Origin of the sequence: Variovorax rhizosphaerae (assembly GCF_037889975.1) — a bacterium.
Taxonomy (GTDB): domain Bacteria; phylum Pseudomonadota; class Gammaproteobacteria; order Burkholderiales; family Burkholderiaceae_C; genus Variovorax; species Variovorax rhizosphaerae.
This window is the reverse complement of the sequence record NZ_JBBKZT010000002.1, coordinates 339,913-396,463: the sequence shown is the minus strand read 5'-3', so window position 1 is coordinate 396,463 and position 56,551 is coordinate 339,913. Positions and strand designations below refer to the sequence as shown.

Genomic DNA, 56,551 nt, shown 5'->3' with positions numbered 1-56,551 from the left:
CCGCTTCCAGCATCGAGACGTCGATGAAGGTGCCGCCCTCGCGCTGCGGATCCGCCAGCGCCGCGGCGATGGCGAACGCAGCGGTGATGCCGCCGATGGTGTCCGCCATCGGATAGCCCACGCGGTACGGCGCGTTCTCCGGTGCGCCCGTGATGCTCATGACGCCCGACATGCCCTGGATGATCTGGTCGTAGGCCGGCAGGTCGCGCAGCGGCCCCTCCTGCCCGAAGCCGGAGATCGCGCAATAGATGAGGTTGGCGTTCTCGTTGAGCAGTTCGTCGTAGCCGAGGCCGAGGCGTTCCATCACGCCGGGTCGGAAGTTCTCGACCAGCACGTCGGCGGTCTGCACCAGCTTGCGAAACACCTCCTTGCCGGTGGGGTGCTTGAAGTCGATGGTGATGGAACGCTTGCCCGGGTTCTGGGCCAGAAAGGAGACGCCCATGTAGCGCTTGTTCAGGTCGGGATCGGCGCCGAGCTGGCGCGCAAGATCGCCGCCGTTGCGCGTCTCGACCTTGATGACGTCGGCGCCCATGTGCGCGAGTTGATGGCAGGCGAAGGGGCCGGCCAGCACATTCGTCAGGTCGAGCACGCGGATATTGCGAAGTGGTTTGGACATGTCTGGCGCCTTCAATCGGCCTTGATGCCGGCCTGCTTGATCACGGCGCTCCAGCGCTGGATCTCGCTGTTGACCAACTGCGTCGCCTGCGCCGGCGTATTGGCCACCACGGTCAGGCCCATCTCCGCGATCTTCTTCTTCGCGTCCGGCTGCGCGAGCGCGGCGCTGAACTCCTTGTTGAGCTTGTCGATGACTGGCTGCGGCGTGCCTGCCGGTGCACCGATGCCGATCCAGTAGTCGATGTCCATCTTGGGGATGCCGGCCTCCTTCGCACTCGGCACATCCGGCAGCATCGCGTTGCGCTCTGCGCCCGTCACCATCAAGGCCTTCAGCTTGCCGCTCTTGATGTGCGGCAATGCGGTCGGCACCGAGGTGATCAGCGCCTGCACCTGGTTGCCCATGAGGTCGGTGAGCACCGCACCCGCGCCCTTGTAGGCGACGTGAACGATGTCGGTGCCCGTCGTGCTCTTGAAGAGTTCGCCGGCCAGGTGGGTGTTGGTGCCGTTGCCGCCCGAGCCGTAGTTGAGCTTGCCGGGTTGTGCCTTGGCCAGCGCGATGAATTCCTGCACGGTCTTCGCGGGCACCGCGGGGTTGACGACCAGCACGTGGGGCACCTTGACCGCCGTGGTGATCTGCGTGAAGGCCTTCTTCGGGTCGAAGGGCAAGGTCGGGATCAGGCCGGCGGCAATCGCGTAGGACAACTCGACCGTCAGCAGCGTGTTGCCGTCGGGCGCGGCGCGCGCCGCGGCGCTCCATCCGACCACGCCACCGCCGCCGGTCTTGTTGTCGACGATGACGGCGGAGCCGATGCCGGGTGCGGCGAACTGGGCGACGACGCGCGTGACCAGGTCGGCGCTGCCACCGGGCGCATACGGGACGACGATGGTGATGGGCTTGTTCTGCGCGAACGCGGAAGTGCCGAGCAGGCAGGCGGCGCCGACCAGGGCCAGCGTTGCGCGGCGAGCTTGAATGAGCTGCATGGTGTCTCCTTCTTGGATCGATGGATGGATGTCAGTCGAGCTTGGCGCCCGATTCGCGGACGGCGGTACCCCAGCGGGTGTGCTCGCTCTTCATGAATGCGCCGAGATCGGAAGCCGAACCGCCTCGGGCCACGCTGCCTTCTTCCTTGAGACGCGCAATGACCTCGGGGCGTGCGAGGGCGGCGTTCATGGCCTTGTTGACCTTGTCGATGGCTTCGGGCGGCGTGCCGGTGGGGGCGACCACGGCCTTCCAGTCCTCGGCCACGAAGCCTGGGTAGCCGGACTCGGCGACCGTCGGCGTATCGGCCAGGACGTCGATGCGCTTGGGTGATGTGACCGCCAGTGCCCGCAGCTTCCCGCCCTTGATCATCGAGATGACGCTGGGTGGTGTCGCAAAGAAGATGTCGGTCTGGCCGCCGAGCAAGTCGGTGATGGCAGGGCCGGCGCCCTTGTACGGCACGTGCATGAGCTTGATGCCAGCGCGCCTGGCAAACATCTCGCCGCCGACGTGACCCACGGTGCCGGTGCCGGCGGATGCCATGGTCAACGGCCTGGCTTGCGCCTGGGCCTTGAGATCCGCCAGGGTCTTGATGGGCGAATCTGCCTTGACCACGAGCACCAGGGGTTGCGACGCGAGCAGCACGACCGGCGCGAAATCCTTAAGCGAATCGAACGGGACTTTCGAGTAGAGCGCCGGGTTGATCGCGAGGTTGGCGGTCTGGCCCGTTCCGAGGGTGTAGCCATCCTTCTTGGCCTTGGCAACGGCATCGAGGCCGATGTTGCCGCCGGCGCCCGGCTTGTTGTCGACGATGAAGGTCCACTTGTCCTTCTGGGTCACTTCGTTCGCCACCACGCGGCTCAGCACATCGGTGCCGCCGGCGGGAGGGAAGGGGACGACCAGCTTGATGGGCTGGGATGGGTAGGCGGGCTGTGCCCAGCCGGCTGCGGCTGAGAGGGTGATGCCGAGGATGGCGACGGTGCGGCAGAGCTTGCGTTGGAATTTCATGGGGTGTCCTGGTGAATCTGAAGGGGGATGAGAGAGGGATCAGCTGAGGCGGTAGATGCGAGTGGCGGTGCCTTCGAAGAGCGCCTGTCGCTCTGCGGCGCTGGCATCCGTCGTCAGGCGCTTGAAAGCGTTCCAGCAGGCGGCATAGCTGTAGGAACCCTTGTCGACGGGGAAATTGCTTTCGAACATGCAGCGGTCTGCGCCGAATGCTTCGATACAGGTTTCGATCCAGGGCCTCCATGTGTCCGCCAGGTGCCGTGAACTCGGCGGCGTCTCGCCCTTCTCGAAGTCGAAGCCGTTGATGCGCATGCCCAGGCCGCCGAGCTTGACGTGCACGTTGGGCAGGCGGGCGATCTCGCGCATGGATGAGGACCAGCGCTCGAACAACTCGGGATGCCGGTCCGCATAGGCGCCGATCCGCACGATGCCGCCGCAGTGATTGACGATCACCGTCGTCTCGGGAAATGCCTTGGCAAGGTCGAGCAGTTCCGGCAGTTGCGGGAAGAACAGCCAAGCGTCGTACGACAGCCCGAGCGGGGCAAGCTGTGCCACGCCCTGGCGGTAGACACGGTCCAGCAGCAAGCCGCGCGGCGCGGCCGTCAGCGGGTTGACCAGGGAAGGGTGAGCGTCCCACGTCGTCAGGTGGCGGACGCCGCGAAACCGGCCCTTTCCGGCATGCAGCTGGGCGTCCAGCACCTCGCGCACCGATGCGCCGAGCCGCAGGTTGGCATAGCCGACGATGCCCTGGGCAACTTGCGGAAGTTCGCTCCCGATGGCATCGGTCGCGGCGACGACGTAGTCGGTCTCACCGACCGGCTTCAGTGCCTCCGGGCCATCGGCGCGATAGCGGGTCAGCGCCTGCATGTAGACCGACGCCCGGACGTTGTGTCCCGAGCACGCATCGGCCATGTAGTCGTCGGCCAGGTAGCTCCATCCCGGGCGGTCGTAGAAGTGGTGGTGGGCGTCGACGATGGGCAGCCCGGGCTCCAGGACTTCTTCCTCGTGGAGCGCGAGCCAGTCGTCCCTGACGGGCAGGTAGTTGCCGGCGTTCATCGCACGACCTTCAGCGCAGCGGTGATCGAGCGAATGCAATACAGGGAAGGGCACTGCTCGCCGGGAAGTCGTGTGCTTGGGTGCATGTGGGTGTCTCCGATTGCCAAGGCATCAACCTTTGCCAAGTTCTATAAGATAGAACAACGATTCGTCAGATAGAACTATAGGAGCGAAAAAGGAATCGGCGCACCGGGTAAACCCGCGCATCGCCCGAGGAGATGGACGAGCCCAACGAACTCGCGACATGCCGTCGCAGCCGTATCCAGCGGCGTCGCCGTTCTCGACAGGGCATTTGCATTGCTTGCGGCGTTCGGCCCACGGCGTGAAGCGATCAACCCGGATCGCGATGACGACTGCCAGAGGGTCAGCTGTGGCAGCATGCGGCTCACGCTTCTTCCTGGAGTTGCCATGAAACGGATTCAGTCAAAGTCCGCACGTGTCGCCTTGCCGGCGGCGGCAACCGGTGCGCTCGCCGTTGGCACGGCCGCGCTGGGCTCCGTCGTGATTGGCGCCGCGGCCCTCGGCGCCTTGGCCGTGGGTGCCTTGGCTATCGGTCGGCTCTCTGTGGGCCGCGCTCGAATCCGGCGGCTGGAGATCGACGAGCTTGTTGTTCGCCGTGTTCGAGTCGTTGAACAGCTGGCGCCGCCTGCAACGTTGAAGCTTGATGGCGTCATCGATGATTCCAAACCTGTTGTCGAGTCCGTGGGCGCACGCGCCGAGAGGTCTGGATAGCCGCAAGGTGGCATGCGTCCAAGAGCCGCCGCTGGCGACGGGCAGCAGACCGTCTGAAAGCTCCACAATTTGTGGCATCGCATTTCGCAGGCGACCGGCGTAGCCTTGCCGAATGCCCAACGCTAACTACCCTGCCCGTGTCGGAGGCTGACCGACTCGCCGACAGCGACACCGGCAATGCCCGGGCCCGCCCGCGGGTGTTCATCTCCTATTCGCGCAAGGACACCCCCTTTGCGCGCGGTCTGTTTGATTCGCTTGGCGAGCAGGGCGTGGACGCGTGGGTGGACTGGGAGGGAATTCCGCCGTCCGCCGAGTGGTGGCGCGAGGTGCAGGCGGCCATCGACGCCGCGGAGGCCTTCGTTTTCGTCATGAGCCCCGACTCGCTTGGCTCTGCCGTCTGCCGCGACGAGGTCGCTCACGCTGTCCAGAACAACAAGCGGTTGATCCCGCTCGTCGCCCGCCAGCCGGACGAGAACGTGTTGGCGGGGATGGCGGGCGACCCGGTCTGGGCCGCCGTTGGCCGCATCAACTGGATCTACTTTCGCGACAGCGATGACGTCGCTGCAGCCCTCGCCAAGCTCGTCGAGGCGATCCGCACCGATCTCGACTGGGTGCGCAGCCACAGTCGCCTGCTGCTACGTGCGATCGAGTGGGACACCGGCAAGCGCGATGCGAGCTTCCTGCTCCAGGACAACGACCTGAACGCCGCGCAGGCATGGCTGGAGAAGGGACCGGAACGCGATCCCAAGCCCACCAGCTTGCAGACCGAGTACATCCTCACCAGCCGGACCACCGAAGTCCAGCGCCGTCGGCGATTGCGCACAGGCATCGGCATCGCCGCACTGCTGATCGTCATCGCGGGTCTGGTCGCCATCTGGCAGACGGCGACCTCCTCGCTTCGTGAGGCCGAGGGCTCGTCGCGGCGCCTGGCCGCGCAGGTGCCGGCCGCATTCGACAACGACGCCTGGGACCTCGGCCTTCTGCTGGGGACGCTGGCCGTGGACACCGGCCCCACGGTCGAGGCGGTGCATGCCCTGTTGGGCGGGCTCGACAGGATGCGCGGCGTGCGTTCGATCCTGCCGGGTCGCTTTGCGGTCGATGGGCCGTTCAGGTTGTCGGCCGACGGCCGCTTGCTGGCCGTCACGGCTTGTGATCCCGCCGACACCGCCGAATGCAGCGGGGTCAGGCTCGCGATCATCGACACGGCGCGATCGGTTGAAATCGCCTCTTACGCCGGCCCACTCGAAGCCATCGATGCGGCCTTTGACGATGCGGGCAAACGCCTGGCGGTTTCAAGCTGCTGCGCCGCTGCCGGCGCTTTCGAACAATCCATCGGCCGGCCGGAAGAGGCGGACCGCGCCGAGGACCATTGGTCGCGCATCCAGGTCCTGGACCTTCCGCCAGCGTCCGTCGGCCTCAACCAGCCGCTCCTCCTGCAGAGAGCGACGCGCCAGATCGATGCGCCAGGGGGCGAGATCAGGGATCTCGCGTTCATCGGCGGCAACCGCCTCGCCGGCCGCAATCGCGCCATCTTGGATTGGCGACTCGAGGACGGCTCCGTCGCGAAGACAGTTGCTCTCCGCGCTGACGCCGTCGATCACCGGTTCTCCAAGGCGTTGGCGGTCAAGATCGGAATATCCGATGGCACCGGTGTGGCAGCGCTGTGGCAACTCACGGACCGCGCCCGCCCGCTCCGGTCGATTCCGTATGGCAACGGCACACTCCAGCAGGTTGCATTCAGTCCTGACGGACGCATGGGGGCGCTCCTGACTTGCGCCATCGGGGCCTCGGGACGCCACTGCGATGGCGAACTGCGCTTGCTCGACCTGGACGCAGGCCGAGTGCGCGGCGCAGTCGTCACCGACACCAAGGTGCTCGATCCCATGCTGTCGGTGGCCTTCACGCAAGACAGCCAATGGCTCGTGACAGGCGGCTGTGCCCAGAACACCGCGACGGAAGCGTGCCTGCACGGTCGGCTTAGCTTCTGGTCACTTCATGAGGAAGACATGGAGGCCACAGTCGCACCGGTGCGCGCCTTTGGAGGCACCGTGGAACGCGTCACGACATCCCGCACCGACCACACGCTCGCCTCGATCAGTTCGCGCGGAAAGGTCACCGTCTGGAACGTGGACAGCGAGACGTTGACGAGCACCAATGCCCTGGCCTCGCCGCTGCAGATACGCCGCACGGCCGTGCCGCATGCGCCGCTGGTCTGCGGCCAGACGGAGTGGACAGATGCCGTCCTGCGCGACGCCGCGGTCGGCCTCAAGCAGCCAGGCGAGTTGTGCCCTGCCATGCAGGGCTTCGCGGGCGGTTGGCCATTGGCATTCGACTGGGACGCCCACGATCGAAGGCTTGCCGTGGGAGGCTGCGTGCGAGCGGACAAGGAGGTGTGCGAGCGCGGCATGGTGCGTGTCTGGGCTGCAAGCGATGGCAAGCTGAAGCAGCAAAGTGAGCACCCGGTCGCGGGGGTCGTGACCGGGATCGCGCTCGGCCGCAGCCAAGCCGCGCAGGACAAGGGTCCCCCCGGCAACATGATGGCGATCGCGCGCTGCAACCGCAACGGGTTCGCTGCGTGCCTGGATGCGGCTGCGGTGGAGATCGTGGACTTGGGCGGATCATCGTCGGTCCGCGAGGTTGCGACGGGACTCAGCCGGGTCACCGCGTTGGCGCTCGATCCGCGCGCGCAGGTTCTTGCCTATGCGACCTGCATCGAGTTCCCCGATGCCGGTCCGCCGACGGATCAATGCGCCGCTGGTGCCACCCGGCTCGTGGCCTTGTCCACCGGCGAGATGCTGGACGGTGAATTGACGGGGCATCGCGGCGCAGTCACCGCGCTGGCGTTCAATCCTGATGCCACGCTGCTGGCGTCGGGCGACATGGAGGGCAACATCGCGTTCTGGGACGTGGCGTCACGCCAGCCGATGGGGCCCCTGGTGCCGACGCACTATGAACCCGTGGAGAGCTTGCGATTTACCTCTGACACCGTTCTCTCGTCGCAGACTGCCAGCGCCGCATTCGAGTGGCGCGCGGCGCCGCAAGCCTGGAAGGAGGCCGCCTGTGGACTCGCCCGGCGCCCATTGACCGACAGTGAACGCCAGCGCTGGGCTGCAGGCAAGGATTCCACCGGTGATCCATGCGCGGAAGCGGCCGGTTCTCGTCGCAGCGGTTGGTCGCGTTGGATGCGCGCGCTGGTGTTGCGCTATGAAGGTCGCGGATAGTGGCGCTATTTCCGGGTACGTGCCTCGCATCTTGACCGAGACCCTGCACAACGTGGCCATCCGATTCGCCCCCGCTGTCGCCCAGACGCCGCTTGGCCCGATCGAGTACGCCGTCGTCGGCGAGGGCATTCCGGTGCTCGTCATCCATGGCAGTCCGGGCGGCGTCGACGCGGCCGAATTGATGGCCCGCTTCCTGCCAAAGGACCAGTTCAAGGTCATCCTGGTCTCACGGCCCGGCTACCTCGGCACCGCGCTGGGCGACCGGCGCACCATCGACCAGCAGGCCGACCTGCTCGCCGCGCTGCTGGACGAACTTGGCATCCCGAGGACCGCGGTCTACACGTGGTCCGGCGGCGGTCCGGCCGGCTACCGGCTGGCCGTCAGGCATCCCGGCAAGGTCATGTCGCTGGTCGCCTTCGCCGCGGTCAGCCAGGCATATCGCGACACGCACCTGACCGGCGTCACCCGGTTGATGTTCACGACATCGGCCGGACGCTGGCTCATGCGGGTGCTCGCGGCACACCAGCCCAAACAGTACATCGCTGGCGCGCTCAGCAGCGAAGGGAACCTGACCAAGGAACAATTGGCACAGCAGGTCGCCGAGGTCTTCGCCGATGACACCAAGCGCCAGTTCGTCCTCGACCTCGGCCCGACCGCCGAGCAGGGCAAGGACCGCCGGGGTGGCTACGACAACGATCTCGAGCAGTTCGGTCGGATCGAGTCACTGGAGCTTGAACGGATCACGGCACCCACGCTGGTCGTCCAGGGCACCGTCGACTCGGACCTTCCGGCCGAGCAGAGCGACTACGCGGCCAAGGCAATCCCGGGCGCCGAATTGCTCAAGCTCGAACAAGGCACCCACCTCGCGCTGTACACGAACATCGACGCCGAGGCGGCCCAGCAACGCGTCATGGCGTTCTTGCGCATGCACGCGTCCTGACCGATCCGCTGTTGGCGCCGTATCGCAACGACCGGACCGCGCGCTGGCGCCGGGCCCTGCCGTGCCTGTGCGCATCCCGATCGAGCGCACGACCGGGGAGGCGCAGGCCGACGATGAGGCAAGATCGCCGCCATGAATCGAAGGGTCAAAAATGTCCGAGATGCGACCGATCGACATGCAAGCGCTGAGGATCTTCCTGGCCACTGCGCGAGACTGCAACATGTCCAAGGCGGCCGAGCGCCTTGGAATCACACAGTCAGCCGTTTCCCAGTCGGTGCGCTTGCTCGAAGACAACTTCGGCACGCCGCTCCTGAATCGCTCGGCCCGGCCATTGACGCTCACGGCGGCCGGTGTTGCGTTGGTCAACCGTGGCGCAACCTTGCTCGACCAGGCCATGAACCTGCGGGGAGCGGTGATCGAAGCCAGCAAAGGGATCAAGCCCAGTCTTCGCGTTGGCCTCGTCGACTCGTTCGCTGCCACCTGTGGGACTCAACTGGTGCAGCAGTTGATTCGCGGGACCGCTCAGCTTTCCGTGCGCTCGGGCCTGACGCCCAACCTGGCAGAAGCGCTCGCCAGACGTGAACTTGACCTCGTGATTTCGACGCGCAGCGTTGACCTCGATGGCATGGCGAATCACCTTCTCTTGTCAGAACGCTTCTTCGTCATTGCGCCCAAGGGATACGGGCCGGCCTGCCGCAGCGTGCCCGACCTCGTCGAACTGGCGAAGCAACTCCCCATCGTTCGATTCAACGTTCAGTCGCACCTTGGCGAGCAGGTCGAGCGTGCGCTCAGACGGGTCGGGATCAACCCGGCCCGCCGCCTGGAGGTTGAGACCGCCGATACGCTGACGGCCATGGTGGCGGGCGGGATCGGTTGGGCCATCACCACCCCTTTGTGTTTTCTGCAGGGGGCTCGCTCAGCGGCAGCAGTGCGTCAGCACTTCGTGCCCGAACTCCATGCCGAACGGAGCATATTTCTCCATGTCCGCCAGGGGGAGTACGGCGAACTGGGTAGAGAAACCTTTGACCTCGCAAGCAGCATCCTGGATGGGCCCATCCGAAAAGAATTGAAGGCCCTCCATCCTTCGCTGCCTGGTTTGATGCAGCTGCACGCGTGGACCGAGTCTGCTGAAAAGGTCTGAGGCAAGCTGCGGCCGCCGCCCTCTCAAGTCGATGTGGCTTTGCCATCTCGACTTGATCTTCCGCGGGGGGGGCGGGCTCGCCCCGGCCCTGGGGGCGCCCCTTCAGAATGCAGGAACAGAGGCTTCTTGAATCGCTGCCAGGGTGTCGTCCTCGGACAGGATCCCGGACGCGTCCAGGATTGCGACGAGCGAGCGCTGCTCGGCCACGGACTGACGAGCAAGTTTGCTCACCTTTGCGTAGCCGAGGCGCGGCACCAAGGCCGTCGCGACCGCCATCGATTCCAGCAAGTGCTTCTCGTTGCGAGCGCGATCCGCAGTGATGCCGGCAACGCATTTCGCGTTGAAGCGCTGGATGCCATGGGTCAGCAAGTGGATGCTGTCGAAGACCCGTGACGCCACCACCGGTTCAAAGTGGTTGATCTCCAGCTCGCCGTACTGGACAGCCTGGGCCACTGCAACGTCGTTGCCGACGATCGCAAAGCTCAGCTGGATCATTGCCATCGGCAAGACCGGATTGACCTTGCCCGGCATGATGGACGAGCCGGCCTGCGCTTCCGGGAGCCGCAGCTCTCCGAGCCCGCCCACGGGCCCGGAAGAAAGCACCGTCAGGTCAGCCGCAACCTTGGCCAGGGCGGTCGCGCAGGTACGCAGTTCCGCCGACACCCTCGAGAAGGTATCCATGTTCTGCATCGCGTCGAACGAGTTGTCCGGGGCCACGTAGTTGGCGCCGGTCAGCTCGGCCAGGTGCGCGTACACCGCCGCCCGGTAGCCTTCGGGCGCGCCGAAGCCTGTGCCGATCGCGGTGCCGCCCAGCGGCAGGGTCAACAGCTTGTCTCGCACGGCCACGAGCTCTTTCTTCAGTCGATGGGTCAGGGCGGCATAGCCCCCGAAAAGGTGGCCCAGTCGCATCGGTTGTGCGTCCTGCAGGCAGGTGCGCCCGAGATGGAGGATGTCGGCGAATTCCTGGGCCTTGCGGTCGAATGTGGCCGCCAACCCGGCCAGGGCGTCGACCAGGGGCGCGAGCATTTCATAGGTCGCGATCTTCTGCGCCGAGGGATACGCATCATTGGTCGACTGCGATCGGTTGACATGGTCGTTGGGATGCACCACGTCGTAGGAACCGGCAGTGCTGCCAAGAATCTCCTGCGCCCGGTTGGCGATCACCTCGTTGAAGTTCATGTTGGTGGAAGTGCCGCCGGAGCCTTCCATCAAGTCGACGATCAGGGAGTCCTTGAACTGTCCGTCGATGAGGTCCCGGCATGCCTGCGCAATGGCGTCGCAGACCTTGGCTTCGATCACACCGCGATCACGGTTCGCAAGCGCCGCGGCCCATTTGACTTGGGCGAAGGCCTTGACGAACTCGGGATAGTGGCCCACGGTTTGGGTCGAGACGGTCAGGTTGTCCAGCCCTCTCACACTGTTCACGCCGTAGAGCTTGTCGCGGGGGATGCTCACCTCGCCAACGTAGTCCTTTTCGGTCCGTGAAGATTCAACGCCAGAAGACTTGTTCATGGCCGCTCCTAGATTTGGTTGCTGATGGGTTGGGTGCGCCGCAAGGCTTCACGGCGCATCGATTCATTGAACCTTGATGCCGCGGTCCTGGACGATCTTTGCGAACTTGTCGCGCTCCTTCTGCATGAAGGTTCCGACCTCGGCAGGCGATTTGGAAGCATCCGCCTCGATCCCGAGGTTGGCCAACTTCTCGCGGACCTCCGGCGAGGAAACCACGTCCCGGAACGCCTTGTTCAGGGTCTCGACCACGTCCTTGGGCGTGCCAGCGGGCGCCTGTATGGCTTCCCACTCCACCAGCTCGTAGTTCGGCAGGCCCGATTCAGCGAGCGTCGGCACAGCGGGCAATGCCGCCACCCGCTTTGCGCTGGTCACCGCGATCGCTCGCACCTTGCCCTCCTTGGCGACGCCCATCGAGGCCGTCACCGTGGCCAGCATCATGGCTACCTGGTTGCCCATCACGTCCACGATGGCGGGACCAGATCCCTTGTACGGCACATGAACCATGTCGATGCCGGCTCGCGCCAGGATCTGTTCGGATGCGATATGGCCTGCGCTGCCTGCGCCGTAGCTTGCGTAGGAAAGCTTGCCCGGCTGCGCCTTGGCCATGGCGACCAGTTCGGACACCGATTTCGCCGGCAGTTCATTGGGCGTCACCATGACCAGCGGAATGACGCCCAGGAGGGCGACAGAGGTGAAGTCCGTGGCGATGTTGTAGTTCAGCTTTTGCAGTGAGGGGCTGATGACGAATGAGGACTGGGCAGCGAGCAGGGTGTACCCATCGGCCGGCTGGCTCTTGACATATTGCGCGGCAATCACGGTGTTGGCCCCGGGCTTGTTTTCGACGATCACGGGTTGGCCCAGCCGGTTGCTGAGCGCTGCGCCCAGCAACCGGGCCGTGGCATCCGACGAGCCGCCGGGCGGAAAACCAACCACCAGGCGGATGGGGCGGGTCGGATAGGCCTGGCCTGCCGTCTGCGCATGGACGATCTGGCCACCGGCCAGCGCAGCCAGCGCGATGGCCGCGAGCACATGTCGACGGTACGAACGAGTGGAGTCGACGCGATTCTGGGGGTTCATGGAAATGTCTCCTTGGGTCTGGTGAAGTCAGGTCAGCACATGTCGGCTGTCAGGCACCCACAAAGTCTAGGACCGTCGGCAACTTTTATTTATGTTTGAAGACATACCATAAGACACACTAATTCTTTGATTCAGCGGCTCTTACGGCACTCACCAATGCGCCGAGACGCTGCGCAGCACGACTACCAAATTGCCCCCCGCCGTTGCGCTCATCGACCGGATACATTGACCGTGCGACTGCACCGTCCCGAGAGTGCAGGCGCAGTCATGGTGGGGCTGGCGGCAATGCCCGGTTGGCATCGCCGCCCATCTTGTGAGCCACTTCCTACGAGGCGCCTTGAGCGCGACTGACAGCGTGCCGCGGGGAGCGGATCGAGGATGCGACGTTGATCGCTTGTTTGAGGAGCTTTATCGAATGGCTTACATCGACGGGTTTGTCATCGCAGTCCCCACGGCCAACAAGGCCAAGTTCATCGAGCACGCGAACATGGGCGACGCCGTGTTCATCGAGCATGGCGCAATACGCGTTCTGGAATGCTGGGCAGAAGACGTCAAGGCCGGCAAGCAAACCGACTTCCAGCGCGCGGTCCAGGCGAAGGACGATGAGACGGTTGTCTTCTCCTGGATAGAGTGGCCGGACAAGGCGACGCGCGATGCGGCGATGGACAAGGTCATGAAGGACCCTCGCCTCGATCCCAAGAACAACCCGATGCCATTCGACGGCATGCGCATGATCTTCGGCGGGTTCACGCCGGTGGTGGACCTTGGCAAGTAGCGCTGGGCGAAGACCCCGCGACAGCAAGGAGCGAAGCAAATGGACAGCAATCCGGTCGCATGGTTCGAGATCTACGTGGCCGACCTGCCGCGCGCACGCAAGTTCTATGAATCAGTCCTCGGGGTCAAGCTCGAGAGCCTCCCGAATCCCGACACGTCGAACGACATCGAGATGTTGTCGTTTCCGATGAAGGAAGGCGGCGCAGGCGCGGCCGGCGCGCTTGCCAGGATGAAGGACGGCCCCGCAGGCGGTGGCACGAGCACGATCGTCTACTTCAGTTGTGACGACTGCGCGGTGGAGGCGAGCCGCGTCGCTGCGGCAGGCGGCGAGGTGATGAAGGAGAAGACCTCGATCGGCCCGTACGGGTTCATCGCGCTCGTCTTCGACACCGAGAAGAACGTCATCGGCTTGCACTCGCTCAAGTAGGCCGTTTCGATGACGATCGACGCACGTTGTCACTGTGGGAAGAACGTCTTCTCGATCGACGGTGATCTGCCAACCGAACTCACCCGCTGCACCTGCTCGTTTTGCGCATCACGCGGGGCGCTTCATGCCTACTTCGAGCCGAAGCAGTTCACTGTCGTGAAGAGCGACGCCGACGCGGTCTATCGTTGGAACACCAGGCAGGTCGCCCATCACTTCTGCGCCGAGTGCGGCTGCACGACCTACACCGACAGCCCCGCCTTCGAGCTCGACGGCAAATGGGATGGCAAGACGCGTCGCATCGGTGCGAACGCGCGCCTTTTCAGGGACTTCGATGCGGCGGCGGCGCCCGTCAAGGTGATCGACGGCAAGAACCTGTGGTGACCGAGTCGCGATAGAGCGGACGAGTGAACTGACCATGACCGAGATGCAGAACCTTCCCCCGGCGGCCGAACTGGCGCAAAAGGGCAGCAAGCCCTTCCCCAACGAGAGCCCGGACTACCGCAAGGCGCGTACGGCATTGCTCGCCGAGGAAATCGAGTTGCGGAGGCAGGTCCAGCGTGTCGCTGCCAGGCGGCGCGAATTACCTCCGGGCCCCGAAGCGAAGGACTATCGGTTCCTGGACGCGGACGGGAAAGACGTGGGGCTCGCCGACCTGTTCGGCCGGCACGATACGCTCTTCACCTACTTCTGGATGTACGGGCCGGAGCGCGAGCGGCCTTGCCCGATGTGTACGTCCCTGGTCGGCTCGCTCGACATTCCTGCCGTCGACATCGAGCAGCGCATCGCGATGGCGATCATCGGCCGCTCCCCGGTCGCGCGGCAGCTGGCCTTCGCGCGCGAGCGCGGCTGGAAGAACCTGAGCTTCTACCAGACCGTCGGCGACGAGTTCGTGAAGGACTACCGCGCACTCGTCGACGGCGAGGAATGGGCGGCCGTGCTCGTGTGGAAGCGGCAGGGTGACAAGGTCCGCCTGTTCTGGGCCGCAGAGGGTGGTTTCGAAACCGCCGACCCCGGCTTCGATCCGCACTTGGCGCCGGACCCGACACCACTCTGGAACATCCTCGACTGGACGCCGGGTGGACGGGGGACGAACTGGTATCCGAAGCTCGATTACTGAACGCGCCATTCAACGCCGCCACCGGCTCAGGTAACCTGTCCAGCCTCTGACAACGCTGGAGGCGATCGATGTACGTGGAACAAGGTGGCGAGGGTGCCGACCTTCTTGTGATGCTTCATGGCATGGGTGCGACCGCCGCAGTGTGGTCCCCGATGTGCGCACAGGCCAGCGAGCGCTGGCGAGGTCGCTGGCTTGCCGTGGATCTGCCGGGCCATGGCGAATCCCCACGCCAGGACTGCTACGCGATCGGGCAACACGCCGCCAGTGTCGCGCGCGCACTGGTGCCGCATGTCGAATCCGAAGGCCGGGTTGTGGTGATCGGGCACTCGCTCGGCGGCGTCATCGCGCTCGCACTCGCAACGGGCTGGTTCGGCGTGACGCCGCACCGGGCTTTTGGCGCGGGCATCAAGGTCGCTTGGAGTGACGACGAGTTGCAGCGGATGGGCACGTTGGCCCGCCAGCCGGTCAAGTCCTTCGCCACGCAGGCGGAAGCATCGGACCGCTACCTGAAGGTCTCGGGCCTGGCCGGCATTGCGTCAGCGGAGTCGCCGGTCGCCATGCGTGGCATTGCGCAGGACGCAGCAGGCTGGCGTCTCGCCATGGACCCTCGCGCCTTCGGCGTCGGCATGCCGCCGACGGCGGAACTGATGAGGCTTGCCCGATGCCCGGCGCACCTGGGCCGCGGCGCCGACGATGCGATGGTGACGCTGGAGCAGCTTCGCGCCATTGATCCGCGTGCGCAGGACCTTGGCCCGCACGGGCACAACGTGATGGTGGAGGCGCCTGCGCAGGTGTGGGACTGGATCGGATCGCAATCGGAGTGACGAATCGGTCCGCTCAATCCAGCGTGAGGCCCCCCATGTCCTTCACCACCTTGCCCCAGCGGTCCGTGTCGGTCCGCACCAGCTCTTCGAACTTCGCGCCCGAAAGGCCCGTGGCCGTGTAGCCCAGCTCGGCCATGCTGGCTTTCAGCTCGGCCGTCTGCAGCGCCTTGCTGATGGTGTCGGCCAGCTTGGCGGTGATGTCCTTCGGTGTCTTCGCGGGCACGAACACACCCAGCCAGCCGCCCATCGCCGCCAGGCTGGGCTGGCCGGCTTCGGTGAAGGTGGGCACGTTGGGCAGGGCAGGGTCACGCTTGGCGCCCGTCTGCGCCAGGGGCCGCACCTTGCCGCCCTGGATGAGACCGCGCGCCGAGCCCAGGTCCGCCACCACCGAACTGACGTTGCCGCCGATCAGGTCGGTGAGCGCCGGTGCAGCGCCCTTGAAGGGCACGTGCAGCAGGTCGATGCCCGCCGCCTTGCCGAAAGCGGTTCCGAGCAGATGGCCGGTGGTACCCGCGCCGTAGGAGCCGAAGCTGGCCGTGCCGGGCTTGGCCTTGGCCGCGGCCACGAATTCGGCCAGCGTCTTGGCCGGATTGGTGGCGCTCACCAACAGCAGCAAGGGCGTGTTGCCAGCCTGCGCCACCGGCTGCAAATCCTTGGACGGGTCGTAGGGCAGCTTCTTGTAGACATGCGGGTTGAGGTTGATCGAGGAGCCCGCGGTGAACAGCACCGTGTACCCGTCCGGCGGCGCCTTGACCACCGCGTCCAGGCCGATGATGGCGCCGGCACCCGGACGGTTGTCGACCGTGACCGCCTGGCCCAGCGCCTCGCTCATCTTCTTGCCGAGCTGGCGCGCGATGGCGTCGACGCCACCGCCCGCTGCATATGGCACGACCATGCGAATGGGCTTGTTGGGATAGCCGGCGGCGCTTTGCGCGGAGGCAGTGCCTGCAAAAGCAGCACAGGCCAGCAGCGCAGCGGCAAGGAAGGAAGGCTTGTTCATCGAATTTGTCTCCTGCAGTCGGCAGCCGTCATTGCGGCCGCGTGGGTGGTGCGGGATTGTTGAGCCACACGCAGATAACACCAAGGTCGCGTGCGGTCAGATACCGGTGGTGCGCGGCCAACATTGCGCCACCACTACGCTATCGCGTGTCCCACGACGTATGAAACCCAGGCGAGAAATGCCTGTTCGTGGGCACCCGCGGAACCGGCTTTGCCGGGCCGCTGGGTGCGCCCCCTTGAGGGGGTGCGCCGCAGGCGCTCTGGGGGTGGGTTTTCATTTCATCGCCGGAAGTCGCTCGGGCTCTTGTGCGTCCAGCGGCGGAAGGCGTGGCGGAAGTTGGCGGCATCGCTGAAGCCCAGCGTGCTGGCGATGTCGTCGACGCCCATGCGCGTGCTGCGCAGGTATTCCTTGGCCAGGTGGCAACGCACGTCGTCGAGGATCTCCTTGTACGAGGTGCCCTGCGTCGTGAGGTGGCGGCGCAGCGTGCGCGAACTCGTGTTGAGCTTGCGCGCCAGGGCTTCCATGTCGTCGAACTGGCCGGGCCGCTCCATCAGCAGGTTGTAGACGCGACGGGTCAGGCCACTGGCATTCCTGGCCTCCACCAGCATGCGCTCGCACACCTCGGCCGCCATCGCCACCGTGATGGGGTTGCGGTAGGCCGCGGGCTTGTCCAGCAGCGCGGCGGCATAACGCAGTTCGGTGTCCGGCTGGTCGAATTCGATGGGGCAGCCGAAGTACGCGCCGTACAAGTCGGCATGCGCCGGTCGCGCATAACGCGCGCGCAGCCGGCTCAGCTTGAACTCAGGACCGACCATGTCGCGCGCCAGCGTCTGGTGGATGCCGTACTGGAACTCGACGAGAAAGCGGTACAGCGCATCGTCCGACCCCAGGTCCAGCACGTCATCGAAGGTCCAGACGGCCTCCCCGTCTTCTTCGCGAAACGTCAGGCCGACCGTGGGCGTGGCCAGCCGGTGGAACTTCACCGCCATCTGCGTGACTTCGCGCAGGGTCTGGCAGCACAGCAGCGCGTAGCCGTACATGCCGTAGCTGGACACATGCATGCGCGTGCCGGCACGAAAGGGCAGCTCCGGATCACCGGTGGCCGCCATGCCGTTGCGGCAGACCGTCGTGAACTGGCGGATGGATGTCTTCAGCACGGTGCTGCGCAGGTCGCTGGCCTGCAGGCCGGTGCGTTCCAGCGACCGCGCAGGTTCGACGCCAGCCTCGGCCAGCGTGTCGACCAGGGTCGCGATCTTGTAGGGAAGGTAGACGCGCTCGTCGGCCAGCGGCAGTTGCGCCATGGAGCGGGTGGAGGGGTGGGTCACCCTAGAAAAAGCAGTTGGATGCGCCCGAGTGCGCCGTGATCGGCGTGCCAGGCAAGGCGGGAGAACGCGGCGGGCTGATGCCCGCAAGGCCGAGCAACGCCGCATGGCGCGTCGAGCGCGGCGCAATCGGGTGCATAGCGCTGTCACTCCGGCGGCGAACGTGATCGAAGGCAGACGTCTCAGGTTCCATGCTGCTTTTCCAAAGGTTGAGCGCGGTCAACTGCTTTTTCTAGGGTGCTGGTCGTGTCCGGAACTCACCCCATGTTAGCCGCGGTGCACCTTTCGTCGCAAACTGTCGGCTCGCACAATGCGACGGCGCGCGCCCGCGAATCCGGCGAACAACGAGGGACATCCCAGCATGAAGATCGAGGAACTGTTCAAGCAGGTCAGCACGCCCTTGGGCGCGCCGGCCTTTCCGCGCGGGCCCTACCGCTTTCACAACCGCGAGTACCTCAACATCACCTACCGCACCGACATCGAGGCGTTGCGCAAGGTGGTGCCGGAACCCATCGAGATCGACGAACCGCTGGTGCGCTTCGAGGTCATGCGCATGCCCGACACCACGGGCCTGGGCAACTACACCGAGTGCGGCCAGGCCATCGTGGTGCGGCTGGGCGAGGAGCGTGGCGAGTACCTGCATGCGATGTACGTGGACAACCATCCGGCCATCGCCAGCGGCCGCGAGGTCAGCGCCTTCCCCAAGAAGCTGGGGGCGCCGAAGCTCTATGTCGATTCCGACACGCTGGTCGGCACGCTCGACTACGGCACCCTGCGCATCGCGGTCGCGACCATGGGCTACAAGCACCAGGCGATGCCACTGGAAGAGGCGAAGGCCGAGATCTGCGTGCCGACCTTCATGCTCAAGCTCATGCGGGGCTACGACCGACAGTTGCGCATCTGCGAACTGGTGCGCACGCAGATCCAGAACATCGAGATCAAGTTCGCCTTCCGTGGGCCGGCGCGGCTGCAATTGTTCGAGCACGTGCTCGCGCCGATGGCCGACTTTCCGGTGCGCGAGGTGGTGGCCGCGAGCCATATCCTGGCCGACCTTTCGCTCACGCCGCCGAGCGTGGTGCATGACTACCTGGCGAAGAAATCATGAGCAATCCAAAGGATCCGCAGCGCGTTCAACAAGTCGTCGTGGTGGGCGCCGGCGTCATCGGCGCCTCCTGGGTGGCGCTGTTTCTGGCGCATGGCCTGAAAGTCTGCGTGAGCGATCCACGCGACGGCGTGGATGCCGAGGTCCGCGACTACGTGGCGCGGGCCATGCCCACGCTGGCGCAGCTTGGCGCGCCACGAGCGAATGACGAGATTGGAGAGCGCCTGAGCTTCGAGTCTGACCTGGAGCGTGCCGTGGCGCAGGCCGACCTGGTGCAGGAGAACGGCCCCGAGCGGCTGGATTTCAAGCGCGAGCTCTGGCGCCGCATCGAGCAGGCGGCACCGGCCGGGGCCTTGTTCCTCTCGTCCAGTTCGGCGCTGCCGGCCACCGATCAGGCCGCCAACATGGCGACGCCCCATCGCATGCTGGTGGGCCACCCGTTCAATCCGCCGCACATCATTCCGCTCGTGGAAGTGGTGCCGGGCCAGGCCACGTCGCCCGAGTCGGTGCAGGCGGCCGTGGACTTCTACCGCGCGGTAGGCAAGGTGCCGAAGGTGCTGCGCAAGGAGATCGGTGGCTTTGTCGCCAACCGGCTGCAGTCGGCCATCTTCCGCGAGTGCGTGGCACTGGTGGCCGGCGGCGTGGTCACCATCGACGAGCTGGACGACATCGTCACGAATTCCGTGGGGCTGCGATGGGCTGCCGGTGGCCCCTTTGCATCGTTCCACCTGGGCGGCGGCGATGGCGGGTTGCGCAGCTTCGTGCAGCAGTTCGGTCCCGGCATGGAAAAGCGCTGGGCTTCGATGCAGCGCGAGGTTCGCTTCGACGAGGCCACGACGAAGTTGCTGTTCGAGCAGGTCGATGCGTCTTATGGCCAGCACACGCGGGCTGAACTTGAGGCCGTGCGCGATGCTCGCCAGATCGCGATCCTGCAGGCACTGACCGGCGTCGACCCCGGCAACAAGGACTGAGCGATGAGCGACAGCATCACGGAAGCGATTCGCCGTGCACTGGCGGCCCCTGCGGCGCATGCCGACGGCTTCGATCCGCACGCGCACCTGCGCAGCGTGCTGCAGGGCGTCGGGTTGGCGCCCGAAGACAGCGGCGGTGCCATCCAATTCATCGGACAGGATCCGATCCTCCCCAGCGTATTCCGCATCGCGTCGGCGGCAGGCATCGGCTTGGCAGCCAAGTCAGTGGCCATGGCGGCGCTGTGGCGCCATCGCGGTGGTGCGGGGCAGGACATCGCCATGGATCTGCGCCGTGCACCGCACCGCCTGTGCCCCTTCTACGACCGCAAGTGGGAACTGATCAACGGCTACCCGCCGCGCAACACGGCGGACCCGGATTCACCGTTCACGCTCAAGTTCTATCAAACCTCTGATGCCCGCTGGGTGATGCCGCTCAACCTGTACCCCCGCATCAAGTCGTCGGCACTGCGCCTGCTGGACTGCAGCGACAGCGAGGCCGCGGTGGCGCAGGCCATCCGCGGGTGGAAGGCGCGTGAACTGGAGGAGGCGTGCGCGCAAGCCGGCATCGTGATGCCGATGCTGCGTTCGGTCGAGGAGTTCATGGAAGAGCCGCATTATCTGGAGGTGCTGCGCGACCTGCCGCTGATCGAGATCGAGCGCATCGGCGACTCGGCGCCCGAGCCCTTCACGCCCGACCCGACGCAGCCGCTCGATGGCGTGCGGGCGCTGGGCCTGGCACGCGTTATCGCGGGGGCCGGCACGGGCCGTACGCTGGCGCTGCATGGCGCCGATGTGCTCAACGTGTGGCCGCCCGGTGACTTCGAGAGCGATCTGCTCTACGCCACCGCCAACGTCGGCGTGCGCTCTGCGCTGCTCGACGTGGCCGATCGCGAGAACGGCGGCTTTGCGCGCATGCAGGCCTTGCTGGCCGGCGCCGATGTGTTCTATGCCAACCGGCGCCAGGGCTATCTGGAGCGCCGGGGGCTTTCGGCGCAGCAGGCGGCGGCCGTGCGGCCCGGGATCGTCCACGCGAGCATCAGCCTGCATGGCGAAACCGGCCCCTGGGCAGACCGGCCGGGTTTCGACCAGACGGCAGGCTGCGTGACCGGCGTGATGACGCTGGAAGGCTCACCGAGCCAGCCGAAGCTGCCCCTCATCATGGTCGTCAACGACTACCTGGGCGCTTGGCTGCTGACCACGGGCATCGTGGCAGCGCTGATGCGCCGTGCGCGCGAGGGCGGCAGCTACAGGGTGCACGTGTCGCTCACGCGGCTGTCGCTGTGGCTCTACACGCTCGGCCTGTTCGACAAGGCTTATGCCCATGCCACCGCGAACAGCGCCGAAGCCCATCGCTACCTGGACCCGGAGGTGTTCCAGGCCGAAACCCCGATGGGTCTTTACCAGGGCGTGACCGACCAGGTGCGCATGTCGCTCACGCCAGGCCAGTACCGCCAGGTGCTGGTGCCGCGTGGGTCGTCACAAGCGGAGTGGCTGCCGAGGGTGTGAACTGGCGTGGGCAGACGCTACCTGCGTTGAGCCCGCAACGCACTGATCGCATCAATCTCATGCCATGCCTTCAGTACCGTCTGCTGGTAGGGGATGGCCGCCACCTGCTCTTGGAGCTTCCGCAGCGTCACCGTATTGCGCAGGCGGTCCGTTTGAACCGGTGCGAGCTGAGGCCCATGACGCCCCCTGAATCGAGGAAGATGGCGTCATGGAAAACGCGCCGAAAGTGTTTTGCAGCCACCGCAATGTGGACAAGCCTGCCGTGGAGGACTTCGCCCGGCGTCTGCGCGAGCGCGGCATCGACGCCTGGCTCGACAAGTGGGAAATTCGACCCGGCGACGACTTCGTTCAGCGCATCAACGAAGGCCTGACCGACTACGACGTCGGCTTGGTCTTTTTTTCCAGCGAGCCCTGGCCTGGCAAGTGGTTCGATGCCGAGGTCAGCACGCTCACGTTGTTTCAGGTCGAAGAAGGCCGCCGCCTGATCCCGGTAATGGTGGACGCCCAGGCTCCGCTGCCACCGCTGTTGAAGCGGTATGCGCGCCGCAGCGTTGACGACTTTGACCAGATCGTCGACGCTATCCGGGGCCACGACCGCAAGCCGCCGCTCGGGCCGATTGCCGCGCAACCGATGCGCTCGCAGTTCACGCTGCGTCTGGCCCGCAATACGGGGGGAGGGGTCGACATCGACGCGGTGCGCAACGGTGACAACGTGGCCCGACAGGAGGGCGCGGTCATCAACCCCGCGCTGCTCCAGTTGTTCGAAGAATTCGTGCGGGGGCATCTCAAGGACACGCCGCGCGACGCCGTGCAGCAACCGACCCCGCTGCGCGCCCACGACCTTGCGACGCTGGGTGATCAACTTGGCCGCGCGCTCTGCCCTGGCGACGTAGGCGTCGCGCTCCGCCAAGCCTTGCAGGCCGTCAACACAAGCTGCACGCTCGACCTGTGCTTCGAGTCGGAAGACGCTGCCCTTCTCGCGCTGCCCTTCGAGGCCTTGCGCATCGACGGCCGCCCACCTGCCCTGGTGCCAGGCGTGAGCGTGCGCCGGCGCGTGGCCGGCGCGCCAGCGGGTGCCGGTGCGGCGGTGCCATCGCCGCTGAAGATCCTCGTCGCAGTCGGCGCGTCTGACGAGGGCAAGACCGAGAATTCGGTGCTGGACCTGGAGCACGAACTGCAAAGCATCCTGGACGCGGTGGAACCCCGAGCCCACCAGGGCAATGCCGAAGTGCGGTTCCTGGAAATCGGGCACCCGCAGCAGATCCGCAAGGCCTTGCAGCAGGATGCCTACCACGTGCTGCACCTGTCGGGGCACGGCGGTCCGGGCAGCATCGAGATGGAAGACGAAGACGGGGCACCGGTCAACGTCAGCGCGCGCGAGATCGCGCAGGCCCTGCAGACCGCGCACCGCAATGTTCCGCTGGTGTTCCTCTCTAGCTGCTTTGGGGCCACGCCCGGCGCCGAGGCAGGCGCCATGGCCACGGAACTGGTGCGTGCCGGCGTGCCTTTCGTGGTGGCGATGCAGGCTGGCGTGACGGACCGCTATGCCTCCGCCCTGGCGCATGCGTTTTACGCCGCGCTGGCCGAGCGCGAACACCCGGAGCCGGCCCAGGCGCTGGCCACGGCGCGCCAGACGCTGGAGCAGGCCCGTCAGAAGGCCTTGCAGGGCGGCGCTTCCATCCACGAGAACCAGGCGGAGTGCGCCACCGCCACTCTTTATTGCGCAGCTGACGACACGCCGCTGGTGGATTTCGCCGCGCCGCGCGAGCCGCTGTCCGTCCCGCCCGTGCACCAGGCCGTGGGCCCCATGCCCAACCTGCAAGTGGGCGACCTCGTCGGCCGCCGCCGCGAGCTGCGCGAAGTGCTGCGCGTGTTGCGCGATCACCCCGCCAGCGTGGCCGCGCGGGGCCGGCTGAGCGGCGTGGTGCTCACCGGCATCGGTGGCGTGGGAAAGAGTTCGGTGGCCGGCCGCGCCATGGCCCGGTTGCAGGAAGAGCGTTGGGCCGTGGCTGCAATATCGGGCCGCCTGGCGCTGGGACCGTTGTGTGCCTCCGTCGCCGTGGCGCTTCACCAGCATGCCAACCCCTCGCTGGCCAAGGCCGGGCGGCGACTGGGCGACAGCAACCTCGACGACCAGAGCCGCCTCGGCCTGCTGTGTGCCCTGCTGCAGCAGACCCCCTTGCTGTTGGTGCTGGACAACTTCGAAGACAACCTCGCACCCGGCGGCCAGACGTACATCGACGACGCTGTGCGCGATCTGCTGGGCCTTCTCGCCGCACGTGCGCAGCATGGCCGCCTGCTCATCACCTGCCGCTACCCGCTGCCGGGTCTGGAGGACGAGTTTTTCCACCAGCCCGTGCCCCCGCTCTCCCCCGCCGAAGTGCGCAAGCTGCTGTGGCGGCTGGAGTCGCTCAAAGGCCTGGATCGCACAGAGGTGAGCGAGGTGATGCGCCACGTGGGCGGCCATCCGCGCATGCTGGAGTTCCTGGACGGGTTGCTGCGCCACGGCGCGGCTCGCCTGCCTGACGTCAAGCGCCGCCTGCGCGAAGCGGCGCGCGCCGTCGGCGTCGACCTGAAATGCGCGTCGACCGACCTGGGCGAAGCGCTGCGCAACACAGCCTTGCTGGGCGCGCGCACCGTGTTCCTCGACGAATTGCTCACCCTGGCCCGCGCCCAGGGCGACGAAGAGGCACTGCGCCAGTTGGCCGTATCGGCACTGCCCATGAGCGCTGCCGATCTGGCCCACGCGCTGGGCGGCGCTCCGGCCCAGCAACCACGGGTCCACGCCATGGTCGTGCGCCTGGAACGCTTGGTGAGCCTGTCGCTGGCCACGCCCCTGTCCAAAGGCCATTGGGTCCATCGCTGGACGGGCGAGGCGCTGGCGCAGATGGCTCCGGCGCATGAGCAACGCGAACGCTGCCGCCGTGCTGGCGAGTTCCGGCTGGTGCGCGGGGGTGGGCAAGGGATCGAGTACGACGACATCTGCGAGGCAACCTACAACTTGCTGGACGCGGCCGAGTTCGATCGCGCCTGCGGGCTCGCCTTGCAGATCGCAAACTTTCATATCGAGCGTCAGCAAACCATTGCCGCGGTTGCGCTGGCCTCCGAGGTGCTACTGCGCTTGCCGAACACGGCCGAGGACTGGGCTTCGTTGGCCGACATCGAGGCCCAGGGCAGCCTGCAGTTGGGCCTGACGGACCGTGCACTCGCGCGAACACGCGAAATCGCCGAAACGTTTGAGTTCAGGGTAAAGCAAGCGCCCGGGCGGGCAGACTGCCAGCACGACCTTTCGGTGTCATACACCAAGCTGGGTGATCTGATGAGGGCTCTGGGCAAGGGCGAGCAGGCGCGCGAGTTCTTCGAGAAGTCGCTGGCCATTAGCAAGCGGCTGGCCGAGGCTGAGCCTGGGCAGGCGGACTACCAGCGCCTCCTTTCGATGTCGTTCGAGAGGCTGGGTGCCCTGATGATGGCCCTGGGCCAGGGCGAGCAGGCGCGCGCGTTCTTCGAGCAGGCGCTGGCCATCAGCAAGCGGCTGGTCGAGGCTGAGCCCGGACGGACGGACTACCAGCGCGATCTGTCGGTGTCGTTCGAGAGGCTGGGCGATCTGATGATGGCCCTGGGCCAGGGCGAGCAGGCGCGTGAGTTCTTCGAGAGGTCGCTGGCCATCAGAAAGCGGCTGGCCGAGGCCGAGCCCCGGCGGGCGGACTACCAGCACGACCTTTCGGTGTCGTTCGAGAGGCTGGGCTACCTGATGAGAGCCTTGGGCCAGGGCGAGCAGGCGCGCGAGTTCGTCGAGAGGTCGCTGGCCATCAGAAAGCGACTGGCCGAGGCCGAGCCCGGTCGCGCGGACTACCAGCGAGACCTTTCTGTGTCGTACAACAAGTTGGGGGATCTGATGACGACCGTGGGGGAGGGGGAGCAGGCGCGCGAGTTCTTCGAGCAATCGCTGGCGATCAGCAATGGGCTGGCCGAGGCCGACCCAGGGCGGGCGGACTACCAGCACGACCTTTCCGTGTCGTTTGAGAAGCTGGGCGATCTGATGACGGCCCTGGGCCATGGCGAGCAGGCGCGAGAGTTGTTCGAGAAGTCGCTCGCCATCAGAAGGCGGCTGACCGAAGGTGAGCCCGGGCGGGCGGACTACCAGCACGACCTTTCCGTGTCGTTCGAGAAGCTGGGTGACTTGATGACGGTCCTGGGCCAGGGCGAGCAGGCGCGCGAGTTGTTCGAGAAGTCGCTGGCCATCCGTGAGCGGCTGGCCGAGGCCGAGCCCCGACGGGCGGACTACCAGAACGACCTTTCGGTGTCGTACAACAAGCTGGGCGATCTGATTACGGCCCTGAGCCAAGGAGAGCAGGCGCGCGAATTTTTCGAAAAGTCGCTGGCCATCAAAAAGCTGCTGGCCGAGGCCGAGCCCGGGCGGGCAGACTATCAACGCGGCCTTTCGGTGTCGTTCGAGAGGCTGGGCGATCTGATGAGGGCCTTGGGTCAGGGGGAGGTTGCGCGTGAGTTTTTCGAGAAGTCGCTGGCCATCAGAAAGCGGCTGGCCGCGTCCGAGCCCGGCCGGGCTGACTACCAGCGTGACCTCTGCCTGTCTCTTGCACGTTGCGCCCAGTCTCAGGGGGCAAAAGGTGTGGCATTGGCTGCCGAGGCTGCCGCTTTGGGTCGCCAGTTGCAGGACTCAGGTCGACTATCGCCTGCTGACGCCGGGTTGATCGGTGCTCTCGACAGTTTGGTCGGCACACTCAAGAACAGCTGAGCAGTCCGTGGCGCCAAAGGCTTCGCTCTTATCGTGATTTCCAGTTCTTCCCGGCGAAGTGTCGAAGCCGAAGCGCGGCCACTATCTTCGCGGAGCCTTCAATGCGCTGACGGCCACAGCTGGCTCGGTGGAACTTGCAGGCAAGGCCAGCGCCTTGGAGATTGACACCAGCGCCACAGCCAGCCTTCCTGAGCTTTCTGCGTACTCGCGTTGGGCCTGCAGCAAGGTGCGCTGTGCATCGAGTTGCACGAGAAAGTCAGTCAGCCCGTGTTCGTAGCGCACGCTGGCAAGCTGGTACGAATCGCGACTGCTGCGCTCCTTCAAGGCGAGCTGGATGTTGCGCTGGCGCTCGGCGGTGTAGGCGCTCAGCGCATCGTCGATCTCGTGCCAGGCTTTGAGGATGGTCTGCTGGTACGCGACGGCCGCCTCCTGCTCCTGCAGCTTGCGCAGCGTCACCGTTGCGCGCCGACGGCCGCCGTCGAAGATGGGAAGTTGCAGGCTTGGCCCGATCGACCATTGCCGGCTGCCCCAGTCGGTGAAGGTGCTCGCGTCCACTGAGTTGAGTCCGAGGCTGGCGCCGATGGTGATGCGCGGATAGAGGTCCGCGACTGCGACACCGATGCTGGCGGTCGCGGCGTGCAACTGGGCCTCGGCGCGCTGGATGTCAGGGCGGCGCAGCGCCACATCCGAAGGCAGGCCCAACGACAGGTCTGGCAGCGGCGGGGCAGGGCGAGCCGTGTCGGGCCGCGTCGCAAGCTCGGCTTGCAAGGCGCCGGGGCGCTCGCCGACCAGCAGCGTGACCTGGTTGATCTCCAGCGCTTCCTGCGACATCAGTTGCGGCAGGCGCGCGCGGGTGTCGGCGAGTTGCGCGTCCTGGCGCGTCACGTCGAGGTCGGTGGTGAGGCCGCCGTCTGCGCGCGCCGAAACGAGCTTGCGTGTCTCTTCGCCAGCGGCGACATCCGCGCGCGCGATGCGCAACTGGTTCTGCACCGAGCGCAACTGGAAGTAGTGGCGCGCCACCTCGGCCTGCACGCTGAGCTGCGCTTGCGCCAGCATCGCCTTCGATGCGGTCTCGTCGGCCGTGGACGCCTCGATCGAGCGGCGCACGCGGCCCCAGAAGTCCAGCTCCCACGAGGCATCGAAGCCGGCCTGGAACATGTCGTGCGGGTCGCTCAGCACCTTGACCAGTTCCTCGACGGAGCCCGGATTGATCGCGCTGATGATGCGGCGGAAGTCGCCGTTCTCGCTTTCGCGAACACGCTGCACGCTGCCGCTGCCGTTCACTTGCGGCCATTGCTGTGATCGCGTTGCATCGCCCTGCACGCGGCTTTGGGCGAAGCGCAGCGCTGCGGTCTTCAGGTCGTTGTTGGCGGCCATGGCCCTGGCTTGCAGCGCGTCGAGCGTGGGGTCGGCAAAGACGCTCCAGCCGAAGGGTGCCGCCGCGGGCACCGAGGCGCGCTGCGGTGCAGGGGCAAGCTCGGCGCTGCCACCATGCCACGCCGAGAAATCGGCAGGCGCATCGACCGCCGCGGCCTTGTAGTCCGGCCCCACGGCTGCGCATCCAGTGATGAGTACAAGCGCTGCCATGGTCACGGCGCGCAAGAGAGGAATGGATGGATTCACGACGGGTCTCCTTGCATCACACCAGGCGATGACGAAACAGCCAGGCTGCGAGCGGCAGCGTGATGACGGCAATGATGAAAAGCGGAATCAGGTTGGTCCACACCGTGGCCATGCCGACGCCTTCGAGGTAAACGCGCTGCACCAGGTCGATCGCAAAGCGCAGCGGGTTGGCCATGGTGGCGACCTGCAGCGCGTCGGGCATGTTGCTCACCGGCGTGGTGAGGCCCGACAGCAGCATCATGGGCATGATCAGCACGAAGGTGTAGAGCATGGCCTGCTGCATGTTGGCCGACACCGCCGAGATCGACAGGCCGATGCCCACGCTGGCCACGGTGAAGAAGGCCAGGCCCGCGTACAGCGTGAAGAGCGAGCCGGCCATCGGTATGCGAAACCACAGCGCCGTCACCAGCAGCACCAGCGTCGACTGCAGCAGCCCGATCAGGATGGGTGGAATGGCCTTGCCGATCATGATCTCGGTGGGCGACAGCGGCGTCACCAGCAACTGGTCGAAGGTGCCTTGCTCCCGTTCGCGCGCCACTGACAGCGCGGTGAGCAGCAGCGTCTGGATCATGCTGAGCGCGGCGATCATGCCGGGCATGAAGTTCCAGCGCGTCGTGAGGTTGGGGTTGTACCAGGCGCGCGTCTCGATGCTGACGGGCGGCGGGCCGGCGCCGTGCCGCTCGCGCCATTCGGCATTGAAGGCATTGACGACCTGCGACACATAGCCCACGGCGGAGCCGGCCGTGTTGGAGTTGCGCGCGTCGACGATGAGCTGGATCGACGCGTTCTCGCCGGCTTGCAACTGTTGCTCGAAGCGCGGGCCGATGCCGACCACCAGCAGCACCTTGCCGGCATTGACGGGCTCGGCAATCTCGGCCTGCGTGCGCAGCGTCATCGTGCGATGGAACACGCCCGTGCCGTCGAGCTTGGCGATCAGCGCAGTGGACGCGCCGCTGTGGTTCTGGTCGAGCAGCGCATAGTCGATGCGGTTCAGGTCGTAGGTGGCCGCATAGCCGAACAGCAGGCTCTGCATGATCGAGGGCACGATGAGGATCACGCGCGTGGCGGGGTCCTTGAGGATGGCCAGCAGTTCCTTGCGGCACAGGTTCGCGACGCGCAGGATGAAGTCGATGAAAGAGGAGGGCATGGTGGGCTCTCAGTCGAGGCGTTTGCGCGTGACGAGGCGCGCGACAGTCAGCAGGCCCACGGCATAGACGAGCAGGATGGCGCAGTTGCGCGCCACCATCGGCCAGATGTTGCCCGCGAGGAAGAGCGAGCGGATCAGCTCCATGTAGTAGGTCGCGGGCAGCGCCTGCCCCACGATGCGCACGACGGTGGGCACGTTGCGCAGGTCGAACAGGAAGCCCGACAGCATCAGCGAAGGCAGGAAGCTGGAGATGAGCGCAACCTGGCTCGCAAGGAACTGGTTGCGCGTGACCGACGAGATGACCAGGCCCACCGCCACCGCCACGATCAGGTACAGCATCGAGCTGAACACGAGCACGACGAGCGAGCCGACCATCGGCACGTGGAAGAGGAACTTCGACGCGAGCAGGCACAGCGCCAGCCCCAGCATGCCGATGCCGAAGTACGGAATGATCTTGGCCAGCAGGATCTCCACCGGCCGCACGGGCGTGACGAACAAGGCCTCCAGGGTGCCGCGCTCCCATTCGCGCGCCATCACGAGCGCCGTGAGAAAGGCACCGACCAGCGTCATGATGAGCACGATGAGCCCTGGCACGAGGTACCAGGTGCTGGTGTTGGCGCTGTTGAACCACAGCCGTTCGTCGATGGTGACGGCGCCGATGCCCGATGCGTTGGGCGCGCCCGCGCTGACGCCATCGAGATCGCCCTGTCGTACGGCGTTCTGCGCCAGCGCGGCCGTCGCGTAGCGCAGGATGATCGAGGCCTTGGCGGCGTCCGCGCCGTTCACCACCACCTGAATGCGTGCGCGACCTTCGCCGAGGCGACTCGCGAAGTCGCTCGGCACGCGCACGATACCGTCCACCTTGTGCGCGCCCAGCAAGGACTCCGCCTCTTTCATGGAGCCGAGCACCACGGGCGAGAGGTACGGCGTGAGCTGCAGGCCCGACACCGCCTGCAAGGCGGTCGGCGAGCTGTCTTCCATAACCACCGCCAGCGGCGCGTTCTTGACGTCGAGCGACAGGCCGAAGCCGAAGATCAGGATCAGGAGGATCGGCAGCAGGATGCCGATGGCCAGGCTGCTCGGATCGCGCAACAGTTGCCGCGTTTCCTTGCGGGTGAGGGCGACGAGGCGCGAGCCGCTGCGCCAGCCGGGCGATTGCGCTTGCGTCGTCGTGCTCATGCCGTCGCCTCCTGCGGTGCGCGCGCTTTGTGGCGTGTCTCCTCGCGCGCCTGCTCGACGATACCGATGAACGCGTCTTCCATGTTGGCGGCCTGCGTCCCTGCGCGCGAGCGCACTTCCTCCGGCGTGCCGATGGCCAGCAGCTTGCCGGCATCCTGGATCACGATGCGGTCGCAGTACTCCGCCTCCTCCATGAAGTGCGTGGTGATGATGATGGTGACGCCCGCTGCCGCGAGCGCAGTGATGCGCCGCCAGAATTCGCGGCGCGCCATCGGATCGGTGCCGCTGGTGGGTTCGTCGAGGAAGAGGATCTCCGGCTCGTGCAGCAGGCTGGTCGCCATGGCCAGGCGTTGCTTGAAGCCGCCGGGCAACTGGCCGCTGGTCGCGTCTTCCTGTCCCGCCAGTTCGAACTCCTGCAAGACGGCGCGCATGCGCTCGGCCAGCCGCTTGCCGCGCAGGCCGTAGGCGCCGCCGAAGAAGCTGAGGTTCTCGGCCACGGTGAGATTGCCGTAGAGCGCAAACTTCTGCGACACGTAGCCGATCTTCGCGCGCGCCTGCGCCCGGGCGTGGCGCAGGTTGACGCCTGCCACCTGCAGGAAGCCGCTGCTGGCGGGCAACAGGCCGCAGAGCATGCGGAAGGTGGTGGTCTTGCCTGCCCCGTTGGGACCGAGCAGGCCGAAGATCTCGCCACGGCGCACGTCGAAGCTGGTGCTGGCGACGGCGACGAAGTCGTCGAACTTGCGCACCAGGTCCTTCACCTCGATGACGACCTCCTGCTTGTCGGCTGCGGGGAGGGAAGCGACCGGCGTTGCCGTGGAATTCCTCGAGGCTTGTGCGTTGGCCTGCTGCGTGCGCAGCAGCACCATGAAGCCGTCTTCCAGCCGTGCCGGCACCGGCGCGACCTTTGCGCCATCGAGCAAGGATTCGACGGCCGCTGCGTCAACGTTCGGCCGGCGGATGAAGCGCACCTCGCCGCCCTCAGGGACGGCATCGATCACCGCCTCGGGCGCATCGAGCAATCGCGCTTGCAGGGTGCGCGCGTGGGTGCCTGCCTTCGGCTTGGCAACAAAGCACAGGTCTTTCGCGTTGTCGCGGATCTGCGCGGGCGTACCTTCGGCCACCAGCCTGGATTCGCGCATCACGAAGACCTGCGCACAACGCTCGGCCTCGTCGAGGTACGCGGTGCTCACGATCACGCTCAGGTGCTCTGCATCGACCAACTGCTGCACGATCTCCCACAGCTCGCGACGCGACAGGGGGTCGACGCCGACAGTTGGTTCGTCGAGCAGCAGCAACTCCGGCGAACGCACCAGCGTGCAGGCCAAGCCGAGCTTCTGCTTCATGCCGCCGGAGAGCTTGCCGGCCAGGCGCGACGTGAAGCGCGCAAGGTCGGTCATCTCCAGCAGGCGTGCATAGCGCTCGCGCCGAACCGCGTGAGACACGCCGTGCAGGTCGGAATAGAGGTCGAGGTTTTCCTGCACGCTCAGGTCTTCGTACAGGCCGAAGCGTTGCGGCATGTAGCTGATGCGGTCCTGCACCGCTTGCGGGTCCTTCGCGACATCGATGCCCAGCACCTGCAGCGTGCCGCTGTCGGGCCGCAGCAGGCCGGCGGCCAGGCGCAGCAGCGTGGTCTTGCCAGAGCCATCGGGGCCGACCAGCGCGGTGAGCGAGCCGGTCGGCACGGTGATCGACAGGTCGTCGAGCGCGACGACGGGCGCACGGCCCTTCACGTCGAACTGCCGGTGCACATGGGTCGCGATGAGCGCCGAGGCGCTGTCCGAGCTCACGGCTTGGCCCCGGCATTGGCGGCGGCCGGGACCGTGTCGGCGCGTTGCGCCAGTGCGATGCGCACCGTTGCCGGCATGCCCAGCCGCAGCCTGTCCGCCGAATCGTCGGCCAGCACGCGCACTTCGTAGACGAGGCTGGTGCGCAGCTCCTCCGTCTGCACGGTCTTGGGCGTGAACTCGGCGACCGATGAGATGTAGCCGACCTTGCCGTTGAGCGTCTCGTCCGGATGGCTGTCGGTGGCGATCATCGCCGCCATGCCCGGCTTGATACGGCCCAGATCGGTCTCCGTCACATAGGCGCGCACCCATTTCGGATCGGTGATGGCCAGCGTGAAGACCGGCCGCTGCGGCGAGGCCATGTCGCCCGGTTCCATCAGGCGTGCGCGCACCACCGCGTCGATCGGCGCCTTGAGTTCGGCTTGCGAGAGCTGATGGTTCAACAACGCGAGCGCGGCATTGGACACGTCAAGCTGTGCCTGCGCCTGTGCGATGTCTTCCTTGCGCGGACCGGAGACGACCAGTTGCTGCCCCTTGCGTGCGCTGTCAAGCTGGGCTTGCGCGACCTTGACGCGGGCTTGCGCGCTGTCGAGGTCCTGCTGGCTCACCGCGCGGCCGGCGGTGGTCTGGCGGATGGATTGCAGGCGCTCCAGTTGCTGGCGCGCCAGCGCCGCATCGGCCGCTGCCGCGTCGCCTTGCGCACGCGATTGCGCGATCTCCTCGGGCCGGCTGCCCGACTGCAGCCGTCCAAGCGCCTGCTGCTGCACGCGGATCTGCGCCTGGGCCTGCGCGATGCGAAGTTGCAGGCTGCGCGTGTCCAGCGTGGCCAGCACCTGGCCGGCCTTGACGCGGTCGCCTTCCTGCACCTGGACCTTGTCGATGCGCTCGGCCTGGTCGAAGGCGAGCGACACCTGGCGCAGGTCCACGTTGCCGTAGAGCACCAGCGTGCTGGTGTCTACCGGCTGGCGGTTGGTGTACCACCAGGCGCCTGCGGCTACGGCGAGAAGCAGGACGACGCCGGCGATGAGGGGTTTCTTGTTCATGCTGGTCCCGAGGGATGGACTTGAAAGCATCCATGCGTTGAAGTAGACTGGATTCTGATTGAATGTGAATTCAAATTCAAGTCAAAATTTGTTTCCCCCGATACCGACAGGGACAGTCCCATGAAGCCGACTTCACGCCAAGCCACTGCGGTCCGCGCCGCGGCCGCCGCCGCATCTCCTGCCGCAACTGCAACGACCCGGGCCACCCGTGCACACGGGCAAGCCACCCGCCAGCACCTGCTGGAGATTGCGGGCCAGGTATTTGCCGAGCGCGGCTTTGCGGACGGCACGACTAAAGCCATCGCCGAGCGCGCGGGCACACCGATGGCTTCGATCAACTACCACTTCGGCAGTCGCGACGCGCTGTACGAGGCCGTGCTGGTCGAGGCCCATGGACAGCTCGTGGACATCGAACAGTTGCGGGCGCTGACGCAGCAGTTCGATGATCCGCGCGACAGCCTGCGAGCGCTGCTCACTCACATCGTGGGATTGGCGACTTCGCCCGCACAACCGTGGGGAGTACGTGTGATGCTGCGGGAGATCATGTCCCCGTCAGCGCTGGTGCCGGCGCTGGTGCAAAAGGCCGTGCTGCCCAAGGCGCAGCTTGTGCTGGGCTTGCTCGCACGCATCCTGCAATTGCCGCCCGGGCATCCCGCGGTGCAGCGGGCCGCGGTCATGGCCGTCCTCCCGGGGCTCGTGATGCTGATCGCGCCGCGGCAGATCATCGGCAAGGTGCTGCCCGCCGTGACCAGCGATCCGCAGGCGCTGGTCGATGACCTGTGCCGCTATGTGCTCGCGGGGCTCGATGCCATCGCGCTGGCGCATGCACCTGCAACGCCGGGCACCGAGCGCAAGGCGGTGGCCAGGAAGCGTTGAGAGGCCACGACTTGCGGTGTAGCGCCCGGCGACCTCAACCGAGCACCGCGCCGCCCCAATGCAGCCATGCGGCCACGAACGCAGCGAGGAATACCGTCTCGCTGACCATCAGCGCGATGGGCATCCATCCCACCGTTGCAAGGTCCTTCAATCGGGTCTTCATGCCGATCGCGGCGATCGCGGACACGAGGCACCATTGCGAAAGGTCCACGCCCGCTTGCGTCGCGGCCTTGGGCACCCAGCCCGTGCTGTTGATAGCGACCAGCAGCGCGAAAGCCACCGCGAACAAGGGCAACAGCGGCGGACGCTTGCCTTCGACGGCGCTCCCTGGATGGCTTCGCGCCAGGACGCCCGCGAACGCGATCACCGGCAGCAGCATCGCGACACGCAGCAGCTTCACGAAGGTGGCGGCGTCGCCCGTGACGCTGGACATGCCATAGCCGGCACCGACGACCTGGGCCACGTCATGGATCGTGCCGCCGAGGAAGATGCCGGCCTGAACCGGGTCGAGGCCCAGCGCGCGCACGATCATCGGATAGACGATCATCGCCAGCGTCGACAGCGCGCTGACGCTGATCACCGTGAACAGCGTTGCGCGTTCCCGCATGGCATGGTTCGGCAGGGCCGCGGAAAGCGCCATGGCCGCCGAGGCGCCACATATCGCGACCGAGCCGCCCGTGAGCAAGCCGAAAAAGCTTCGGTACCCCATCAGCCTGGCGAGTCCGATGCCCAGGCCAATGGTGAGCGCCACGGACGACACCACCATCAGCACCGGCTGCCAGCCCATCGCGGCGATCTGGCCCGTGGTGATGCGCAATCCCAGCAGCGCCACGCCCATGCGCAGCACCTGGCGCGCCGTCCACTCGATGCCTGCGGCGCAGACGCCGTCCGCGGACAGGTAGTTCATGGCCATGCCGAGCAGCAGCGCGAAGAGCATGACAGGCGCGCCGTAGTGTTGCGACAGGAAGGTGGCGGCCGCGGCCACCACGGCACTGGCGAGGACGCCAGGGAACAGCTGGCGGCCGAGCGCGGGCCAGCAAGACAGGGTCAATGCAGTCATGGCGGATGTGGGCCGGCGGCGATCAGAAGGCGTGCCGGATGCCGAGGTCGTAGCCGGTGGAGGACTGCGGCGTCGGCGTCGAGCCGTTGATCGGCTTCGTGAAGAAGGCGGGACCGCCCACTGTCAGGTCGGCGCCGTTCTTGTTGCTGATGCGGGCCACCGTCGCATAGAGCGCCGTGCGTGCGGACAGGTTGTGCACGTAGCCGAGGGCGAACTTCTCGGACTTCGGATCTCCGGACAGGCCAGGGACACCCTGATTCGGCACTGCGACATTGCTGTACTTCACCTGGGTGTAGACGGCGCGGATCAGACCGGGGCCGACCGGCACATGGACGCCCACGAGCGCGCCGTTGGCACCGGGTGGCGTGATGCTGATAGGGTTGGCCGAGGAGTCGATCCTGAGCTTGTTGTGCGAGTACTCGGCCATCAGCTTGGCAAAGCCGAAGTCGTAGGAGGCGCCCAGGTTCCAGATGTCGAGGGAGGTGGTCGTTCCCTGCAGGTACTGAGCTCCGATGGTGCTTCGTGCAGTCGCCAGCGCAACGTCCAGACCACCATTGGCATAGCCGAAGCGCCCACCGACGTAGCGCCCCGCGCGCTGGCTGTTGGCCACGTTGGGCGTCAACGTGCCCGGGTCGTACTTGACGGCCTCGTTGAAGGCATACATGACCTGGCCATAGAAGCCGCCCAGCCCCGGCGGCAGGAAGTAGCCGATCGAGTTGGGCGCGCGGATGTAGTTGGGGTTGGCCTGGAATCCGCTGGCGGCCTGGCCCGGCGTGTTGAAGCCGCTCGCGGTGGCGATCAGGTTGATGCCGACGCCGTTGGAGGTGAACGGATCGAATACCGCGTCGTTCCAGAACGTGGGCGTGTAGTCCCTGCCAAGGCGGATCTCGCCCAGGGCCCCGGACAGGCTGACCGTCGAACGACGGTTGAAGGCCATCGCCCCGGACGAGAAGCCCGCGCCGGTGTCGTTGAGCACCCCGGCCTCCAGCCAGAAGCTGGCCGCCAGACCGCCACCGAGATCCTCCGTGCCACGAAAGCCCAGCCGACTGCCGCTGTAGCCGGAACTGTTCTGCGCCGTGCTGCTGGTCGTGATGCGCACGCCGAGGGGTGTCTCGGACCTTTGCGAGTAGCGGCTGACCGTGGCGTCGACGACGCCGAACACCGTGAGCGACGACTGGGCCCAGGCGCCGCCGGCAACGAAGAGGGCGGCGAAGGCCACGGGAAGGCGTCGTGCCTCGTCGAATGCGGAAGTGTTGGCCATGGAGTCGTCCTTGCAGCGTTGTGGGAACGCCGGACTCTAGGGATCGCAGACGCGATCAGCTTGACCGTGGACGACACGGACTTTTCATTTCATGCCTGCTCTCTCCAGCGGGGCAGAAACTTTCGGCGAGTCACCGGCCCTTGCGCAGCGCCCCACGCTGCGCGCGGCTCTGCTTGGCGCTGCAACCGTATTGGGTCTGGTACCAACGCGAGAGCGCGCTCGGCGCAGAGAAGCCGAGCAACATGGCAACCTCGGTCAACGGACGATCGCTCTCGATGACATGCCGCTGGGCGAGTTCCTTGCGGATCTCGTTGACCATGGACGAGAAGGTCTCTCCCTGTTCGTCCAGGCGGCGCTGGATCGTGCGGCTCACCAAACCCAGATGGTCTGCCACCTGTTCTATCGTGCAACGCCCGCTCGGCATCAGCAGCAGGATGGCGCGCCGCACGTCCTTGCGCATCGTTTCGCCGTGCAGCCTGGCCGAGGTGTCCAGCAACTGCTGCGCGTAGCGCGCCATCGCCGGATCGGCCGAAGGGTTGCGGGCATCGAGATCGGACTTCGTGCAGACGATGCAGTGGAAGGGGTAGCCGAACTCGACGCGCGGGCCGAACAGGCGGTGATGCGTGCTCGTGTCGCGCGGCGCCGGGTGCTCGAAGCACACGCGTCGCGGCTGCCACTGCTCGCCAAGGAACTGGCGCATCAATCGCACCATCACGCCGAGTGCCAACTCGATCCTCTGGCGCGTGAACTGCTTCGCGTTGCCGGCCATCACGTCCTCGCGGATCACGACCACGCCGGCCGACTCTTCGATCATGAGCGACAGCGAACCGTTGAGCAGCGTTTGATAGCGAACCAGCACATCCAGCGAATCGCGCAAGGTGGGCTGGTCGCGGATCAACATGCCGACTGCGCCGAGGTTGGAGAGCAGGCGCGATTCCGCCATGCAGAGGCCGAAGCTTTCATTGCCCGACTTCGCAGCAGAAGCCTGCAGGAGTTCGCCGACGCGTTCGACCGGGATCATGAGGTCCGCATCCTGCAGCACAGCCTGATGGAGGCCCGCCTCGGCGAGCATGCGCACCGGGTCCAGTCCACCGGCCCGGGCGACCTCGCTGTAGTTGGTGAGGCAGGCAGACCGGACAAGCAAGGACATCGCGACATACCGAAGGGGAAGTGACGCAAAAGGATAAGTGCGTGTCGTGGAATGTCAAGCGGGGCCAGGCCGGCGTCACGACACTTCGATGCATCCACTGCCCCTCTGCATCCAGGAGACAAACCATGATTCAAAGCCTCGCCGCGGCACCCGCCGTGGTCCGCGCGACCTCGCTGGGCAACTCGATCCATGTCGAGCCGCTCACTTGCACGATCGGCGCCGAGCTCAGCAACGTCAACCTCGCAGCAGCGGCAGAGGACGAGTCCCTGGTGGCGGAGATCCGTGTGCTGCTGCTGAAGCACCGCGTCGTGTTCTTCCGCGACCAGGACATCACGCGGGGACAACACGTCGCATTCGCGCGCCACTTCGGCGAACTGGAAGACCACCCCGTGGTGGGCAGCCATCCCGACCATCCCGGGCTGGTCCAGATCTACAAGACCCCTGCGAGCCCGCCGGAGCGCCACGAGAATTCCTGGCACACCGATGCGACATGGCGCGACAAGCCGCCGATGGGCTGCGTGCTGCGATGCATCGAATGTCCACCCGTCGGCGGCGACACGATGTGGGTGAACATGGTCGAGGCCTATCGCCAGTTGCCCGAGGACATCAAGGCGAAGATCGCCCCCCTCCATGCGCGCCATGGCATCGAGCAGAGCTTCGGCGCGGCGATGCCGATCGAGAAGCGCCATGCGCTGAAGGCGCAGTACCCGGATGCCGAGCACCCGGTCGTTCGCACCCATCCGGAAACCGGCGAGAAGGTGTTGTTCGTCAACGGCAGCTTCACGACGCACTTCACCGATTTCAATACGCCGGCCAATGTGCGCTGCGGCCTGGACAAGTCGCCGGGCGCCAGCCACTTGCTCAACTACCTCGTCAGCCAGGCCTGCATCCCCGAATACCAGGTCCGCTTCCGCTGGAAGGAGAACAGCGTGGCGTTCTGGGACAACCGGTCGACCCAGCACTATGCGGTGATGGACTACCCGCCGTGCGATCGAAAGATGGAGCGCACGGCCATTGTTGGTGACGCGCCGTATTGAACGGGCACTGTTCAAAGGAGATAGCACATGGCAACAGTCATCAAGTTCCACGAAACAGGCGGGCCCGAGGTCCTTCGCTCCGAGCAGGTCGGCGTCGGCAAACCGGGCCCGGGAGAGGTTCGCGTCCGCCATGTGGCGGTGGGCCTGAATTTCGCCGACACCTACTTCCGCGGCGGCACCTACGCGGTCCCGCTTCCCAGCGGCATCGGCAACGAGGGGGCCGGCGTGATCGAGGCCGTCGGCGCTGGCGTGACCCACCTGGCGGTCGGAGATCGCGTGACCTACACCGGATTCATCAACACGCTCGGCGCCTACAGCACCGAACGGCTGATCGATGCCGCATTGCTGATCAAGCTGCCGGAGGCGATCAGTTGCGAGGCCGCTGCCGCGATGACCATGCGGGGCTTGTCCGCCGGGTACCTGGTGCGCCGGATCTACCCGTTCAAGGCGGGCGATGCGGTGCTGCTGCATGCCGCCGCAGGCGGCGTCGGACTGATCGTTTCGCAGTGGGCGAAGCTGCTCGGGCTGACCGTGATCGGCACCGTGTCGACCGATGCCAAGGCAGAAACGGCGCGTGCCCACGGCTGCGATCACACGATCAACTACAGCCGCGAGGATGTCGCCAGCCGCGTGCGCGAACTGACGAACGGGGTCGGCGTCTCGGTGGTCTTCGACAGCGTGGGCAAGGCCACCTTCATGGCCTCGCTGGACTCGCTCAAGCGTCGCGGCCTGATGGTCTGCGTGGGCACCGCGTCCGGCAAGATCCCGCCCTTCGATCCGCAGATCCTGGCCCGCAAGGGGTCGCTGTACCTGACCCGGCCCGGCCTGGCCGACTACATCGCCGATCCGATCGAGAAGGCGGAACTGGTCGATGAACTGTTCGGGCATGTGGCTGCCGGCCGCATCCGCATCGAGATCAACCAGCGCTATGCCCTGGAGGATGCGGTCCAGGCGCATCGGGACCTGGAGGCTCGCAAGACCACCGGCTCCTCCATCTTCGTCATTTGAGAGGAACGACCATGGTTCCAATCTTCTTGAAGCTGCAACGCCTCGCGATCATTGCGCTTTGCGGGTTCGCGGCGGTCTCGCCTTCGCTGGCACAGCAGTGGCCCGACAAGCCCATCCGCCTGATCGTCCCCGCCCCTGCCGGCGGCATCTCCGATGCGGTGGCCCGGCTGCTTGCCGAGCAATTGCGCGTGAACCTGGGGCAGACCGTGCTGGTGGACAACAAGCCCGGCGGCTCGGCCGTGGTGGCCGAGCGGGCGCTGATGAGCGCCCCTGCCGACGGGTACACCTGGATGGTGGGGCCGTCGAGCGTCCTGACCGACATACCGTTGACTGTCAAGACGCCGTACGACGTCCTCAAGACCTTCACCTATGTCGCCGAAGCCAGCAGCATGGTCCATGTGCTGGTGGCCAACGCAAGCTTTCCGCCCAGCAATGTCAATCAAGTGCTGGACTATGCCAAGCGCAATCCCAAGTCGGTCAGCGTCGCGAACCTCAGCGTCGGCACGCGCTCCAACCTGCTCGGCGAGATGCTCCGGGAAAGGAGCGGGAACGACATGCTCGTCGTTCCCTACAAGGGCTCCGCACCCGCGATGGTGGACCTGATGGGAAACCAGGTGCAGCTGACCTTCGAGGTGGTGAGCAACGTCGTCCCGTTCGTCAAGGGCGGCAAGCTGAAGGCACTGGCGGTCGCATCGTCGACGCGCTCGCAGCATCTTCCCAACGTGCCGAGCTTTGGTGAACTGGGCTTGTCGGACTTCGTGCTTCCTCATGCCAGCGTCGGCGTCTTTGTGCTGAGCAGTACACCCAAGGCGGTCGTGGATCGGATCCAGGGCGAGATGTCCAAGGTCGTGCGCTCGGACAAATACCGTGCTGCGCTGGTTGCACAAGGCATGGACTTTCCGCAAGAGGCTTCGCTGGACCAGCTTCGCCAGACCTTGGCCCTGACCTCGACCCACAACCAGGAAATCATCAAGCGGCTGCAACTCAAGATCAGTCCTGAATGAGCTCGGCCTTTCCATCCTCACGTTTCAACTCGGAGAACCACCACCATGAACTTCCTTGACGGGCACCTCTATCCCGAGAACCAGCAACCGCTGATCATCACGGCCGCGCCCTATGCACCGGGCTGGATTCCCTCGGACTTCCCGGAAGACATTCCGATCACCATGGAGGAGCAGATCCAGAAGGCGGTGGATTGCTACGAAGCTGGCGCCACCGTATTGCATCTGCACGTGCGCGAAGCCGATGGAAGAGGCAGCAAGCGCTTGTCCATGTTCAACGAACTGATCGCCGGGGTGCGTGCCCGGGTGCCGGAGATGGTGATACAGGTCGGCGGCTCCATCAGCTTCGCGCCTGAAGGCGAAGGCCAAGCCGCGAAGTGGCTGAGCGATGACACCCGTCACATGCTCGCCGAGCTCGACCCGAAGCCCGACCAGGTGACGGTGACCGTCAACACGACGCAGATGAACGTGACGGAGCATGCGGGCCTGGACGACTTCAGGGGCGTTTCCCGCGGCTTCCCGCACCTGCATGCAACCTACAAGGACATGGTCGTGCCCGCGAATCCGAGCTGGGTCGAGGAACACATCCGCCGGCTGACGGCCGCCGGAATCCAGAGCGAGTTCCAGTGCTACAACATCAACAGCTTCGAAACGATCGAGCGGATGATCCGCCGCGGCGTCTACAAGGGCCCCCTGGTGATGAACTGGGTGGCGATCAGCGGCGGCATGGACCAGGCGAACATCTACAACCTGGCCAACTTCCTGCGCGCTGCGCCGGACGGCGCGGTGATCACCGTGGAGAGCTCGGTGCTCAACGTGCTGCCCGTGAACATGATCGGCATGGCCCTTGGCTTGCATGTGCGCTGCGGCATCGAGGATGTGCTGTGGAACCAGACCCGCACCGGCAAGATGAGTTCGGTCGAGCAGATCAGGCAGCTGGTGCGCATCGCTGGCGAGTTCGGTCGACCGATCGCGACAGCCCAGCAGGCACGGGAGATCATGAAGATCGGGGTCTTCTACGACACGGCGGACGAGACGCTCCAGGCCAATGGCTTCGCACCGAATCGCAACGGTGCCAACCAGGGATTCCTGCGCAAGGCGGCCTGAGGCTGGACCAGCCTCTACGGCGCGGCAGCTGCGCGGCTGCGGAGCTGGGCAATGGAAGTCGCGCCTGTCAGTGCCATGGCGCAATCGAATTCCCGTGCAAGGATCTGGAGCGCGTGACGCGCTCCGGCTTCACCGCCTGCGGCGAGGCCGTAGAGCGTCGGGCGACCCAACTGCACCGCGTCGGCGCCAAGCGCGATGGCTTTGGCGATGTCGGCGCCATGGCGAAAGCCGCTGTCGATGAGCACCGTCATGCGTCCCGCGACGGCTTCCACCACTGCGGGAAGCGCCTCGATCGTCGAACCTGTCCCGTCCAACTGGCGCCCACCGTGGTTCGAGACGACGACGCCGTCCAAGCCTGCCTCCCATGCCATCCGGGCGTGCTCGCCCGAGGCAACGCCCTTGAGCACCAACTTGCCGGGCCAGACGCTGCGGAGCCATTCCAGGTCGCGCCATGTGAAGGCATCGTTGATCTGGTGTTGCATGACCTCGGAGATGGTGGCGCCCTTGGGCACCTCGCCGACGACTTCCGCGAACAGTCGAAGGGTGGGAGAACCTTCGCGCAGCATCTGCCATGCCCAGCCGGGTCGTCGGGCGGTATCGACCAGCTTCCGCATCGACCAGTGGAACGGGAGCGTGAAGCCGTTGCGGATGTCCCGGTTGCGCCTGCTGACCACGCCCGTGTCGCCGGTGAGTTGCAGGACGTTGAACCCGGCGGCATGGACTCGTTCCAGCAGCGCCTGCGCCAGTCCGCGGTCACGCAGCATGTACAGCTGGAACCATCGCAGCGGGCCGGCCGCCTCGACCAATGGCGAGAGACCTACCGTCGCTGCCGTGCTCATGACGAAAGGGATGCCCTCTGCCTTTGCCGCACGCGCCAGGCAAAGGTCTCCCTGCGCCCAGTACGCACCGTTCATGCCGGTCGGGCCGATCACCATCGGCAGTGCAACGCGCTCGCCGAACAGGCTGGTGTCGACGCTTCGCCTGGACAGGTCGACAAGAATCTCCTGCTTCAAGTGGAAGGCGTCGAAGGCGCTTCGATTGCGGCGCGCGGTGGCTTCGGATCCTGACGCACCGTCGATTTAGTCGAACACCATGCGCGGCAGCTTGCGCGACGCGATGCGGCGCAGGTCTTCAATGCTGGCGGCACGGGCGAGTGCTTGAGCGTGGGTCATGATGGGAGAAATGCCAAAAGGAGTTCGGGCGCCGCGATGGCGCACGGGGACATCGGGACGGTGACGTAGCGCCGGTCTGCTATTCCGGGCGAAGCTTGGCGCTCTGCACCAACGCCTCCGACAGCACGGCTTCCTCATCGATCGCCTTCTGGAAGTCTGCAGGCGTACCGCCGACGGCAGTGGTGCCGAGCGTTTCGAGCGACGCCTTGATGGCAGGGTCCGCAAGGATCTTGTCGAGTTCGGCATTCAGCTGGGCAACGATGGGCGCAGGCGTGCCCTTGGGAGCGAGGATGCCGAGCCAGGTCATGTGCACGAAAGGCTTGCCGATCACTTCGGCAACGGTGGGTGTGTTGGGCAACCCCGGCCAGCGCTTGTCCAACGTGACGGCCAGCGCCTTCATCTTCCCCGCCTTGATCTGGCTCAGCGCTGCGGACAGCGTCGACGAAACAAGGGGAATCTGGCCGCCCATCACGTCCGCGAGCGCGGGCCCAGAACCCTTGTACGGCACATGCACCATGCTGATACCCGCGCTTCGTTCGAACAGCTCGAAGGCAATGTGGCTGGGCAAGCCGATGCCCGGGCCGCCGAAGGCGATCGTCCCCGGCGTTTGACGCGCTTGCGAGATCAACTCCTGCAAGGTGCCGAAGGGCGCCGTGTTCGCTGCCACGAAGACGGAGGGACCGCGCGTGAGTTCGACGACCGGCACGAAGTCGTCCAGCTTGTAGGGCGGCTTCGCGAACAGGTGCACGTTGAGCGCATGGTTGTTGCCCGTCAGCAGCAGCGTGTAGCCATCGGCGGGCGCCTTTGCGACCGCCTCGGTGGCGATGTTGCCGCCGCCACCGCCCTTGTTGTCGATGATGACGGGATGGCCCAGTGCGCGCCCGAGGCGGTCGCCGACCATGCGCCCGACCGCGTCGGCGCCACCGCCGGGCGATGAGGGAACGACGATCTTGATGGGCTTGTCCGGGTAGACGGCTTGCGCGGGCAGGGCCAATGCAAGCGCGCCGGCGGCGATCACCGCCAGGCAGGCTCGGCGAGGAATGAAGTCGAGTCGGGTCATGATGTCTCCGGTTCCGTTGTTCGGTTTCAGGCTGTGGCCTGCAGTTCACGATGCAGGTGCACCACGCCGGCGTCGGCAAGCCGGTCGATGTCGCTCGCTGCATAGCCGAGTTCGCGCATCACTTCGGCCGTGTGCTGTCCGTACAAGGGTGCGCCGCGACGCGTCACGCCATTACCGTTGGAGAACTTGATCGGCAGACCGAGCGCATCGATCTCGCCGGCCACGGGGTGGTCGACGCGGATGACCATGTCGCGTGCGCGAGTCTGCGGGTCATCCAGCACCTGCTTCATGTTCTTGACCGGGCCGGCTGGAACGCCGGCCGTCTCGAACACCGTCACCCACTCGTCGGTGCCGCGTGTGCGCAGCACTGCGGACATGGTTTCGACGAGTTCTTCGAGGTGATTCATGCGTGCGCCGTTGGTGGCGAAGCGGGGATCGGTGGCCATGTCCGGCAGGCCCAGTGCCTTGCAGGTGCCGATCCATGTGGCCTGGCTCATCGCGCCGATGTTGAGCCAGCCGTCCTTCGTCGGAAAGGCCTGGTAGGGCGCCGCGACGGGGTGGGCCGAGCCCATCGGTCCTGCCGACTGCCCGGTGGCAAAGGCGAGGGCGACGGGCCAGTAGGTGTGCACGAGCGAGGCTTCGAGCAGCGAGGTGTCGATGTACTGGCCTTCGCCGGTGCGAAGGCGCTCGATGTAGGCGGCGAGGATGCCGGTCGCCGCCAGGATGCCCGCCGTCACGTCGCCGACCGGCACGCCGACCTTGACCGGCGGCCGGCCGGGGCCTTCACCAGTGAGCCCCATGAGTCCCGACATGCCTTGCGAGATCAGGTCGTAGCCCGCGCGCTGCGCATAAGGGCCGGTGATGCCGAATCCGGTGATCTTGCAGTAGACAAGGCCAGGATTCGTTTCACGCAGCTTGTCGAACGAGAGTCCCATCTTCTCCATCGTGCCGGGCCGGTAGTTCTCCAGCACGACATCGGCCTTGTCGATCATCCGGCGCACCATGGCCTGTCCTTCAGCACTCTTGAGATCGACAGCCACGCCCCGCTTGTTGCGGTTGAGGATCATGAAGGACGCGGATTCGCCGTGGATCTCCGGCGGCACGGTGCGGCGTGTGTCATCGCCGCCCGGCAGCTTCTCGACCTTCACCACATCGGCGCCCATGTCGGCCAGCAGCAGGCCGCCGACCGGGCCAGCCATCACATGCGCGAGTTCGACCACGCGCAGCCCAGCGAGCGGGCCTTTTCTCTTTTCAGTCATCACTTTCCTTCGAATGCAGGGGGACGCTTGGCGAGGAAGCTTTGGTAGCCCTCGATGAAATCCTGGGTGTCGTAGCAGGCGTAGCCTTCCTGCTGCTCCGCGTCCGTCAAGGGCGTGGACAGGCGCAGGCGCGCGACGAACTGCTTGTGCCAGCGCGCCGACAGCGGGGCGCCAGCGACGATGCGGGCAATGGTCTTCTTCAGTTCTTCGTCGTACTGCGCCGGAGGGACGACGCGGTTGACGATGCCCTTGGCATAAGCCTCGGCGGCGCCGATGACGCGGCCTTCGAGCAGCAATTCGAGCGCGACTTGCGGACCGGCGAGGCGCACCAGGCCTTCGAGCTCGGGGTAGGCCAGCACGGCGCCCAAACGTGCGATGGGCACGCCGAAGCGACCATCCTCGCTGGTGATGCGGAAGTCGCAGCCCGCGGCCAGTTCAAGCCCGCCACCCACGCACACGCCACGGATGGCTGCGACGGTGGGGATCGGGCAATCGCGCACCGCATGCATGGCCCGATGACCGTGCTTGCCGAAGGCGATGCCCTGTTCCTTGGTCGAGCGGACCTGCTCGAATTCGTCGATGTCGGCACCGCTGCCGAAGGCCTCGGTGCCGGCGCCGCGCAGCACCAGGCAACGAAGATCGCGCTCTTCGGACAGCGCCAACACGGCGTCGCCCATCGCGATCCACATCGCCTGGCTCATGGCGTTGCGCTTGGCTGCGTTGTCGATGGTGATGGTGGCGACGTGTCCTTCACGCTCCACAATGATGTTTCCGCTCACGCGCTGGTCTCCTTTGAATGACTGAAGTCTGGGACCGCGCGGCCGGCTTGAAAAATACCGATGGGGGCTACCGCCATACATTGGCGGTATGTTCGGGACAACCCTGTGGAGACCGTGCCTTGGAATTGCGTCAGCTCAAGTACTTCGTGCGCATCGTCGAGGTGGGAAGCGTGTCCCGCGCATCCCAGTCGTTGCACGTGGCGCAGCCGGCACTGAGCCTGCAGATCAGCCATCTGGAGGAAGAACTCGGCACCAAGCTGCTGACCCGCAGCGTGCGTGGCGTCACGCCCACCGACGCGGGCGTCGCCGTCTATCGGCAGGCGCAACTCATCCTCAAGCAGATCGAAGCCACGCAGTTGATTGCGTCGCAAGCGGACATCGGGCCGGCCGGTCCGGTGGCGGTCGGTCTGCCGTGGACCGTGACGTCGGTGATGGGTTTGTCGCTGGTGCGCGAGGTGCGTGATTCGCTGAAGTCCGTGCGGCTCGAAATCACCGAAGGACCGAGTTCCATGCTGGCCACGCTGCTCGCCCAGGGAAAGCTGGACCTTGCAGTGCTCTTCGACAATACGACGGATGGCGGCCTCATCATGAAGAAGGTCGTGGCCGAACCGCTGTTGCTGGTGGGCGCCAAGGGCACGCTGGTCGGCCGCGATGCGATGACGCTCACCGAGGCGGCCGGGATGCCGCTGTTGCTGCTCAGTCGGCCCAACGGAATTCGCGAGGAGATCGAGCGCATCTGGGCTGCTCAAGGGTTGAAGCCGCAGATGATCGCGGAGATCAATGCGCCTGGCCTGCTCATCGATGCGGTGCAGGCCGGGCTCGGCTTCTCGGTGCTGCCGTCCTGTGCGCTGGAAGATCGGCTTCAGAAAGGCGAGCTGGATGCGATCGCGCTGGAAGGCGGGGCGCTGACGCGTACGGTCTACCTCAGCACCTCGCGGCTGTTCGCGCCGACGCGTGCGGCGGAGCATGTCCATGCCCTGGTCGAGCGCTTGATGCGTGAGGCGATCGAGACCGGAAAGTGGAATGGGCGATGGCTTGCGGACGCGTAGCGTGGGCTTCGCATCGCCGAGTCAAGGCAACGGGATAGTCGCAAGCTTGAAAGGGTGTCGAGCCAGTCTCCCCGTGGCCTGCAACTCCGCGAGCAGGCCGTCGGGCACAGGGATGCCCTCGTTGCGGCGAAGCGCTTCGCACGCTGCCTGACGTTGACCAGGGTAGCGCGCATTCGGTCCCGATGCTTGCAAGTAGTTCTGCAGCCATGCGTCGATGCTTTCATTGAACGCACGCTCGCCAATGACGAGTGCCGGGTTGATGACCACCAGGAATGCGCTGACGTTGGACGCGGAGCCCTTGCTGTGGCCCTCAGGCGAATTCTCGGGCGGCATCACACCATTCATGCTGCCGGCCAGGCACTCCACCAGCATGGCGAGTCCCATGCCTTTGTGGCCCGCAATGGGTTGCATCGCACCCCGCAAGGCCAGGCCCGGATCAGTGGTGGGTGCGCCATCAGGACCGAGGGCCCAGTCGCCCGGGATCGCATCCCGCCCTTCGCGCAAGGCCTGCATGACATGGCCTCGTGCAACGACGCTGTGCGCCATGTCGAAGACGAGGGGCGCACGGCCGTCCACAGGACAAGCGAACGCAATGGGGTTATTGCCGATCGCAGGCGCGGTCGATCCCGGCAACGCCATGATAGGTGGCGTGCGCTGGCAGAGGATCGCAAGAAAGCCCTGTTCTGCGGCCGGTAGCACCAAGGTCCCAAGTGCGCCGAGATGGCCCGTCGACTCGATGCGGCACGCGACCAGCGCAGTCGTTCGAGCGGCAAGCAGCACACGCTCCAACGCAAAGGGAAGCACAACCTGGCCAAGGCCGCCATCGCCGTGGCAATACATCATCCCGTCGCGCATCTCAATCCGGATATCGGGCTGGGCGTTGACTTCGCCCGACTTCAGTTTCTCCACATAAAGCGGCAATCGCGAGAGACCGTGGGTGTCGATGCCGCGAAGGCTGGTCCGAACGAGCACGTTGGCCGCAATGCATGCCGCGTCGCCATCAACGCCTTCATTGATCAGGACGCCGATGGTCCATGCCAGCAGCGGCGCGTAATCGAATCTTCCGGGCTGCGGGAGCGCGCTCATCGAAGGGATTGCTTCTTGTGCACCACTGGGACCGTCGGCACCATGCATCCGTCAAGGCCGCGCAGGCAACACCGTGCCGCGACACTCGCCAAAGCCGATGCGCCGGAAGCCTTCGCGCTGGCAGTAGCCGCGCAGGATCACCGTGTCGCCGTCTTCCAGGAAGGTCCGCGTCTCGCCGTTGGCCAACCGGATCGGCCGCTTGCCACCATCGCTGAGTTCCAGCAGCGAGCCGCCTTGTCCTGCGTCCGGCCCGGACAGAGTGCCGGAGCCGAACAGGTCGCCGGCGCGAAGGTTGCAGCCATTGACCGTGTGGTGCGCCACCATCTGCGCGACTGTCCAGTAGGCGTCGGCGTAGTTCGAGCGCATCAATCGCTCTCCGGCGGAGCCGGCCTTCTGCATCGCTGGCGTCTGCAGCCAGACTTCGAGTTCGATGTCGATCGCGCCCATGGCGCGGTTCGCAGGCGAGTCGAGGTAGGGCAGGGGTTGCGGATCGCCTTCGGGCCGGGTGAAGGCCTTGCGGTAGGGTGCCAACGCCTCCAGCGTCACCATCCACGGCGACAGCGTGCTCGCGAAGTTCTTCGACAGGAACGGCCCGAGCGGCTGGTACTCCCATCCCTGGATGTCGCGCGCGCTCCAGTCGTTGAAGAGTGCGATGCCGAAGACATGGTCCTCCGCAGCGGCCATGGGGATGCGCTCGCCAAGGATGTTCGGGCGCGAGATGAAGACCCCGATCTCGAGTTCGTAGTCCAGGCGGGCGCAGGGACCGAAGGCGGGGATGTCCGAGTTGGGTGCCTTGGTCTGGCCAACCGGCCGCGCAAAGCTGTTGCCGCTGACGCAGATGGACGATGCGCGGCCGTGATAGCCGATCGGCACCCACTTGTAGTTCGGCAGCAGCGGGTTGTCGGGACGGAACTGCTTGCCGACCGTGGTGGCGTGGTGGACGCTCGTGTAGAAGTCGGTGTAGTCGCCGATCTCGCAGGGCAAGCCCATCTGCACTTCCGTCTGCGCGATCAGCGCGGAGCGGAAGGGCTTCTCTTGCGGGCTCCCGCGACGCAGGCCCTCCGAGATGGCCTCGCGTATGGCCTGGCGTGCATCGCGTGGCAGGCGCATCAACTGGTTCATCTGCGAGTTCTGCACGACGCCGGCGCGGCGCAGGTCCAGCACCTGGTCGCCGATGGCCACGCCGACGCTCCATGCGCCATCCTCCTCGCTGCGATAGCGGCCGAAGGGCAGGTTCTGGATCGGGAAGTCCGTGGCCGGGTCGTTGGCCGAATCAAGGCAGCTTGTCAGCGTCGCATCGTGTGTGCCATCGACGTTCGTTGTCATCGCGGGCTCAATCGGCCTGCAGCACGCCGCGGCGCACCTGGTCGCGCTCGATCGACTGGAACAGCGCCTTGAAGTTGCCTTCGCCGAAGCCGTCGCTGTAGTCGCCCTTGCGCTGGATGAACTCGAAGAACACCGGGCCGCCGAACACCGTCTCCGAGAAGATTTGCAGCAGCAAACGCGGCTGGCCGCCTTCGGTCGTGCCATCCAGCAGGATGCCGCGCGCCTGTAGCTCAGGGATCGACTCGCCATGGCCCGGCAGGCGCGTTTCCAGCATCTCGTAGTAGATGTCGTTCGGCGCGGTCAGCAGCGGAATGCCCGCCAGTCCAAGCTGGTCGATGGTATCGATGAGGTTGTCGCTCAACAGCGCGATGTGCTGGATACCCTCGCCGTTGAACTTCATCAGGAACTCTTCGATCTGGCCCGAGCCCTTCGACGATTCCTCGTTCAGGGGGATGCGGATCTTGCCGTCCGGCGCGGTCAGCGCCTTGGAAGTCAGGCCCGTGTACTCGCCCTGGATGTCGAAGTAGCGGATCTCGCGGAAGTTGAACAGCTTCTCGTAGAAGCTGGCCCAGAAGGTCATGCGGCCGCGGTAGACGTTGTGGGTCAGGTGGTCGATGACCTTCAAGCCGACGCCCGGCGGATGGCGGTCCACGCCTTCGATGAACTCGAAGTCGATGTCATAGATCGACTTGCCGTCTTCATAGCGGTCGATCAGGTACAGCGGCGCGCCGCCGATGCCCTTGATGGCCGGCAGGCGCAGTTCCATCGGGCCGGTGGCGATCTCGATCGGCTGGGCGCCGAGTTCCAGGGCGCGGGCATAGGCCTTGTGCGAATCCTTCACGCGGAAGGCGAGGCCGCAGGCCGCGGGGCCGTGCTCGGCTGCGAAGTAGGCGGCGGGGCTGTGCGGCTCGCGGTTGACGATGAAGTTGATGTCGCCCTGGCGGTAGAGCACCACGTCCTTGGAACGGTGCTTGGCCACCAGCGTGAAGCCGAGCATCTCGAAGAAGGGCTCGAGCGTGTTCTCCACCGGCGAAGCGAACTCCACGAATTCGAAGCCTTGCAGGCCCATCGGGTTGTCGAACAAATTATTCATGGGGTCTCCAATCCTCTATGCAGTTCAGGTCAGTCGATGTGCTGAAGCTCTGCCACATAGGTCGTGGCACGCTCTGCGTAGTTGGCAGCGCTGGCCATCAGGCGCGCCACGTCTTCGTCGGTCAGTTGCCGCGCCACCTTGGCAGGTGCGCCGAGGATCAAGGAGCGGTCGGGAAACACCTTGCGCTCGGTCACGATCGCGCCGGCGCCGACGAGGCAGTTCTTGCCGATGACGGCGCCGTTCAACACGACAGCCTGGATGCCGATCAGCGAGCCCTCGCCGATCGTGCAGCCATGCAGCATCGCCTGATGCCCGATGGTCACGTTGGCTTCGATGCGCAGCGGAAAGCCCGGGTCGGCATGCAGCACGGCGCCTTCCTGCACGTTGCTCGCATCGCCGATGTCGATCGGTTCGTTGTCGCCGCGGACCACGGCTCCGAACCAGACACTGGCCCGTTCGCCCAGCCTGACCTGGCCGATCAACGTGGCTTCAGGCGCCACGAAGGCGGAGGCCGGGACTTGCGGCGCGTGCGCGCCGATTTGATAGAGCGTCATGGTCGTGGTCTCGTGCGCGTGAAGCTGTCGATCACTCGGCGGTGACGTTGGCCTTCTTGACCAGGCGGGCGTAGCGCTCCTGCTCGGTCTTGAAGAATGCCAGCGAGGCTTCCGGCGTCATCGGATTGATGATGTTGTCCTGCTTCGCCATGGCTTCCTTCGTCTCCGGCGTGGAGAAAGCAGCGACGACGGCGGTGTACAGGCGCTTGACCTCGGCAGGCGGCAGCTTGGCGGGACCGACCACGGCAAACCAGCCGGCGATGTCCACGCCCGGGAATCCTTGCTCGGCCATCGTCGGCACATCGGGCAGCGAGGCCACGCGCGACTTGCCCATGACGCCGATCGCCTTCAGCGCACCGCTCTTGAGTTGGCCCTGCACGGCCGGCACCGCGACCACGCCCATCTCGACCTGTCCGCCCATGATGTCAGCCACCATCGGACCGACGCCCTTGTAGGGAACGTGCCGAACATCGACACCCGCCGCATCCATGAACATGGCGCCGGCCAGGTGCAGGATCGTCCCGTTGCCCGACGATGCGTAGTTGTAGCCATCCGGCTTGGCCTTCAGCAAGGCCTGCAGTTCCTTCGCGTTCTTCGCGGGCACCTTGGAGGGGTTGACCACCAGCACGAAGGGCGTCGCGCCGACCACCGTGATCGGCGTGATGTCGTTGATCGCGTCGAAGGGCATCTTCTTGAAGACGCTCGGGTTCACCACATGGTTGTTCGACACGACGCCGATGGTCTGGCCGTCGGCCGGTGCGCGCACGATGACCGACGCGCCGGTGATGCCACCCGCACCCGGCAGGTTCTCGATGACGACGGCCTGGCCGTCCAGCGCCTTGGTGAGCGAGGGCACTGCCGCCCGCATGATGGTGTCGACGCCCGAGCCGGCGCCCACGGGGAGCACCACGCGAAGCGGCTTGTCCTTGTCGGCCGCGTGGGCGGCGGTGGTGATGCCGCAGAAGGCCAGCGAGGCGAGGAGGGCGGTGAGGCTGCGGCGATGAATCGTGAAGGTCATGTTCTTGTCTCCGGGTTCTTGAAGTTCGGGTCAGGCGGGAACGTGGCTCTTGAGGCCAGCGAGGATCTCTTCCGTGTGTTCGCCAATGCCGGGCAGGGCGCTGCGCACTCCCGGGCGGCGGCCGCCCATCATCAGCGGCAGCAACACCACGTCGGTCACGCCACCGTCTTCCGTCGTCATGGGCACCAGCCCGCCGCTTTGCTTGAGGTGCGGGTCTTTCACGAGTTGCTCGGGCCGCATGATCGGCGCGTAGGGAATGCCGGCGGCTTCCAGCTTGGGCGAGAGTTCGTCGATGCGATGGTTGATGAGAATCTCGGCCAGCTTGGCGAGCAGTTCGGGCCGCACCGCCACGCGCGACGCGTTGTCGCCGAAGCCGGGATAGGAAAGAAGGTCGGTACGCTCCAGCACCTTGCACAACGTGACGAACTGCTTGTCGCTCACCGCGCCGATGAAAAGCTGCTGCCCTTCGGCCAGCGTGAACACGTCGTACACGCTCCAGGCCGACACGCGCGATGGCATCGGCGGCGGCGGCTCGCCGGTCATGAGGAACTGCTGCATGTGCTGCGAGCTGAGGAACACGCAGTTCTCGAACAGCGCGCTCTGCACTTCCTGCCCCTTGCCAGTCAGCTCGCGTTCGCGCAGCGCAGCCAGCACGCCGATGGCACCGAACATGCCGCCCATGATGTCGTTGACCGAGGTGCCGGCGCGCAGCGGGCGGCCGACCGGACCCGTCATGTACGACAGGCCGCCCATCATCTGAACCACTTCGTCGAGCGCGAGCCGCTTTTCGTAAGGGCCGGGCAGGAAGCCCTTGTGCGTCACGTAGATCAGGCGCGGGAACTTCTTCGACAGCGTGGCGTAGTCGAGGCCGAAGTCTTCCATCAGGCCGGGCCGGAAGTTCTCCAGCACCACGTCGCATTGGCCTGCCAGTTCGGCAGCCGTCTCACGGCCTTCCTCGGTGCCGATGTCGATGACGACGCTCTTCTTGTTGCGGTTGAAGGAGCGGAAGAAGCCGATGCCCAGGCCCGGCAGCTTGCGCGTCTTGTCGCCGCCCGGCGGCTCAACCTTGATGACTTCCGCGCCGAGGTCGGCCAGGATCATGCCGCAGGTCGGGCCCATGACCATGTGGGTGAACTCGAGGACGCGGACGCCGGCGAGGGGAAGGGGGGCGGTGGTGCTTGTCATGTGGCTTGTCTCTGTTCGTGGTCAGGCGGTGGCGAGGGATTGGCCGAAGGTCTTGGGCAGGCCGGCTTGCCAGAGCGAGCCATGCAGCGTTTCGCCTTGCAGCCATTCGGCGACTTGCTTGCGCAGCGCCAACAGTTGCTCGATGTCGATGCCGCTGGCGATGCCCATGCTGCCCAGCATGTAGGCCAGGTCTTCCGTCGAGACGTTGCCGCTCGCGCCCGGTGCGTGCGGGCAGCCGCCGATGCCGGCCAGGCAGGCGTCGAAGCGGTTCACACCGACTTCCAGTGCCGCATAGACGTTGGCCAGGCCGAGGCCGCGCGTGTCGTGGAAGTGGCCGCACCAGAAGCGGTCGCCGGCGATACGCAGAGCCTCCTCGAACAGGTCGCGCACCATGCCCGGGTCGGCATAGCCGACGGTGTCCGCGATGCTGACGCGATCGGCGCCGGCGTCGAGCAGGGCCTGCATCAGGCGCAGCACCTCGCTCTTCTCGACATGGCCTTGCAGCGTGCAACCGAAGGCGGTGCCGACGCCGCCTTCAATGAGCGTCTTCGAGCCGGCGGCATCGCGAGCGGCGCGGATCTTGGCGACCTCGGCCACGACGTCGTCGGGTGTCTTGCGCAGGTTGGCCAGGCTGTGGGTGTGGCTGGCCGAGAGCGGCACGATCATCAGGTCGGCTTCGGCCGCGATCGCGCTTTCCGCACCACGCAGGTTGGGCACGAGCACCGAAACGAAGAGGTCGGGGAGGGTCTTGGCATAGGCGACCAGCTCACCGGTGTCCGCCAGTTGCGGCAGCAGCCGCGCCGGCACGAAGGAGCCCACTTCGATCTCGCGTTGGCCCGCTGCATGGGCGGCGCGAATCCATTCGCGTTTTTGTTCCGTGGGCAGGATGGTCGCGATGCTCTGGAGGCCATCACGCAGCCCGACTTCGCGGATGACGGCGGTGCGTGGCAAGCGGGCGTTCGAGGGAATCATGGGTTGTTGTCTCCTGATCGGTCGGCGCGGTGTGCGACGCCATGAACAGGACTTTAGGGATTCCAGATCGTTTTCAAAAGCGGTAAATTGGAACGCTCGACGTTCCAATCGGGAATGTCTGGACCTTCCGGAGACCGGCGATGCGCGACCTCGACCTGACCACACTGCGGATGTTCGTGAGCGTCTGCGAATCGCGGAACATCGCGCGTGCGGCGGAGCTTCACAACATCGTGGCGTCGGCCATCAGCAAGCGATTGCTGCTGTTGGAGGATGCCGCCGGCCACAGGCTCATCGAGCGGCATCGACGGGGCGTGGCGCCGACGGCAGCGGGAGAGATCCTGCTGGAGCATGCGCGCGCGATGCTGGCGAGCGCGGACCGCGTGGCGCGCGACATGGCCGACTACGGCGCCGGCGTCCGGGGGCAGGTGAGGGTGCTCGCCACCGTGTCATCGATCGCGGAGTTCCTCCCGGACGACATCGCCGACTTCCTGCAACAACCGGCCCACCGGGACATTCGCATCGACATCGAGGAAGCACAGAGCCGCGACCTGGTGCGAGGGCTGCGCGAGGGCATTGCGCCGCTCGGCGTCTGCTGGGATGCCGCGGACCTCGAAGGCTTCCAGACGCGCCCCTATCGCCACGACCACCTGGCCATCATTGCCCATCCCAAGCACCCCATCGCCCGCCTGAAGCGCTGCGCCTTCGAGCAGACGCTGGACTTCGACCACGTCGGATTGCCTGCCTCGACGGCGGTGCACACCATGCTGGGACGGGCTGCCGCGATCATCGGCAAGCCGATCAACTACCGCGCGGTGGTCAGCACCTTCGACGCGTCACTGCGCTGCGTGCGCGCCAACCTCGGCATTGCGGTGGTGCCGAGCGAAGTGGCACTGCCCGTCGCGGGCAGCTTCGGCATCAAGGTGTCGATGCTCACGGACAAGTGGGCCCAGCGGCAGTTCGCGCTTTGCTTCCAGGACGAGAAGCGGCTGTCGCCTGCGGCGAAGCTGCTCGTGGGGCATCTCGAAGCGCTGTCGAAAGGACGCTCCCAGGGCGGAAAGGTGATCTCGAAGAAGGCTTGACGTCGGCGTGTCAGTCCTGGCACTTGCCCACCGGCTCGACACACTGACACCCATGGTCACGAACGCGCCAGTGTCCGTTTCGTCTCAGAACGTATGCCTGATGCCAACGTCGTAGCCGGTCGAACTGCGAGGTGCATAGCCCGAAACGCCATTGCCGGTCGACAGGTAGCCCGCGGTGCCTCCCGTGGCGCCTCCCATGATCACGGGATTGTTCTGCCCGTCCTTCACACGGACGTATCCCGCCGTCGCGTAGAGCGCCGTGCGCTTGGACAGGTTGTAGTCAAAGCCGACGGAGACCTTTTGCGTGGAAGCGTCCTGGCGCGTGGCAAACGGTGCGCTCGTGCCGGGATCGTTGTCGAACTTGACCCGCGCGTAGGACGCCTTGACCAGGCCAGCACCGATGGGGACGCTGACGCCGACGAGTGCGCCGATGTACTTGTCGTTCTCGCGGGTGGCGAGCCCGCTGGCCTGGACAACCGATCTGGACTGGTCGCGCATTTGCGTCAGCTCACCGATTAGCTTCACGACGCTGAAGTTGTACGAGGCGCCGATGCTGAGTGTCTTGATCTTCTCTTGAAGGTTGATCCCGGTGGGAGCGCCGGCCGCATTCACCGTGATGCCGTCCGCTGCCGTGCTCTCGCCGTAGGCCACGGCAACGTCCAACGCGCCTGACGCATAGCCAAGGCGGCCGCCGGCAAAGCGTCCCTTCGTCGACGGACTGCCAGGCACATTGCTCTGCTTGACGTTCTCTGGCAACGCGTATTGAAGCTGCCCATAGAACCCGCCCAGGTCGGCCGGCAGGAAATAGCCAATGCTGTTGCTGGTCTGCAGGTAGTTGTCCGTCGCTGCCACCACGGAGCCAGGCCCTTTCGTGACCTGCAGGTTGCGGCCGACCGAGGACAACAAGCTGCCGCCGGAGCCCAAGGTACCGAAGGCACTGAAGACGAGATCGTTCCAGTAGGTCGGCGTGAAGTCCCGGCCCAAGCGCACCTCGCCGAAAGGCCCGGACAGGCTCACCGTGGACCGCCGGTTGAACGCGATGGTCCCGCCGGGGCCGGCGCCCGTCCCCGTGTCGTTGACAAGCCCTGCTTCAAGCCAGAACCCGGCCGCCAGTCCTCCGCCCAGGTCTTCAGTGCCTCTGAAGCCGAGCCGGCTGGGCGTGGTGTTGCTGGAGGAAAGGACGGTCTGGCTTCGGGATGCGCTTGCCAAGGGCGTGATCGGGCGGGCCGTGTTGTTGTAGAACGTGCTCCGGTTGCTGTAGTAGCTGACGCCGACGTCCAGCGCGCCGAACAAGGTGACGGATGACTGCGCGGATGCGGCTGTCGCGCATCCCAGTGCGACTGCCGCGGCGATGGTTTTCTTCATGGAGACTTTCCGGTGACGTGGATTTGGGCGTTCGAGTGCCCCGCGTGCGACGGGCACCACGCGCGGCTCGTGTGCGTGAAATGTTCAGTGCGCTGCGGCGGGAAGAGCGGCCAATGAGCGGCCCGCCGGCACGGCATCAAGCCTGCTTGTCCTTGCCGCCTTGTCGCCGCTGGATGGACTAGGACTTGGCACCTGGAGCAG

Annotated in this window: 49 protein-coding genes (2 of these 49 running past the window's edge); 20 read left to right on the top strand and 29 right to left on the bottom strand. The window is 65.9% G+C overall.

Annotation, left to right across the window (positions count from 1 at the left end):
- The 4 genes in view from WKW82_RS05715 to WKW82_RS05700 are tightly spaced (at most 39 nt apart) and all read right to left on the bottom strand, a layout consistent with a single transcriptional unit that may run on beyond the window.
- Positions 1-616, bottom strand: partial view of a CaiB/BaiF CoA transferase family protein gene (locus tag WKW82_RS05715; protein ID WP_340341280.1) — the 5' portion only. It extends 584 nt beyond the left edge of the window; the window shows 616 of its 1,200 coding nt (coding positions 1-616); the start codon lies at positions 614-616; the stop codon falls past the left edge of the window.
- Positions 617-627: 11 nt separating this feature from the next.
- Entirely contained in the window at positions 628-1,596 is a 969-nt protein-coding gene (locus tag WKW82_RS05710) for a Bug family tripartite tricarboxylate transporter substrate binding protein (RefSeq protein ID WP_340341279.1), read from the bottom strand.
- Between the two features lie 31 nt (positions 1,597-1,627).
- On the bottom strand, positions 1,628-2,602 hold the full coding sequence (locus WKW82_RS05705; RefSeq protein ID WP_340341278.1) for a Bug family tripartite tricarboxylate transporter substrate binding protein: 975 nt from the start codon (positions 2,600-2,602) through the stop codon (positions 1,628-1,630).
- Positions 2,603-2,641: 39 nt separating this feature from the next.
- The gene (locus WKW82_RS05700) at positions 2,642-3,655 is read right to left on the bottom strand and encodes an amidohydrolase family protein (RefSeq protein ID WP_340341277.1); all 1,014 of its coding nucleotides are present in this window, start codon (positions 3,653-3,655) and stop codon (positions 2,642-2,644) included.
- Between the two features lie 408 nt (positions 3,656-4,063).
- Between WKW82_RS05700 and WKW82_RS05695 the strand changes: the two genes are divergently transcribed.
- The 4 genes from WKW82_RS05695 (at position 4,064) to WKW82_RS05680 (ending at position 9,689) form a co-directional block, all read left to right on the top strand.
- A complete protein-coding gene (locus WKW82_RS05695; protein ID WP_340341276.1) occupies positions 4,064-4,387 on the top strand; it encodes a hypothetical protein in 324 nt (107 codons plus the stop codon).
- A gap of 71 nt (positions 4,388-4,458) precedes the next feature.
- A complete protein-coding gene (locus WKW82_RS05690) occupies positions 4,459-7,608 on the top strand; it encodes a toll/interleukin-1 receptor domain-containing protein (protein WP_340341275.1) in 3,150 nt (1,049 codons plus the stop codon).
- A gap of 31 nt (positions 7,609-7,639) precedes the next feature.
- Entirely contained in the window at positions 7,640-8,548 is a 909-nt protein-coding gene (locus WKW82_RS05685; RefSeq protein ID WP_340341274.1) for an alpha/beta fold hydrolase, read from the top strand.
- Between the two features lie 151 nt (positions 8,549-8,699).
- Positions 8,700-9,689 (top strand): LysR family transcriptional regulator, encoded by a 990-nt coding sequence (locus WKW82_RS05680; RefSeq protein WP_340341273.1) that lies wholly within the window; start codon positions 8,700-8,702, stop codon positions 9,687-9,689.
- Between the two features lie 102 nt (positions 9,690-9,791).
- On the opposite strand, the gene WKW82_RS05675 is transcribed toward WKW82_RS05680, so the two are convergent.
- Both WKW82_RS05675 and WKW82_RS05670 read right to left on the bottom strand, forming a co-directional pair.
- On the bottom strand, positions 9,792-11,201 hold the full coding sequence (locus WKW82_RS05675; protein ID WP_340341272.1) for an aspartate ammonia-lyase: 1,410 nt from the start codon (positions 11,199-11,201) through the stop codon (positions 9,792-9,794).
- A gap of 63 nt (positions 11,202-11,264) precedes the next feature.
- Positions 11,265-12,278, bottom strand: a complete 1,014-nt coding sequence (locus WKW82_RS05670) for a Bug family tripartite tricarboxylate transporter substrate binding protein (protein ID WP_340341271.1) — start codon at positions 12,276-12,278, stop codon at positions 11,265-11,267.
- A 415-nt stretch (positions 12,279-12,693) separates the two neighbouring features.
- Between WKW82_RS05670 and WKW82_RS05665 the strand changes: the two genes are divergently transcribed.
- The 5 genes from WKW82_RS05665 to WKW82_RS05645 all read left to right on the top strand — a co-directional run bounded on the left by WKW82_RS05665 (position 12,694) and on the right by WKW82_RS05645 (position 15,420).
- Complete coding sequence (locus WKW82_RS05665) at positions 12,694-13,053, top strand: DUF1428 domain-containing protein (RefSeq protein ID WP_340341470.1); 360 nt, start codon at positions 12,694-12,696, stop codon at positions 13,051-13,053.
- A gap of 39 nt (positions 13,054-13,092) precedes the next feature.
- Positions 13,093-13,479 (top strand): VOC family protein, encoded by a 387-nt coding sequence (locus WKW82_RS05660; RefSeq protein WP_340341270.1) that lies wholly within the window; start codon positions 13,093-13,095, stop codon positions 13,477-13,479.
- A gap of 9 nt (positions 13,480-13,488) precedes the next feature.
- Positions 13,489-13,860, top strand: coding sequence for a GFA family protein (locus WKW82_RS40850; RefSeq protein ID WP_479694179.1), 372 nt, complete (start codon positions 13,489-13,491; stop codon positions 13,858-13,860).
- Positions 13,861-13,894: 34 nt separating this feature from the next.
- Entirely contained in the window at positions 13,895-14,596 is a 702-nt protein-coding gene (locus tag WKW82_RS05650) for a DUF899 family protein (RefSeq protein ID WP_340341268.1), read from the top strand.
- A 68-nt stretch (positions 14,597-14,664) separates the two neighbouring features.
- Complete coding sequence (locus WKW82_RS05645) at positions 14,665-15,420, top strand: alpha/beta fold hydrolase (protein WP_340341267.1); 756 nt, start codon at positions 14,665-14,667, stop codon at positions 15,418-15,420.
- Positions 15,421-15,433: 13 nt separating this feature from the next.
- Here the strand turns inward: WKW82_RS05645 and WKW82_RS05640 are convergent, their stop codons facing one another.
- A complete protein-coding gene (locus WKW82_RS05640) occupies positions 15,434-16,420 on the bottom strand; it encodes a Bug family tripartite tricarboxylate transporter substrate binding protein (protein WP_340341266.1) in 987 nt (328 codons plus the stop codon).
- Between the two features lie 278 nt (positions 16,421-16,698).
- Complete coding sequence (locus WKW82_RS05635; protein ID WP_340341265.1) at positions 16,699-17,745, bottom strand: AraC family transcriptional regulator; 1,047 nt, start codon at positions 17,743-17,745, stop codon at positions 16,699-16,701.
- Between the two features lie 358 nt (positions 17,746-18,103).
- On the opposite strand from WKW82_RS05635, the gene WKW82_RS05630 reads away from it, so the two are divergent.
- The 4 genes from WKW82_RS05630 (at position 18,104) to WKW82_RS05615 (ending at position 26,077) form a co-directional block, all read left to right on the top strand.
- Entirely contained in the window at positions 18,104-18,847 is a 744-nt protein-coding gene (locus tag WKW82_RS05630) for an acetoacetate decarboxylase (protein WP_340341264.1), read from the top strand.
- The gene (locus tag WKW82_RS05625; RefSeq protein ID WP_340341263.1) at positions 18,844-19,815 is read left to right on the top strand and encodes a 3-hydroxyacyl-CoA dehydrogenase NAD-binding domain-containing protein; all 972 of its coding nucleotides are present in this window, start codon (positions 18,844-18,846) and stop codon (positions 19,813-19,815) included. Before WKW82_RS05630 ends, WKW82_RS05625 begins: the two co-directional genes overlap by 4 nt.
- Before the next feature lie 3 nt (positions 19,816-19,818).
- Positions 19,819-21,321 (top strand): CoA transferase, encoded by a 1,503-nt coding sequence (locus WKW82_RS05620; protein ID WP_340341262.1) that lies wholly within the window; start codon positions 19,819-19,821, stop codon positions 21,319-21,321.
- A 208-nt stretch (positions 21,322-21,529) separates the two neighbouring features.
- Positions 21,530-26,077, top strand: coding sequence for a tetratricopeptide repeat protein (locus WKW82_RS05615; RefSeq protein ID WP_340341261.1), 4,548 nt, complete (start codon positions 21,530-21,532; stop codon positions 26,075-26,077).
- An 81-nt stretch (positions 26,078-26,158) separates the two neighbouring features.
- Here the strand turns inward: WKW82_RS05615 and WKW82_RS05610 are convergent, their stop codons facing one another.
- From WKW82_RS05610 to WKW82_RS05590, 5 genes are read right to left on the bottom strand one after another with little or no spacing between them, the layout of a single operon-like run.
- On the bottom strand, positions 26,159-27,700 hold the full coding sequence (locus tag WKW82_RS05610) for an efflux transporter outer membrane subunit (RefSeq protein WP_340341260.1): 1,542 nt from the start codon (positions 27,698-27,700) through the stop codon (positions 26,159-26,161).
- Between the two features lie 16 nt (positions 27,701-27,716).
- The gene (locus WKW82_RS05605) at positions 27,717-28,847 is read right to left on the bottom strand and encodes an ABC transporter permease (RefSeq protein ID WP_340341259.1); all 1,131 of its coding nucleotides are present in this window, start codon (positions 28,845-28,847) and stop codon (positions 27,717-27,719) included.
- A gap of 9 nt (positions 28,848-28,856) precedes the next feature.
- Positions 28,857-30,026 carry an ABC transporter permease gene (locus WKW82_RS05600; protein ID WP_340341258.1) on the bottom strand — a complete coding sequence of 390 codons (1,170 nt, stop codon included), beginning with the start codon at positions 30,024-30,026 and terminating at the stop codon, positions 28,857-28,859.
- Positions 30,023-31,786 carry an ATP-binding cassette domain-containing protein gene (locus WKW82_RS05595; RefSeq protein ID WP_422823427.1) on the bottom strand — a complete coding sequence of 588 codons (1,764 nt, stop codon included), beginning with the start codon at positions 31,784-31,786 and terminating at the stop codon, positions 30,023-30,025. Before WKW82_RS05595 ends, WKW82_RS05600 begins: the two co-directional genes overlap by 4 nt.
- A gap of 23 nt (positions 31,787-31,809) precedes the next feature.
- Positions 31,810-32,853, bottom strand: coding sequence for an HlyD family secretion protein (locus WKW82_RS05590; RefSeq protein WP_340341257.1), 1,044 nt, complete (start codon positions 32,851-32,853; stop codon positions 31,810-31,812).
- 120 nt (positions 32,854-32,973) lie between these two features.
- On the opposite strand from WKW82_RS05590, the gene WKW82_RS05585 reads away from it, so the two are divergent.
- A complete protein-coding gene (locus tag WKW82_RS05585) occupies positions 32,974-33,729 on the top strand; it encodes a TetR/AcrR family transcriptional regulator (RefSeq protein WP_340341256.1) in 756 nt (251 codons plus the stop codon).
- A gap of 34 nt (positions 33,730-33,763) precedes the next feature.
- Here the strand turns inward: WKW82_RS05585 and WKW82_RS05580 are convergent, their stop codons facing one another.
- The 3 genes from WKW82_RS05580 to WKW82_RS05570 all read right to left on the bottom strand — a co-directional run bounded on the left by WKW82_RS05580 (position 33,764) and on the right by WKW82_RS05570 (position 37,200).
- Positions 33,764-34,789, bottom strand: a complete 1,026-nt coding sequence (locus tag WKW82_RS05580) for a YeiH family protein (RefSeq protein WP_340341255.1) — start codon at positions 34,787-34,789, stop codon at positions 33,764-33,766.
- A gap of 22 nt (positions 34,790-34,811) precedes the next feature.
- Positions 34,812-36,050 carry a porin gene (locus WKW82_RS05575; protein WP_340341254.1) on the bottom strand — a complete coding sequence of 413 codons (1,239 nt, stop codon included), beginning with the start codon at positions 36,048-36,050 and terminating at the stop codon, positions 34,812-34,814.
- 130 nt (positions 36,051-36,180) lie between these two features.
- Positions 36,181-37,200, bottom strand: coding sequence for an AraC family transcriptional regulator (locus WKW82_RS05570; protein ID WP_340341253.1), 1,020 nt, complete (start codon positions 37,198-37,200; stop codon positions 36,181-36,183).
- 185 nt (positions 37,201-37,385) lie between these two features.
- Here WKW82_RS05570 and WKW82_RS05565 point away from each other — a divergent pair, with 185 nt between their 5' ends.
- The 4 genes from WKW82_RS05565 to WKW82_RS05550 are packed head-to-tail and all read left to right on the top strand — an operon-like array spanning position 37,386 to position 41,353.
- Positions 37,386-38,237 (top strand): TauD/TfdA dioxygenase family protein, encoded by an 852-nt coding sequence (locus WKW82_RS05565; protein WP_340341468.1) that lies wholly within the window; start codon positions 37,386-37,388, stop codon positions 38,235-38,237.
- A 27-nt stretch (positions 38,238-38,264) separates the two neighbouring features.
- A complete protein-coding gene (locus WKW82_RS05560) occupies positions 38,265-39,245 on the top strand; it encodes a quinone oxidoreductase family protein (RefSeq protein WP_340341252.1) in 981 nt (326 codons plus the stop codon).
- An 11-nt stretch (positions 39,246-39,256) separates the two neighbouring features.
- The gene (locus WKW82_RS05555) at positions 39,257-40,249 is read left to right on the top strand and encodes a Bug family tripartite tricarboxylate transporter substrate binding protein (protein ID WP_340341251.1); all 993 of its coding nucleotides are present in this window, start codon (positions 39,257-39,259) and stop codon (positions 40,247-40,249) included.
- A gap of 45 nt (positions 40,250-40,294) precedes the next feature.
- On the top strand, positions 40,295-41,353 hold the full coding sequence (locus WKW82_RS05550) for a beta-keto acid cleavage family enzyme (RefSeq protein WP_340341250.1): 1,059 nt from the start codon (positions 40,295-40,297) through the stop codon (positions 41,351-41,353).
- A gap of 14 nt (positions 41,354-41,367) precedes the next feature.
- Here WKW82_RS05550 and WKW82_RS05545 read toward each other — a convergent pair whose 3' ends face one another.
- The 4 genes from WKW82_RS05545 to WKW82_RS05530 all read right to left on the bottom strand — a co-directional run bounded on the left by WKW82_RS05545 (position 41,368) and on the right by WKW82_RS05530 (position 45,623).
- Positions 41,368-42,432: an alpha-hydroxy acid oxidase gene (locus WKW82_RS05545; protein ID WP_340341467.1), complete on the bottom strand. Its 1,065-nt coding sequence runs from the start codon at positions 42,430-42,432 to the stop codon at positions 41,368-41,370.
- 172 nt (positions 42,433-42,604) lie between these two features.
- Entirely contained in the window at positions 42,605-43,585 is a 981-nt protein-coding gene (locus WKW82_RS05540; RefSeq protein ID WP_340341249.1) for a tripartite tricarboxylate transporter substrate binding protein, read from the bottom strand.
- A 26-nt stretch (positions 43,586-43,611) separates the two neighbouring features.
- Positions 43,612-44,844 carry a CaiB/BaiF CoA transferase family protein gene (locus WKW82_RS05535; protein ID WP_340341248.1) on the bottom strand — a complete coding sequence of 411 codons (1,233 nt, stop codon included), beginning with the start codon at positions 44,842-44,844 and terminating at the stop codon, positions 43,612-43,614.
- On the bottom strand, positions 44,844-45,623 hold the full coding sequence (locus WKW82_RS05530; RefSeq protein WP_340341247.1) for an enoyl-CoA hydratase/isomerase family protein: 780 nt from the start codon (positions 45,621-45,623) through the stop codon (positions 44,844-44,846). The genes WKW82_RS05535 and WKW82_RS05530 overlap by 1 nt, the downstream gene beginning before the upstream one ends.
- A gap of 119 nt (positions 45,624-45,742) precedes the next feature.
- On the opposite strand from WKW82_RS05530, the gene WKW82_RS05525 reads away from it, so the two are divergent.
- Entirely contained in the window at positions 45,743-46,672 is a 930-nt protein-coding gene (locus tag WKW82_RS05525) for a LysR substrate-binding domain-containing protein (protein WP_340341246.1), read from the top strand.
- Between the two features lie 21 nt (positions 46,673-46,693).
- On the opposite strand, the gene WKW82_RS05520 is transcribed toward WKW82_RS05525, so the two are convergent.
- From WKW82_RS05520 to WKW82_RS05490, 7 genes are read right to left on the bottom strand one after another with little or no spacing between them, the layout of a single operon-like run.
- Positions 46,694-47,758 (bottom strand): Ldh family oxidoreductase, encoded by a 1,065-nt coding sequence (locus tag WKW82_RS05520; protein ID WP_340341245.1) that lies wholly within the window; start codon positions 47,756-47,758, stop codon positions 46,694-46,696.
- Positions 47,759-47,809: 51 nt separating this feature from the next.
- On the bottom strand, positions 47,810-49,084 hold the full coding sequence (gene fahA / locus WKW82_RS05515) for a fumarylacetoacetase (protein ID WP_340341244.1): 1,275 nt from the start codon (positions 49,082-49,084) through the stop codon (positions 47,810-47,812).
- Between the two features lie 7 nt (positions 49,085-49,091).
- Positions 49,092-50,177: a 4-hydroxyphenylpyruvate dioxygenase gene (hppD, locus tag WKW82_RS05510; protein ID WP_340341243.1), complete on the bottom strand. Its 1,086-nt coding sequence runs from the start codon at positions 50,175-50,177 to the stop codon at positions 49,092-49,094.
- Positions 50,178-50,206: 29 nt separating this feature from the next.
- Positions 50,207-50,731 (bottom strand): gamma carbonic anhydrase family protein, encoded by a 525-nt coding sequence (locus tag WKW82_RS05505; protein WP_340341242.1) that lies wholly within the window; start codon positions 50,729-50,731, stop codon positions 50,207-50,209.
- A 31-nt stretch (positions 50,732-50,762) separates the two neighbouring features.
- Positions 50,763-51,749, bottom strand: a complete 987-nt coding sequence (locus WKW82_RS05500; RefSeq protein ID WP_340341241.1) for a Bug family tripartite tricarboxylate transporter substrate binding protein — start codon at positions 51,747-51,749, stop codon at positions 50,763-50,765.
- 30 nt (positions 51,750-51,779) lie between these two features.
- Positions 51,780-52,934, bottom strand: a complete 1,155-nt coding sequence (locus WKW82_RS05495) for a CaiB/BaiF CoA transferase family protein (RefSeq protein ID WP_340341240.1) — start codon at positions 52,932-52,934, stop codon at positions 51,780-51,782.
- 21 nt (positions 52,935-52,955) lie between these two features.
- Positions 52,956-53,906: a hydroxymethylglutaryl-CoA lyase gene (locus WKW82_RS05490; RefSeq protein ID WP_340341239.1), complete on the bottom strand. Its 951-nt coding sequence runs from the start codon at positions 53,904-53,906 to the stop codon at positions 52,956-52,958.
- A 140-nt stretch (positions 53,907-54,046) separates the two neighbouring features.
- Here WKW82_RS05490 and WKW82_RS05485 point away from each other — a divergent pair, with 140 nt between their 5' ends.
- Complete coding sequence (locus WKW82_RS05485) at positions 54,047-54,985, top strand: LysR substrate-binding domain-containing protein (protein ID WP_340341238.1); 939 nt, start codon at positions 54,047-54,049, stop codon at positions 54,983-54,985.
- Between the two features lie 84 nt (positions 54,986-55,069).
- On the opposite strand, the gene WKW82_RS05480 is transcribed toward WKW82_RS05485, so the two are convergent.
- Entirely contained in the window at positions 55,070-56,350 is a 1,281-nt protein-coding gene (locus WKW82_RS05480; protein ID WP_340341237.1) for a porin, read from the bottom strand.
- Positions 56,351-56,528: 178 nt separating this feature from the next.
- Positions 56,529-56,551, bottom strand: partial view of an amidohydrolase family protein gene (locus WKW82_RS05475; RefSeq protein ID WP_340341236.1) — the 3' portion only. It continues 916 nt past the right edge of the window; only the last 23 of its 939 coding nucleotides appear in the window; its start codon lies beyond the right edge, outside the window — the gene reads right to left on this strand; the stop codon is at positions 56,529-56,531.

What these genes read in the sequence shown, in the direction of transcription:
- WKW82_RS05640 (WP_340341266.1), bottom strand. Translation starts at nt 16,420, where the DNA reads ATGAACAAGCCTTCCTTCCTTGCCGCTGCGCTGCTGGCCTGTGCTGCT.
- WKW82_RS05620 (WP_340341262.1), top strand. Translation starts at nt 19,819, where the DNA reads ATGAGCGACAGCATCACGGAAGCGATTCGCCGTGCACTGGCGGCCCCT.
- WKW82_RS05615 (WP_340341261.1), top strand. Translation starts at nt 21,530, where the DNA reads ATGGAAAACGCGCCGAAAGTGTTTTGCAGCCACCGCAATGTGGACAAG.
- WKW82_RS05600 (WP_340341258.1), bottom strand. Translation starts at nt 30,026, where the DNA reads ATGAGCACGACGACGCAAGCGCAATCGCCCGGCTGGCGCAGCGGCTCG.
- fahA (WP_340341244.1), bottom strand. Translation starts at nt 49,084, where the DNA reads ATGACAACGAACGTCGATGGCACACACGATGCGACGCTGACAAGCTGC.
- WKW82_RS05570 (WP_340341253.1), bottom strand. Translation starts at nt 37,200, where the DNA reads ATGTCCTTGCTTGTCCGGTCTGCCTGCCTCACCAACTACAGCGAGGTC.
- WKW82_RS05495 (WP_340341240.1), bottom strand. Translation starts at nt 52,934, where the DNA reads ATGACAAGCACCACCGCCCCCCTTCCCCTCGCCGGCGTCCGCGTCCTC.
- WKW82_RS05700 (WP_340341277.1), bottom strand. Translation starts at nt 3,655, where the DNA reads ATGAACGCCGGCAACTACCTGCCCGTCAGGGACGACTGGCTCGCGCTC.
- WKW82_RS05585 (WP_340341256.1), top strand. Translation starts at nt 32,974, where the DNA reads ATGAAGCCGACTTCACGCCAAGCCACTGCGGTCCGCGCCGCGGCCGCC.
- WKW82_RS05535 (WP_340341248.1), bottom strand. Translation starts at nt 44,844, where the DNA reads ATGACTGAAAAGAGAAAAGGCCCGCTCGCTGGGCTGCGCGTGGTCGAA.
- WKW82_RS05660 (WP_340341270.1), top strand. Translation starts at nt 13,093, where the DNA reads ATGGACAGCAATCCGGTCGCATGGTTCGAGATCTACGTGGCCGACCTG.
- WKW82_RS05485 (WP_340341238.1), top strand. Translation starts at nt 54,047, where the DNA reads ATGCGCGACCTCGACCTGACCACACTGCGGATGTTCGTGAGCGTCTGC.
- WKW82_RS05500 (WP_340341241.1), bottom strand. Translation starts at nt 51,749, where the DNA reads ATGACCTTCACGATTCATCGCCGCAGCCTCACCGCCCTCCTCGCCTCG.
- WKW82_RS05705 (WP_340341278.1), bottom strand. Translation starts at nt 2,602, where the DNA reads ATGAAATTCCAACGCAAGCTCTGCCGCACCGTCGCCATCCTCGGCATC.
- WKW82_RS05625 (WP_340341263.1), top strand. Translation starts at nt 18,844, where the DNA reads ATGAGCAATCCAAAGGATCCGCAGCGCGTTCAACAAGTCGTCGTGGTG.
- WKW82_RS05670 (WP_340341271.1), bottom strand. Translation starts at nt 12,278, where the DNA reads ATGAACCCCCAGAATCGCGTCGACTCCACTCGTTCGTACCGTCGACAT.
- WKW82_RS05580 (WP_340341255.1), bottom strand. Translation starts at nt 34,789, where the DNA reads ATGACTGCATTGACCCTGTCTTGCTGGCCCGCGCTCGGCCGCCAGCTG.
- WKW82_RS05710 (WP_340341279.1), bottom strand. Translation starts at nt 1,596, where the DNA reads ATGCAGCTCATTCAAGCTCGCCGCGCAACGCTGGCCCTGGTCGGCGCC.
- WKW82_RS05680 (WP_340341273.1), top strand. Translation starts at nt 8,700, where the DNA reads ATGTCCGAGATGCGACCGATCGACATGCAAGCGCTGAGGATCTTCCTG.
- WKW82_RS05505 (WP_340341242.1), bottom strand. Translation starts at nt 50,731, where the DNA reads ATGACGCTCTATCAAATCGGCGCGCACGCGCCGCAAGTCCCGGCCTCC.
- WKW82_RS05675 (WP_340341272.1), bottom strand. Translation starts at nt 11,201, where the DNA reads ATGAACAAGTCTTCTGGCGTTGAATCTTCACGGACCGAAAAGGACTAC.
- WKW82_RS05665 (WP_340341470.1), top strand. Translation starts at nt 12,694, where the DNA reads ATGGCTTACATCGACGGGTTTGTCATCGCAGTCCCCACGGCCAACAAG.
- WKW82_RS05555 (WP_340341251.1), top strand. Translation starts at nt 39,257, where the DNA reads ATGGTTCCAATCTTCTTGAAGCTGCAACGCCTCGCGATCATTGCGCTT.
- WKW82_RS05630 (WP_340341264.1), top strand. Translation starts at nt 18,104, where the DNA reads ATGAAGATCGAGGAACTGTTCAAGCAGGTCAGCACGCCCTTGGGCGCG.
- WKW82_RS05480 (WP_340341237.1), bottom strand. Translation starts at nt 56,350, where the DNA reads ATGAAGAAAACCATCGCCGCGGCAGTCGCACTGGGATGCGCGACAGCC.
- WKW82_RS05540 (WP_340341249.1), bottom strand. Translation starts at nt 43,585, where the DNA reads ATGACCCGACTCGACTTCATTCCTCGCCGAGCCTGCCTGGCGGTGATC.
- WKW82_RS05490 (WP_340341239.1), bottom strand. Translation starts at nt 53,906, where the DNA reads ATGATTCCCTCGAACGCCCGCTTGCCACGCACCGCCGTCATCCGCGAA.
- WKW82_RS40850 (WP_479694179.1), top strand. Translation starts at nt 13,489, where the DNA reads ATGACGATCGACGCACGTTGTCACTGTGGGAAGAACGTCTTCTCGATC.
- WKW82_RS05695 (WP_340341276.1), top strand. Translation starts at nt 4,064, where the DNA reads ATGAAACGGATTCAGTCAAAGTCCGCACGTGTCGCCTTGCCGGCGGCG.
- WKW82_RS05645 (WP_340341267.1), top strand. Translation starts at nt 14,665, where the DNA reads ATGTACGTGGAACAAGGTGGCGAGGGTGCCGACCTTCTTGTGATGCTT.
- hppD (WP_340341243.1), bottom strand. Translation starts at nt 50,177, where the DNA reads ATGAATAATTTGTTCGACAACCCGATGGGCCTGCAAGGCTTCGAATTC.
- WKW82_RS05560 (WP_340341252.1), top strand. Translation starts at nt 38,265, where the DNA reads ATGGCAACAGTCATCAAGTTCCACGAAACAGGCGGGCCCGAGGTCCTT.
- WKW82_RS05605 (WP_340341259.1), bottom strand. Translation starts at nt 28,847, where the DNA reads ATGCCCTCCTCTTTCATCGACTTCATCCTGCGCGTCGCGAACCTGTGC.
- WKW82_RS05520 (WP_340341245.1), bottom strand. Translation starts at nt 47,758, where the DNA reads ATGAGCGCGCTCCCGCAGCCCGGAAGATTCGATTACGCGCCGCTGCTG.
- WKW82_RS05575 (WP_340341254.1), bottom strand. Translation starts at nt 36,050, where the DNA reads ATGGCCAACACTTCCGCATTCGACGAGGCACGACGCCTTCCCGTGGCC.
- WKW82_RS05590 (WP_340341257.1), bottom strand. Translation starts at nt 32,853, where the DNA reads ATGAACAAGAAACCCCTCATCGCCGGCGTCGTCCTGCTTCTCGCCGTA.
- WKW82_RS05650 (WP_340341268.1), top strand. Translation starts at nt 13,895, where the DNA reads ATGACCGAGATGCAGAACCTTCCCCCGGCGGCCGAACTGGCGCAAAAG.
- WKW82_RS05550 (WP_340341250.1), top strand. Translation starts at nt 40,295, where the DNA reads ATGAACTTCCTTGACGGGCACCTCTATCCCGAGAACCAGCAACCGCTG.